The 45,729-nt window shown below is 69.4% G+C and carries 28 protein-coding genes; 13 read left to right on the top strand and 15 right to left on the bottom strand.

Translation table 11 applies throughout. The annotated features are described in order from the left end of the window. The 3 genes from C666_RS09195 to C666_RS09185 form a co-directional block, all read left to right on the top strand. On the top strand, nt 1–655 hold a 655-nt coding region (locus C666_RS09195; protein WP_004337330.1), incomplete at its 5' end, for a biotin/lipoyl-containing protein. Nucleotides 656–720: 65 nt separating this feature from the next. Further along, nucleotides 721–1,302, top strand: coding sequence for a winged helix-turn-helix domain-containing protein (locus tag C666_RS19325; RefSeq protein WP_004337328.1), 582 nt, complete (start codon nt 721–723; stop codon nt 1,300–1,302). Nucleotides 1,303–1,405: 103 nt separating this feature from the next. Further along, entirely contained in the window at nt 1,406–2,500 is a 1,095-nt protein-coding gene (locus C666_RS09185; RefSeq protein WP_004337326.1) for an NAD(P)-dependent alcohol dehydrogenase, read from the top strand. An 85-nt stretch (nt 2,501–2,585) separates the two neighbouring features. Here C666_RS09185 and C666_RS09180 read toward each other — a convergent pair whose 3' ends face one another. The 11 genes from C666_RS09180 to C666_RS09130 form a co-directional block, all read right to left on the bottom strand. Next, on the bottom strand, nt 2,586–3,188 hold the full coding sequence (locus tag C666_RS09180) for an anaerobic ribonucleoside-triphosphate reductase activating protein (protein WP_004337324.1): 603 nt from the start codon (nt 3,186–3,188) through the stop codon (nt 2,586–2,588). 10 nt (nt 3,189–3,198) lie between these two features. Continuing rightward, nucleotides 3,199–3,396: an anaerobic ribonucleoside-triphosphate reductase gene (gene nrdD, locus C666_RS09175; protein WP_004337323.1), complete on the bottom strand. Its 198-nt coding sequence runs from the start codon at nt 3,394–3,396 to the stop codon at nt 3,199–3,201. A gap of 65 nt (nt 3,397–3,461) precedes the next feature. Next, complete coding sequence (locus C666_RS09170) at nt 3,462–5,486, bottom strand: ribonucleoside triphosphate reductase (RefSeq protein ID WP_004337322.1); 2,025 nt, start codon at nt 5,484–5,486, stop codon at nt 3,462–3,464. A gap of 138 nt (nt 5,487–5,624) precedes the next feature. Next, nucleotides 5,625–6,968, bottom strand: a complete 1,344-nt coding sequence (locus tag C666_RS09165) for an MFS transporter (protein WP_157280487.1) — start codon at nt 6,966–6,968, stop codon at nt 5,625–5,627. Beyond that, a complete protein-coding gene (locus C666_RS09160) occupies nt 6,961–8,055 on the bottom strand; it encodes a siderophore-interacting protein (protein WP_004337320.1) in 1,095 nt (364 codons plus the stop codon). Before C666_RS09160 ends, C666_RS09165 begins: the two co-directional genes overlap by 8 nt. A 32-nt stretch (nt 8,056–8,087) precedes the next feature. Beyond that, complete coding sequence (locus C666_RS09155; protein ID WP_004337319.1) at nt 8,088–8,885, bottom strand: ABC transporter ATP-binding protein; 798 nt, start codon at nt 8,883–8,885, stop codon at nt 8,088–8,090. Between the two features lie 21 nt (nt 8,886–8,906). Next, a complete protein-coding gene (locus C666_RS09150) occupies nt 8,907–9,992 on the bottom strand; it encodes a FecCD family ABC transporter permease (RefSeq protein WP_004337318.1) in 1,086 nt (361 codons plus the stop codon). Continuing rightward, on the bottom strand, nt 9,989–11,140 hold the full coding sequence (locus C666_RS09145; protein WP_004337317.1) for an ABC transporter substrate-binding protein: 1,152 nt from the start codon (nt 11,138–11,140) through the stop codon (nt 9,989–9,991). Before C666_RS09145 ends, C666_RS09150 begins: the two co-directional genes overlap by 4 nt. Then, nucleotides 11,140–13,248 (bottom strand): TonB-dependent receptor domain-containing protein, encoded by a 2,109-nt coding sequence (locus tag C666_RS09140; RefSeq protein ID WP_004337316.1) that lies wholly within the window; start codon nt 13,246–13,248, stop codon nt 11,140–11,142. The genes C666_RS09145 and C666_RS09140 overlap by 1 nt, the downstream gene beginning before the upstream one ends. Before the next feature lie 166 nt (nt 13,249–13,414). Further along, a complete protein-coding gene (locus tag C666_RS09135; protein WP_028791921.1) occupies nt 13,415–14,416 on the bottom strand; it encodes a helix-turn-helix transcriptional regulator in 1,002 nt (333 codons plus the stop codon). A 185-nt stretch (nt 14,417–14,601) separates the two neighbouring features. Further along, entirely contained in the window at nt 14,602–16,044 is a 1,443-nt protein-coding gene (locus C666_RS09130) for a short-chain fatty acyl-CoA regulator family protein (protein ID WP_004337311.1), read from the bottom strand. 178 nt (nt 16,045–16,222) lie between these two features. Here C666_RS09130 and C666_RS09125 point away from each other — a divergent pair, with 178 nt between their 5' ends. From C666_RS09125 to mmsB, 5 genes are all read left to right on the top strand, one after another. After that, the gene (locus C666_RS09125; protein ID WP_004337310.1) at nt 16,223–17,737 is read left to right on the top strand and encodes a CoA-acylating methylmalonate-semialdehyde dehydrogenase; all 1,515 of its coding nucleotides are present in this window, start codon (nt 16,223–16,225) and stop codon (nt 17,735–17,737) included. 19 nt (nt 17,738–17,756) lie between these two features. Further along, on the top strand, nt 17,757–18,917 hold the full coding sequence (locus tag C666_RS09120) for an acyl-CoA dehydrogenase family protein (protein ID WP_004337308.1): 1,161 nt from the start codon (nt 17,757–17,759) through the stop codon (nt 18,915–18,917). Further along, the gene (locus C666_RS09115; RefSeq protein ID WP_004337306.1) at nt 18,914–19,702 is read left to right on the top strand and encodes an enoyl-CoA hydratase; all 789 of its coding nucleotides are present in this window, start codon (nt 18,914–18,916) and stop codon (nt 19,700–19,702) included. Before C666_RS09120 ends, C666_RS09115 begins: the two co-directional genes overlap by 4 nt. Before the next feature lie 14 nt (nt 19,703–19,716). Further along, the gene (locus tag C666_RS09110) at nt 19,717–20,844 is read left to right on the top strand and encodes an enoyl-CoA hydratase/isomerase family protein (RefSeq protein ID WP_004337304.1); all 1,128 of its coding nucleotides are present in this window, start codon (nt 19,717–19,719) and stop codon (nt 20,842–20,844) included. An 88-nt stretch (nt 20,845–20,932) separates the two neighbouring features. After that, a complete protein-coding gene (gene mmsB, locus C666_RS09105; RefSeq protein ID WP_004337302.1) occupies nt 20,933–21,841 on the top strand; it encodes a 3-hydroxyisobutyrate dehydrogenase in 909 nt (302 codons plus the stop codon). 680 nt (nt 21,842–22,521) lie between these two features. Here the strand turns inward: mmsB and C666_RS20220 are convergent. Further along, nucleotides 22,522–22,683: a transposase gene (locus tag C666_RS20220; RefSeq protein ID WP_004337299.1), complete on the bottom strand. Its 162-nt coding sequence runs from the start codon at nt 22,681–22,683 to the stop codon at nt 22,522–22,524. A gap of 157 nt (nt 22,684–22,840) precedes the next feature. Here C666_RS20220 and C666_RS09095 point away from each other — a divergent pair, with 157 nt between their 5' ends. The 3 genes from C666_RS09095 (at nt 22,841) to C666_RS09085 (ending at nt 36,894) form a co-directional block, all read left to right on the top strand. Further along, entirely contained in the window at nt 22,841–30,136 is a 7,296-nt protein-coding gene (locus tag C666_RS09095) for a DUF6603 domain-containing protein (protein ID WP_028791920.1), read from the top strand. 1 nt (nt 30,137) lies between these two features. Then, on the top strand, nt 30,138–33,764 hold the full coding sequence (locus C666_RS09090) for a hypothetical protein (protein ID WP_004337295.1): 3,627 nt from the start codon (nt 30,138–30,140) through the stop codon (nt 33,762–33,764). Nucleotides 33,765–33,867: 103 nt separating this feature from the next. Continuing rightward, the gene (locus tag C666_RS09085; RefSeq protein ID WP_211206734.1) at nt 33,868–36,894 is read left to right on the top strand and encodes a phospholipase D-like domain-containing protein; all 3,027 of its coding nucleotides are present in this window, start codon (nt 33,868–33,870) and stop codon (nt 36,892–36,894) included. Nucleotides 36,895–37,049: 155 nt separating this feature from the next. On the opposite strand, the gene C666_RS09080 is transcribed toward C666_RS09085, so the two are convergent. Further along, nucleotides 37,050–37,961, bottom strand: coding sequence for a helix-turn-helix transcriptional regulator (locus C666_RS09080; RefSeq protein WP_004337290.1), 912 nt, complete (start codon nt 37,959–37,961; stop codon nt 37,050–37,052). Between the two features lie 269 nt (nt 37,962–38,230). On the opposite strand from C666_RS09080, the gene C666_RS09075 reads away from it, so the two are divergent. Next, nucleotides 38,231–40,828 carry a sensor domain-containing protein gene (locus C666_RS09075; RefSeq protein WP_004337287.1) on the top strand — a complete coding sequence of 866 codons (2,598 nt, stop codon included), beginning with the start codon at nt 38,231–38,233 and terminating at the stop codon, nt 40,826–40,828. Nucleotides 40,829–40,867: 39 nt separating this feature from the next. Here the strand turns inward: C666_RS09075 and C666_RS09070 are convergent, their stop codons facing one another. Both C666_RS09070 and C666_RS09065 read right to left on the bottom strand, forming a co-directional pair. Continuing rightward, nucleotides 40,868–42,697: an ABC transporter ATP-binding protein gene (locus C666_RS09070; RefSeq protein WP_211206733.1), complete on the bottom strand. Its 1,830-nt coding sequence runs from the start codon at nt 42,695–42,697 to the stop codon at nt 40,868–40,870. After that, the gene (locus C666_RS09065; protein ID WP_004337282.1) at nt 42,690–44,492 is read right to left on the bottom strand and encodes an ABC transporter ATP-binding protein; all 1,803 of its coding nucleotides are present in this window, start codon (nt 44,490–44,492) and stop codon (nt 42,690–42,692) included. The genes C666_RS09070 and C666_RS09065 overlap by 8 nt, the downstream gene beginning before the upstream one ends. Nucleotides 44,493–44,660: 168 nt before the next feature. Here C666_RS09065 and C666_RS09060 point away from each other — a divergent pair, with 168 nt between their 5' ends. Continuing rightward, entirely contained in the window at nt 44,661–45,617 is a 957-nt protein-coding gene (locus C666_RS09060) for an ABC transporter substrate-binding protein (RefSeq protein WP_004337281.1), read from the top strand. The last annotated feature ends 112 nt before the right edge of the window (nt 45,618–45,729 follow it).

Genomic DNA, 45,729 nt, shown 5'->3' with positions numbered 1-45,729 from the left:
GGCCCTGACCGAGCGCCCCGGCGCGGTGCTGCCGCCGGCCGACCTCGACGCCGCGCGCGCCGCCGCCAGCGCAGCCGCCGGGCGCGACATCGACGACAACGACCTGGCCTCTTGGCTGATGTACCCGAAGGTATTCGCCGATTTCGCCCGCCACCAGCGTCAGTACGGCGACGTTTCGGCGCTGCCGACCCCGGTGTTCTTCAACGGCCTGGCCGAGCGCGAAGAAATCGCGGTCGCCATCGACGCCGGCAAGACCCTCGCCGTGCGCCTGACCGGCCGCACCGAGGCCGACGACGCAGGCATGGTCAAGCTGTTCTTCGAGCTGAACGGGCAGCCGCGCCCGCTCAAGGTCGCCAAGGCCGGCCTCGCCGCGCCGCAGCGCACGCGCCCCAAGGCCGAGGACGGCAACCCCGCCCACCTGCCCGCGCCGATGCCGGGCGCGGTGGTGATGGTCGCCGTCGAAGCCGGCCAGGCGGTGAAGAAAGGCACACCGCTGCTGTCGATCGAGGCGATGAAGATGGAAACCGTGCTGAGCGCCGAACGCGACGCCACCATCGCCCGCATCTGCGTCAAACCCGGCGACCAGGTGGAAGCCAAGGACCTGCTGATCGCGTTCGCCGACGCCGGAAGCGGCACGGCCACGGAAGCGGCATGAACGCCCTTCACCACCACGCAGCCGCGCCGGCCCGGCGCCAGGCCGGCCCATGGAGAACCACAGGCATGAACGACGACGACCTGCTGCGCCCCCGGGCGCTCTACGAAGCCATCGCGGACTCGGTGCGCGAACGCATCTTCACGCACGAACTCGCGCCGGGCGCGGCGCTTGACGAGGCCGCGCTGGCACAAGGCTACGGCGTCAGCCGCACGCCGGTGCGCGAGGCGCTGAAGGTGCTCGCCCACGAAGGCCTGGTGCAGCTCGAACCCCGCCGGGGCTGCTGCGTGGCCCGGCTGGACGCGCACGATGTCGACGACCTGCTCACGGTGCTCGACCTGCTCGAAATCCACCTGCTCGAGGAACGCGCAGGCGCGGCCGGCCACGTCCCGGCCAGCACGCCGCCCACCGGGCACGGCGCCAACCGCTATGCCGCGGACGTCATCGTCCGCCTGCGCGAAAAGCTGCGCCTGGCGCTGGGCCCCGCGTTCAGCGACAGCGAAGCGATGCTGTTCGAGCGCATCCGCGCCGAACTCGACGCAGCGCTCGCCGCCCACGACAAGGCGGGCTCCGCAAGGCTGTACCGCCGCTTCGCCACCGCGCGGCGCAAGCTGGCCTGCGGCACGCACGCCTGCGTCGCGGCAGCGTGACACACCCGTCCTGCACGGCTGTTGTCCCTGATCAAATCGAGCGCATCCAGGGGTCTATATACTGCTCGGGCAAGTCTTTTCACCCACCCTGGGAGGACGCACCATGAGCATGATGAAAGCAACGGTTTTCGTGGCCCCTGGCCGTATCGAACTGGTGGACAAGCCGATTCCCGAGGTCGGCCCCAACGATGCGCTGATCCGCATCACCACCACCACGATCTGCGGCACCGACGTGCACATCCTCAAGGGCGAGTACCCGGTGGTGCCCGGCCTCACCATCGGCCACGAGCCGGTCGGCGTGATCGAAAAGCTGGGCAGCGCGGTGCAGGGCTACACCGAAGGCCAGCGCGTGATCGCCGGGGCGATCTGCCCGAACTTCAACAGCTATGCGGCACAGGACGGCGCGCCCTCGCAGGACGGCAGCTACCTGATCCCCAGCGGGCAGTGCGGCGCCCACGGCCACAAGGCCACCGCTGGCTGGCGCTTCGGCAACATGATCGACGGCGCCCAGGCCGAGTACGTGCTGGTGCCCGACGCACAGGCCAACCTCGCCCCGATTCCCGACGGCCTCACCGACGAGCAGGTGCTGATGTGCCCGGACATCATGTCCACCGGCTTCAAGGGCGCGGAGAACGCCAACATCAGGCTCGGCGACACCGTGGTGGTGTTCGCGCAGGGGCCGATCGGCCTGTGCGCCACCGCCGGCGCGCGCCTGCTGGGCGCGACCACCATCATCGCGGTGGACGGCAACGACCACCGCCTGGGCATCTCGAAGGTGATGGGCGCCGACGTGACGCTGAATTTCCACAACTGCGACGTGGTCGACGAGATCATGAAGCTCACCGGCGGGCGCGGCGTCGATTCGTCGATCGAGGCCCTCGGCACACAGGCCACCTTCGAAGCCGCGCTGCGCGTGCTCAAGCCCGGCGGCACGCTGTCGAGCCTGGGCGTGTACTCCAGCGATCTGAGCATTCCGGTGTCGGCCTTCGCCGCCGGGCTGGGCGACCACAAGATCAACACCGCGCTGTGCCCCGGCGGCAAGGAACGCATGCGCCGGCTGATGAACGTGCTGGCCGCCGAACGCCTCGACCTGGGCGTGCTCGTCACCCACGAATACCCGCTCGACGACATCGTCTCCGCCTACGACCTGTTCGCCAACCAGCGCGACGGCGTGCTGAAGATCGCCATCAAGCCCTGATCGTCCCCCTGCAGCCGCAGTGACGAGCGCCTGGCCCTTGCGGACCGGGCGCTCTTTTTTTGCCACAGGGCGCCCCCGACTCCGCTCAGGCCCGCGCCACCGGCATGCGGCACGCCTGTACCCGCCAGCGCCGCACGCCGCGCCGCGCCAGGCTGGCGCCCAGGCGGCCGAGCTCATCGCGGCCGAACAGGCCGTCATGCCAGGTGGTGCGGCACTCGTGGTCCACGCCGCTGGCAAGCAGCAGCTCCAGCGAGCGCGCCACCCGTTCGCCGCTGCCCGGCGTGGCGGTGACGGCGTCGTAGTGCGTGGCCGGTGCCTTGATGTCGAATCCCACCCAGTCGAGCAGCGGCAGCACCGCGGCGAGGCGTTCGGGGTACATGCCGGCGGTGTGCAGCGCGGTTTCGAAGCCCATCGCCCGTACCGCGCTCAAGGCCCCCGGCAGCGCCGCCTGCAGGGTCGGCTCGCCGCCCGAAAACACCACGCCGTCGAGCAGCCCGCGGCGGCGTTCGAGAAAATCCAGCACCGACTGCCACGAACGTTCCGCCGGTGCGTCGGGCGGAATCAGGTGGGGGTTGTGGCAATAGCCGCAGCGCCACGGGCAACCTTGGCAGAACACCACGGCGGCGAGCCGGCCGGGGAAGTCGATGGTGGTCAACGGCGTGAAGCCGCCGACGCGCAGGCCCTGCATCGCTGCGGGCTCAGCGGTCCAGCCCGCAGCGCCCCTCGGCAAAGAAGCGGCGTTCGGCGTGCTCGCCCTTCTTGCCGGTGTTGAAGCTGGCGACCGGACGGTGGTAGCCCATCACGCGCGTCCACACTTCGCAGGGCTGGCGTTCGTCGTCGCTGAGGGTGATGACGTCGGCGAGGTGCCGGGTCTCGGTGGCGGAATGCATGTTCATGGCGGGTTCCTTACGATTGGTTGGGTGGGTGGTGGTTCGTTGTGCCCCTGTGGGGCGGCCCCCTCTCAGGCCGCGAGCCGCGCCCGCTTGGCGGCGAGGCGCTCTTCGTCGCACTTCGGGCAGAAGGCGTGCTCGCCGGCCAGGTAGCCGTGCGTCGGGCAGATCGAGAAGGTCGGCGTCACGGTGATGTAGGGCAGGCGGAAGTTCTCCAGCGCGCGGCGCACCAGGCGCTTGCACGCCTCGCCGCTGGACAGGCGCTCGCCCATGTAGAGGTGCAGCACCGTGCCGCCGGTGTATTTGCGTTGCAGCGCCTCCTGGCGCGCGAGGGCCTCGAACGGGTCGTCGGTGAAGCCGGCGGGCAGTTGCGAGGAATTGGTGTAATAGGGCTGCTCGGCGCTGCCGGCCTGCAGGATATCCGGCCAGCGCTTCTTGTCCTCGCGGGCGAAGCGGTAAGTGGTGCCTTCGGCCGGGGTGGCCTCCAGGTTGTACATGTGCCCGGTTTCTTCCTGGAAGGCCGTCATGCGCACGCGCACGTGGTCGAGCAGGCGCACGGCGAAGGCGTGGCCCCATTCGGTGGTGACGTCCTCGGTGTCGGCGCTGAAGTTGCGGATCATCTCGTTGATGCCGTTCACCCCCAGCGTGGAGAAGTGGTTGCGCAGCGTGCCGAGGTAGCGCTTGGTGTAGGGGAACAGACCCTGGTCGATGAGGCGCTGGATCAGCTTGCGCTTGATCTCCAGGCTGTCGCGGCCGATTTCCAGCAGGCGGTCGAGGCGGGCGAACAGGCCGGCCTCGTCGCCGCGGTGCAGATGGCCCAGGCGTGCGCAATTCACCGTGACCACGCCCAGGCTGCCGGTCTGCTCGGCGCTGCCGAACAGACCGTTGCCGCGCTTGAGCAGTTCGCGCAGGTCGAGCTGCAGGCGGCAGCACATCGAGCGCACCATGTTGGGCTGCAGTTCCGAGTTCACGAAGTTCTGGAAGTAGGGCAGGCCGTACTTGGCGGTCATGTCGAACAGCAGCGCGGCGTTGTCCGACTCCCAGGGGAAATCCGGGGTGATGTTGTAGGTCGGGATGGGAAAGGTGAACACCCGGCCCTTGGCGTCGCCGGCGGACATGACCTCGATGTAGGCGCGGTTGATCAGGTCCATCTCGGCCTGCAGGTCGCCGTAGCTGAAGGGCATTTCCTCGCCGGCGATGATCGGGATCTGCTCCTTCAGGTCGTCGGGGCAGGTCCAGTCGAAGGTGAGGTTGGTGAAGGGCGTCTGCGTGCCCCAGCGCGAGGGCACGTTGAGGTTGTAGATGAGTTCCTGGATGTGCTGGCGCACCTCCTCGTAGCGCATGTTGTCCTTGCGCACGAAGGGCGCCATGTAGGTATCGAAGGACGAGAAGGCCTGCGCCCCCGCCCATTCGTTCTGCATGGTGCCGAGGAAGTTCACGATCTGCCCCACCGCGCTGGACATGTGCCTGGGCGGGCCGGCCTCCACCTTGCCCGGCACGCCGTTCAGGCCCTCGTGCAGCAGGGTGCGCAGCGACCAGCCGGCGCAATAGCCGGACAGCATGTCCAGGTCGTGGATGTGGATGTCGCCCTCGCGGTGCGCGGCGCCGACCTCGGGCGGGTAGACATGCGACAGCCAGTAGTTGGCGGTGACCTTGCCGGCCACGTTGAGGATCAACCCGCCCAGCGAATAGCCCTGGTTGGCGTTGGCATTGACCCGCCAGTCGGCGCGGGTGAGGTATTCGTTGACCGAGGCTTCCACGTCCACCTGCACCTTGCGCTCGCCGCGCAGCATGGCGTGCTGCTCGCGGTAGACGATGTAGGCACGCGCGGTGGCGGTGAGGCCGTCGGCGATCAGGGTTTCCTCCACCACATCCTGGATCTGCTCGATATGCACCGCATGGCGGCCGAAGCGGTGGCCGAGCACGCGCAGCACGCGATCGGTGAGGCGGGCCGCCTCGGCGGCCCCGTACTCGGCCGTGGCCCTGCCTGCGCGCTGCAGCGCGGCGCGAATCTTGCCGGCGTCGAAGGGCATGCGGCGGCCATCACGCTTGACGACCTCGCGGGAGAGCAGGTCCGAACCAGTGAAATCACGCATCTCTTTCGCCTCTTCATACTAAATATGGGCGAAATTCTATTTTCACTACTACATATTGATTTGATTTACATCAATCAAACGTGCATGAGCCCTGATCGAATTCATGCCAATCAACTATCCGGCGTGCGCAAGATTCCATCAGGCCTGGGCTGGCGGCTCGGGATCGCGCCGGAGGGCGGGCAGCGCGGCCCAGGCGGCGGCGCTGCCGACGGTGCAGGCGACGCCGCCGGCCAGCAAGGCAGTGGACACGGCGAAGCGGCGGGCGACATAGCCCATCTGCAGGCCGCCGAGCGCCGGCCCCAGCGTCGATTGCACCAGCCAGAACGCCGAGACGCGTCCGCGCAGCGCATCCGGCGTGTGCTGCTGGAGCAGCGCGCCGCGCACGATGTCGCCGACCGTATCGGCCATGCCGGCCAGTGCCAGACAGGCCAGCATCGCCCACAAGCTGCCGGCGAGCCCAGCGGCGGCCACCGCCATGCCCCACAGCACCGCCATCGCCGCCAGCACGCGGCCGGGACGCTGCAGGCTGCGCGTCCAGCCGGAAGAAAGCGCGGCCGCCAGCGCGCCGAGTGCCGGCGCCGCGTGCAGCACGCCGGCCAGGGCGGCATCGCCGCCGAGCGTTTCGGTGGCGATCTGCGGCAGCAGCACGAAAGGCATCGCCAGCAGACAGGCGGTCAGGTCGAGCAGCAACATGCCGCAGATCATCGGACTGCGCCGGATGAAGCGCAGGCCGTCGCGCCATTCGGCCGCCGCGCCGGGCGCACGATCGGCCGCCTGCGCGGGGCTCAGCTGAGGCAGCCGCGCGAGCAGCAGCGGCGTGAGCGCCGATGCGACCATCACCGCCGCATAGCATCCCGCGAGCCCGCTGCCGGCAATCAGCGCGCCGGCCAGGATCGGGGCGAGCAGCGCCGCGAGCTGTGCGGAAATGGCGCTCAGCGCGCCGGCCGCGGCAAGCTGCTCGCGCGCCACCATGGACGGCAGCGCGGCCATCAGCGCCGGCGCGCCGACGCCGCTGCTGAGGCCGCCGGCCAGCGCCGCGACGTAGATGAGGCCAACGTGGGCCTGCGGCAGCAGCGCGTTGCCCAGCAGCAGGCCGACCACGCCGACATAGGCGATCCGGCTGCCGACCATCAGCGTGCGGCGGTCGTGCCGGTCGGCCAGACGGCCGCCGAACACCAGCCCGGCAAGCTGCCCGCCGGCCAGGCAGAAGCCGACCAATGCCACGTGCAGGGACGAGCGCGTCAGGCCATAGGTCTGCCACGCCACCGCGACGGCGTTGATGCCGTACACCATCAGCGCCACGCTGCGCGCCAGGTAGAGCAGGCGGAAAGCCGGGCTGGCACGCAGCGGGGAGGTATCCACGGCGAAACGGGCGAGGCGGGACGAACGCCCCAGCCCTTGCGGGGCCGCCCCTCCCGGCCCGGGACAGGACGCCTCTGCCGCTGCGGGGCGGGCGGCGTCACCCGGCGCCGGCTCAGTCACTTTCGGGCGCGTGCTTGAACTCGGTCTCGCTGCGTCCGCGCCGCCAGTAGGCCACCACCAGATGCTCGGCGGCGCTCAGGCCGCGCTCCTTGCGCAGGTAGCCGCGCACCGCGCGGAAGGCATCGAACTCCAGCCCCGCCCACACGAACAGCCGCGTGCCGGCCTCCGGCCACGCCACCGCGCGCACCCCGTCCGCCAGCAAGGTGGTGGTGCCCGGCGCATGGGCGCCGCGCAGCAGCCAGCGCAGCTCGATGCCGGCAGGCGCGCGCAGTTCCAGCCGGCCGCTGTCGTCCTGGACTTCGATCAGCGCCACCCCGCGCGCCGATGCCGGCAGGTTTTCCAGGATGCGGGCGATGGCGGGCAGCGCGGTTTCGTCGCCGGCGAGCAGAGTCCAGTCGGCCTCGCGCGCACCCAGCCCGCCCGGCCCGCGCATGCCGACCAGGTCGCCGGGGCGGGCGCGCTGCGCCCAGCTGCCGCCTGGGCCGGCGGGTTCGTGCACCACCATGTCGATGTCCAGCGTGCCGGCTTCCAGATCGATGTGGCGGATGGTGTAGGTGCGCGCATCCAGCCGCTTGTCGCCCTCGGGCATGCGCGGCAGGCCGTTGTCCGCCAATGTCGGCCACTCGGGCGCGGTGTCGCCGGGCTGCGGCAGCAGCAGCTTGCAGTGCAGGTTGGTCAGGCCGGCATAGCGTTCGAGGCGCTCGCCGGCCAGCGTGATGCGGCGCATGCGCGGCGTCAGATCGCGCGCGGCAATGACCCGCAGCACGCGGAACGCCGGCGATTCGCGCAACTGGCTGCCGTCGCCCTGCCAGCGGATTTCGCTCGCTTGTGGGGAGAATTCCAGCACATGGCTGGCCACGATCACCTTGAGGTCGTGCAATGCATCCAGCGTAGCGGCTTCGATGCGGATGTCGAGCCGCTCGCCGTCAACACGGATGCGCGCGCATCCGTCGTGGATGGAAAGGGCCCAGTCCGCACCGTCGCGCTGGAACTGGAAGCCATGTTCGCGCACGTGTTCGCCCAAGCGCGTCAGGGTGTCTTCGGGGGCGGGCAGGCGGACGTGCGCCTGCGCGGCAAGCTGGGTCATGATGGAACGCTCCGCGGTCGAGAGGAAAAGAATCAGGTTCGTGGGGAGCCGGCCGGGCCGTCGACGAGCACCACCGTGCGGCCGTGCTCGCAGCGCTGCACGCGCGCCTCCACGCCGTACACGGCACGCAGCATGTCCGGGGTGAGGGCCGTCTGCGGCGTGCCGCAGGCGTGCAGGCAGCCGCGATCCAGCACCAGGATGCGGTCGGCCCACTGCGCGGCCAGCGCCAGGTCGTGCAGCACCGCGATGACCAAGTGGCCGTCGTCGGCCAGCCTGCGCACGGTGTTCATCACCCGCCACTGGTGGCGCAGGTCGAGCGCGCTGGTGGGCTCGTCGAGCAGCAGGATGGGGGAATCGCGCGCGATGGCCTGGGCCAGCGCAGCGACCTGGCGCTGGCCGCCGGAGAGCTGGTCCAGGCGCCGCAGGGCGAGGTCGTCGATGCCCAGGCGTTCGAGCACCGCGATGGCGGCAAGCTGTGCCTTGCCGGCAGGAAGATCCTGCGCCTGCATGGCGGTGAGGGTGACTTCCAATACGTTCAGCGCGGCGGTTTCCGGCAGGCTCTGCGGCATGTAGCCGATGGTGCGCGCCAGCGCGGTGGTGGACAGGGCGAGCAGGTCCTGGCCATCCCAGCGTACCTGGCCGCTGGCCGGCACCAGTTGCGCGAGCGCGCGCAGCAAGGTCGATTTGCCGGTGGCGTTGGGGCCGACCAGGGCCACCAGCTCGCCCGGCAGCAGCGGCGGCAGGCTCAGGTCGCCGAGCACGGGGTGGTTGCGGTAAGACACGGTGAGATGCTGGATTTCCAGCATCGGGCCGGCGTGCGGAAGGGTCATGACTCGGAAGGGCTCATGGATTCATCTGCGTCGATGGCGCCGGGTGATCAGCGCCAGGAACACCGGCAGGCCGACCAGCGAGGTGGCGATGCCCACCGGCATCAGCACGCCGGGCACCAGGGTCTTGCTGATCACCGAGGCCAGCGACATCAGCAGCGCGCCGCACAGCACGCTGGCCGGCAGCAGGAAGCGGTGGTCCTCGCCGACCAGCAGGCGCGCCATGTGCGGGCCGACCAGGCCGACGAAGCCGATGGTGCCGACCAGTGCCACCGCCGTCGCCGCCAGCAGGCTGGCGCGCACCAGCGCCCACAGGCGCAGGCGGTCGACGTTGACGCCGAAGCTGCGCGCACGGTCGTCGCCCAGGCGCAGCGCGGTGAGGCGGCGCGCGGCGCGCCAGGAAAAGGGCATGGTCGCGGCCAGTACAGCCGCGAGCAGGCCGACGCTGGGCCAGTCGGCGCGCGCCAGGCTGCCCATGGTCCAGAACACCAGTTGCTGCAGGGCGTCCTCGCTGGCGACGAACTGCAGCAGCGAAAGCAGCGCGCCGGCGGCGAAGCCGATGGTGATGCCGAACAGCACCAGGGTTTCCGGCCCGGCATGGTGGGTGCGCGCGAGCACCTGCAGGAGCAGCAGCGCGCCGAGTGCGAACACGAAGGCATTGGCCGGCACCAGCCAGGACAGGTCGAAGCCCGGAATGCCCACCCCGAGCACGATGGCGAGCGCGGCGCCGAGCGCCGCCGAGGACGACACCCCCAGGGTGAAGGGCTCGGCCAGCGGGTTGCCGAGGATGGTCTGCATCTCCACGCCGGCCAGCGCCAGCGCCATGCCGACCAGGATCGCCAGCACCGCGATCGGCAGGCGCACCTCCCACAGGATCACGCGCTGCCCGCGCGCCAGGCTTTCAGGATCGAACAATCCGCGCAGCGCGTCCGCCAGGCCGAGCGAGGACGGGCCGCTGACGAAGTCGGTAAGCGCGCTGGCCAGCGCGACGATCAGCAACAGGGCCACCGACGCCCGGCGCCGCCGCATCAGCCGGCGGTAGCCATCCAGAGTTCGCAGCCCAGCCGCCGACACCGCGGCGGCCGGCTTGGCTCCATCCGCATGCATCATCGGGTGCTCCGGCTGGGGGCGGGAAAGCCGCCGGGCCGGGCCGGCGCGTTCGTCCAGAAGGTGCCGCGCAGCGGGGTGGCGAGGAAGCGGGCGTTGATCTCGTCCAGCGTGGCCTGCGGGTCGATGTCGGCGTACAGCTCCGGCAGTACCCACTTGGCGACCGCTTCGAGGGCGACGATGCTCAGGCCGCCGGTGAGCGGGAACCAGATGCCGTGGGCGCGGCCGTCTTCCACCGCGCGGATGCCGGACATGCCCTTGCGCGCCAGCACGCGGCCCAGCGAAGCCTGCGCGGCGGCCGGCGTAGTGCTGACGCCGAGCACCAGCCCGCCGCGTTCGGCGAGATGGGCGCCGCCGACGCCGATGTACACCTCCGGCGCCTGTTCGAGCACGTACTCCAGGCTCAACTGGCCGAACATGCCGGGCAGCACGCCCTCGCCGATGTGCCGGCCGCCGGCGGCGCTCACCAGGTCGCCGATGTTCTCGCCGCTCCCCACCGACGAACAGCAGGCGGCGCTGCCGGCGTGCGGTTCGAGCAGCACCGACGGACGCCGCTGCACCGTCGCGGCGCGGCTGCGGATGCGCTCGAGCCGCGCCTGGAAGAAGGCGGCGTAGGCTTCGGCCTGTTCGCCGCGGCCGATGAGCACGCCCAGGCGGCGCAGTCCGTCGAGCGAATCGGCGGCACGCAGGCTGGGGGTCAGGCGCAGTACCGCAACGGCGACGCCGGCCGCCTCCAGTTGCCGGATCAGTCGTTCGGCGGCGTTGAAGCGCGGGTGCAGCACCACCAGATCGGGCTGCAGCGCAATCACCCGTTCGAGCGGGAAGTTGTTCGGATCGTCGACGCTGAGCTGCAGGATGTCGTCGAACGCGGGGTCGGCGGCGCGCAGCGCGGCCAGCGTGTCCGCGTCCAGGCGCCAGCGGTTCCACGCCACCAGGCGCTGCGCCGGGCGGTCGTCGATCAGGGCGAGCGCGATGAAATCCGAGGTATCGGTCAGCACGACGCGCTGGGCGGGCTGCGCCAGCGCCACGCGGCGGCCGGCCTGGTCGGTCACCGCCACCTCTGCTGCCGCCACTGCCGCCCCCAGCGACAGCGCGGACAGCAGGCCGACCAGGCCGGCACGCAGCACCACGGAAAAGCGGCGCATGCCCATCAGAAGCTCGCGTTCAGCGCAACCCACAGGCGGCGGCCTTCATCCTGCAGCCAGTTGCCGTCCAGCCCGGTGGCGCGCGTGCGGTCATCCACCGCCACCATGCGGTCGGTGACGTTGAGCAGCGCGAACTTGAGTTTCAGCGCGGAGGTGAAGACGTACTGCCCGCCGACGTCCAGCGTGGCCGAGGCCGGGCGCTCGCGCACGTTCATCGCGCCGTTGCGGAAACCGGCCCAGTACGACTTGCCGTAGTAGTTGGCGCGCAGGTAGGCGGAGAAGGCGTCGCCGGGGGTCCAGTCGAGCTGTGCCTTGACCATGTGCTCGGGCGTCTTGTCCAGCGGTTCGCCGTCGAGCGAGCTGTTGTCGAAGGAGAATTCGCCGCCACCCTCGCGCTTGGACTTCACGTAGGTGTAGTTGCCGTCGAAGCTCAGCGTGCGGGTCAGCGGGAAGTTCAGCGCCATTTCCAGGCCGCGGATGGTGACGTTGTCGATGTTGTCGTAGACATAGATGGTGCGGGACGGCATGCGCGGATCGATCACGCCGGTGTCGTAGCTGGCGACCTTGTTCTTGAACTCGTTGTTGAACACCGTGGCGCTGAGGCTGGCGCGCGGCGCCCATTGCCAGGCCACGCCGAATTCCTGCGTCAGGCTGGTTTCCGGATCGAGGTTGGGGTTGCCGCACAGGTTGCCGCGACTGGGCGTGTTGCCGCCGGTGGTCATGCAGTAGCCCGCCACGCTCTGGCGCAGCGTGGGCGCCTTGAAGCCGCTGGCGACACCGCCGCGCAGGTTCCATGCGTCGTCGAGCTGGTACACGCCGTACAGGCGCGGCGACCAGTGCGAGCCGTAGAGGTCGTGGTGGTCGAGGCGGGCGCCGGCGGTCAGCGTGAAGCGCTCGGTGAGGAAGAAGTCGTCTTCCACCGACAGCGCCCACGAATCGATGTCCACCTCGTCCACATTGGGCGCCGGGAAGCCGGGGATGGCGTCCTGCTGGCTGATGCCGCTGACGCTGCCGCGCTGGTACTGGGCGCCGAGGCGCAGCAGGTGGCGGGTGAAGGGCAGCGACAACTGGCCGTCGAGCACGGTGTTGGTCACCTCCGGGCGGGCCACGTTGCGCGTGCCGTCGGTGTAATCGACCTGCTTGCCGATCTCCTGGCTGAGCGCCACGCGGGAGTTGCCGAAGGACCAGCGCCCTTCATGCGTCAGGGCGACGTGGTCGCGGCTGTGGCGGGTTTCGGTGGCCGCCGCGGTGGCCGCGATGGAGTGGCCCGGCTCGCGCAGGTAGCTGAAGGTCTCGGTGCCCAGGTCCAGGGTCAGGTCCTGGCGGTCGCTCAGCTTCGCGCTCAGCTTGGCGCCGACCGAACGGTCGCGCTTGCCGTGGGCGCCGCTGACGAAGGGACGGGCATAGAAGAGGTCGTCCTCGTAGCGGCGCAGATACTGGCCGTAGAGCTGCAGGCCGAGCGCGTCGGCCTTGATCGGCCCGCCCACCCAGAAGTCGGCCTGGCGGCTGTCGCCCAGGTCCGAGTGCTCCTGCCGGGTCGCGGACAGCGTGAGCGATCCATGCCACTCGGCCGGCACCTTGCGGGTGATGATGTTGACCACGCCGCCCATCGCATCGGCGCCGTACAACGTGCCCATGGGGCCGCGCACCACTTCGATGCGCTCGATGGCGTCGAGCGGCGGCAGGAAGTTGGCCTGCACGCCGCTGGTACCGCGGTTCATGGTCTCGCGGGTGTTCTGCCGCTTGCCGTCGATCAGGATCAGCGTGTATTCGCCGGGCATGCCGCGGATGGAGATGTCGCCTGAATTGGGGCTCTCGCCCTTCACGGAGATCCCTTCCAGGCGGTCCACGGCCTCGGCCACGCTGCCCGCCGGCAGCTTGTCGAGTTCCTCGCGGGTGATGACGGAGATCGACGCCGGCGCGTCCTTGACCATCTGCTGCTTGCCGCTGGCGGAAACGACGACCGCGCTCAGCATGCTGTCTTCCTGGGCGTTGACCAGGGCCGCGCTGGCCATCACGCCGATGGCGGCCAGGATGCGGACGGAAAGCAGGCCGGGCGCGCGGCGGCGCGGCATGGCGGGAATGCGTGCGGAAGTGTCGGCGATGGTTTTCATGAGCGTGGGGACCTTCGGATGCAATGGCGTCGCACGGGGGAGACGGCGTGGAGGAAACGGGCGGCACGCGGCGGGTGGCCGTATGCTTCGGCTGGCATTTCAGCACCGGCCGCTTTCCCCGTGGTTTGCCGGAGACGCGCGGATGTTTGCGCGGCGCGCGGTATCGTCAGATGCGCGCACGCACCAGCTTGGGCGACAGGCCGAAGCGGCGCTTGAAGGCGGTGGCGAAGTTGGCGGCGCTGTTGTAGCCCGCCGCGTGCGCGGCCTGGGCCACGCTCAGGCCGCGCTGCTCCAGGTCGATGCGCGCCTTGTGCAGGCGGGCGTCGCGGCGGAACTCGGCGATCGAGGTGCCGTAGGCGGCGCGGAAATGGCGCTGCAGCGCGCTCGCGCTGAGCCCGGCCCAGCGGGCGATGTCGTCCAGGCTGAGATCCAGCGCCTCGTCGCTGGAGAGGAATGCGCGCAGGCGCGCCAGGCGCTGGTGCTCGCGCGGCGGCAGGCTGGTGTGGCCGCCCTGCCCCGCCAGATTGCTCAGGGCTTCGTGCGCCAGCTCGATCGCGCGGCTGCTGATCAGCAGCCGGCCCATCGGAGCCGGGGCGGCGGTCAGCTGCAGCAGTTGCTCGGCCAGGGCCACCGCGCGCGGCGACGGCTGCCACGGCTGCACCGCCAGATTGCGGCTGAGGAATTCGCGCACGCCGGGATCGGTCTGCGCATCGTCCAGCCCCTGGCGCTGCAGCCAGTCCGAGGACAGGAACAGGCTCACCTTGCGTTCGTGCTTGCCGCGCTGCCAGCGCCGCTCGTAGGTTTCCAGGTGCGTGGTGCCGACCATCATGCCGCGCGGACAGCGCTGCCGGCCCGCAGAAAGGTCGACGTGGCTGGAGCCGAAGGAGACGTCCACGCTGCCGGCCAGCAGCACGGTGACGCGCAGGCCGGGCGCGGCCGAAACCCTGGAGCGCAGATCGCGCAGATCGCAGTTCTGCGCGCAATGCACCTCCAGGCCGTCCTGCGCGTCCAGGCGGGATACCCGTCCGGCGAGCACCGGCTCGTCCGGCGCCATGCGCGCGCCGACGAAATGGTAGTCCCCCCCGCAGAAATCGCCGGCACGCATCATTCCGGGCAACAAGAGAAAATCGCGGGCACTTGCGCTGCCCTTCGCTGGATTCATGGTCATCGATGCGTCCGGTCGGCTGGACCGCCAGCCCGGCGGATCGATCCGGACGGCTGGCGGGTGCGGCGGCGCTTCAGTCCGGGCAGCCCCTGGCACGTCCGGCGATCGCGCTAATAACGATAACCATTATTATTTACTTTCGTGGAGGCCTCTGCAATCCCGCGCGCACGACCCGCCATCCGGTTCTTCTAGCGCACGACCTCCGCATCCCGCTCGAAGCGGTACGACACCAGGGATTCGACATCCACGCCGGTTTCCAGCGCCTTTCCCGCCGGCGGGAAGGCGCGCTGCACGCAGTCGGCGCGCGGACAGACGCGGCAGCCGGGGCCGATCGGCACCACTTCGTGCGGCGCGGCCAGGTCCAGCCCGTCGGCGTAGACCAGCTCCCGCGCATGGGACAGTTCGCAGCCCAGACCGATGGCGAAGGACTTGCGCGGCACCCGCCAGCCGCCGCCGCCGCGCCCGATGCTGCGGGCGATGCCGAAGAAGCGCGTGCCGTCGGGCATCTCGGCCACCTGGGTGAGGACGCGACCGGGCTGGGTGAAGGCGTCGTGCACATGCCACAGCGGGCAGGCGCCGCCATGACGGGCGAAATGGAAGGCCGTCGCGCTCTGGCGCTTGGAGATGTTGCCGGCCTGGTCCACACGCACGAGATAGAAGGGCACGCCGCGCGCGCCGCTCCGCTGCAGTGTGGACAGGCGGTGGCAGACGGTCTCGAAGCCGACGTGGAAGCGCCGCTGCAGCGCCTCGATGTCGTAGCGCGCGGCGCGCGCGGCGGCGAGGAAGTCGCCATAGGGCAGCAGCAGCGCCCCGGCGAAGTAGTGCGCCAGCCCCTGGCGCGCCAGTGCGCGGGTCTGCTCGTCAGCGAAGCCCGCCGCGGCGATCTCGGTCTCGATCAGGTCACGGTGGGCGATCAGCGCCAACTGGGTGGCGATCTGGAACGCCTGCTGGGCGTCGGACAGATGCGCCGCCACGGCCAGGCGCCGCCGCCGCGCATCGAAGCGGCGCAGCGCGCCGTCGTCGGCCATGTCGCCGAGCCCTTCGACGTCGACGCCATGCTCGTCGTACAGCACCTTGCGCAGCGCGGCGGCGCGCTCGCCCGGCAGCAGCCGCCCCCTGCCCGCCCGTTCCTCGGCCAGCGCATCCAGCGCCCCGATGTGGTTGTCGCGCCGGTTGAAGAAGTCGCGCACTTCCTCGTGCGGCAGCGGCGCGAGCAGCGTGGGCAGTTGGTCGCCGTAGAAGCGATCGACCACCTGCGCGTACTCGTCCTGCAAGCGCTGGTGGCGCTGGGCCAGGCCGACGAGGGCGGTGGCCAGTTCGGGCACCTGCTCGACCATGCGCACCAGTTGCGCCTGGCTCACGCCCTCGCCCGCCAGCATGCGGTCGCGGAACACGTCCCGCAGCTCGCCGAGCAGGCGGCGGTCCTGTTCCTCCGAGAAATCGCCCACTTCGCAGTCGAAGACTTCGACCAGCTTGAGCAGCACGGTGGCGCTCACCGGGCGCTGGTTGTTCTCCAACTGGCACACGTAGCTCAGTGAAATGCCCAGCCGGGCGGCCATCGCCGCCTGGTTCAGGCCTGCCTGCTCGCGCAGGCGGCGCAGGCGGGCGCCGATGAACAGCTTGTGGTTCAAGTCTTTGTCTCCTTGTTCACAGCATTTGCAGATTCATGCTTTCCACTGCGAATTTATTTACATCATTTCTCTTTTACATCAATAGCTTATTGATGATCAGGAGGTCTGTAAATACGATGCGGAAGAACGCGGCGCCCTGGTCCGCGGATCCGCAACGAACACCGGAAGGAGACATCCGATGAGTAAGGCCCAAAACACCACCATCCCCACCGTCAAGCTGCTGATCGGCGGCGAATTCGTCGAATCGCGCACCACCGAATGGCGCGACGTGGTCAACCCCGCCACCCAGCAGGTGCTGGCGCGCGTGCCGATGGCAACCGCGGATGAGCTGGACGCCGCCGTGGCCGCGGCCAAGAAGGCCTTCGCAAGCTGGAAGAAGACGCCCATCGGCGCGCGCGCGCGCATCTTCCTGAAGTACCAGCAACTGATCCGCGAAAACATGAAGGACGTGGCGGCGATCCTCACCGCCGAGCAGGGCAAGACCCTGCCGGACGCCGAGGGCGACGTGTTCCGCGGCCTGGAGGTGGTGGAGCACGCCGCCAACGTCGGCACGCTGCAACTGGGCGGGCTGGCCAACAACGTCGCCACCGGCGTCGACACCTACACCCTGCTGCAGCCGATCGGCGTGTGCGCGGGCATCACCCCGTTCAACTTCCCGGCGATGATCCCGCTGTGGATGTTCCCGATGGCCATCGCCTGCGGCAACACCTTCGTGCTCAAGCCTTCCGAGCAGGACCCGCTGTCCACGATGCGGCTGGTGGAGCTGGCGGTGGAAGCCGGCATTCCGCCGGGCGTGCTCAACGTGGTGCATGGCGCGGTCGACGTGGTCAACGGCATTTGCGACCACCCGGACATCAAGGCGGTGTCCTTCGTCGGCTCGACCCGCGTCGGCACCCACGTCTACAACCGCGCCAGCCTCTCCGGCAAGCGCGCGCAGTGCATGATGGGGGCCAAGAACCATGTCGTCGTGCTGCCCGACGCGCACAAGGAACAGACCCTCAACGCCCTCGCGGGCGCCGGCTTCGGCGCCGCCGGCCAGCGCTGCATGGCCTCGTCGGTGGTGGTGCTGGTCGGCGCGGCCGCGCAATGGTTGCCGGAACTGGTCGAGCGCGCCCGCGCGCTGAAGGTCAATGCCGGCCACGAGGCGGGCACGGACGTCGGCCCGGTGATCTCGCGCGCGGCCAAGGCCCGCATCCTGGAGCTGATCGAGGCCGGCGTGCAGGAAGGCGCGACGCTGGAACTGGACGGCCGCGAACCGCAGGTGCCCGGCTACGCCGACGGCAACTTCGTCGCGCCCACGCTGTTCTCCGGCGTCAAGCCCGGCATGCGCATCTACGACGAGGAAATCTTCGGCCCGGTGCTGTGCACGATGGCGGTGGACTCGCTCGACGACGCCATCGCGCTGATCAATGCCAACCCCAACGGCAACGGCACCGGCGTGTTCACCCAGTCGGGCGCGGCGGCGCGCAAGTTCCAGGAGGAGATCGACGTCGGCCAGGTAGGCATCAACGTGCCCATCCCGGTGCCGGTGCCGCTGTTCTCCTTCACCGGCTCGCGCGCCTCCAAGCTGGGCGACCTCGGCCCCTACGGCCAGCAGGTGATCCTGTTCTACACGCAGACCAAGACCGTCACCGCGCGCTGGTTCGACGACGGCGTGGCCGCTCCGGTCAACACCACGATCAGCCTCAAGTAAGCCGACCCGGAGCACCGCCATGGACTTCGAACTCTCCGAAGACCAGTGCGCCTTCCGCGACACCGCGCGCGAGTTCGCCCAGCGCGAATTCGCGCCCCACGCGGCGCGCTGGGACGCTGAAGGCATCTTCCCGCTGGAAGCGCTGCACCACGCCGGCGAACTAGGCTTTTGCGGCCTGTACGCGCTGGAGGCGCACGGCGGCCTCGGCCTGCCGAGGCTGGACGCCAGCATCGTGTTCGAGGAACTGGCCGCCGCCTGCCCATCGACCACTGCCTACCTGACCATCCACAACATGGCGACCTGGATGGTGACGCGCTTCGCCCGCCCCGAAGTCGCGGCCGAGTGGGGGCCGCGCCTGGCCTCCGGCGAACTGCTGGCCTCGTACTGCCTCACCGAGCCGGGCGCCGGCTCGGACGCGGCCTCGCTCGCCACCCGCGCGCGGCGGGAAGGCGAGCACTACGTGCTCGACGGCGCCAAGGCCTTCATCTCCGGCGCCGGCGCCACCGACGTGCTGGTGGTCATGGCGCGCACCGGCGAGGCCGGGCCGAAGGGCATCTCGGCCTTCCTCGTCGCCGCCGACAGCCCCGGCATCGAGTACGGCAAGAAGGAGCACAAGATGGGCTGGAACAGCCAGCCCACGCGCAGCATCACCTTCGACTGCGTGCGCGTGCCGGCCGCCCAGCTGCTCGGCGAGGAAGGCGAAGGCTTCGCCATCGCCATGAAAGGGCTGGACGGCGGGCGCATCAACATCGCCACCTGCTCGGTGGGCGCGGCACAGGGCGCATTGAACGCGGCGCTCGCCTATGTCCACGAGCGCCACCAGTTCGGCCGCCCGCTGGCTGACTTCCAGGCGCTGCAGTTCAAGCTCGCCGACATGGCCACCGAACTGGTCGCCGCGCGCCAGATGGTGCGCCTGGCGGCCAGCCGGCTCGACGCCGGCGCGGCGGACGCCACGCTGTACTGCGCCATGGCCAAGCGCCTGGCCACCGACCTGGGCTTCTCGATCTGCAACGAGGCGCTGCAGATCCACGGCGGCTACGGCTACATCCGCGAATACCCGCTGGAACGCTACCTGCGCGACGCGCGGGTGCACCAGATCCTCGAAGGCACGAACGAGATCATGCGCGTCATCATCGCCCGCCGCATGCTCGCAGAACACACCATGGAGACCCCACGATGAGCACGCACACCTACCCTGGCCTGGTTCTCGAAAAACAGGGCCACACCGCCGTCCTGACGCTGGACAACCCGCCGGCCAACACCTGGACGCAGGAAAGCCTCGCGGCCCTGGTCGAGGTGGTCGGCCTGCTGAACGACGACCGCGAGATCTACAGCCTGGTGGTCACCGGCCAGGGCGGCAAGTTCTTTTCCGCCGGTGCGGACCTCAAGCTCTTCGCCAGCGGCGACAAGGCCGTGGCGGCGGGCATGGCGCACTACTTCGGCCTCGCCTTCGAGACCCTGTCGGCCTTCCGCGGCGTGTCGATCGCCGCGATCAACGGCTACGCCATGGGCGGCGGGCTGGAATGCGCACTGGCCTGCGACCTGCGCATCGCCGAGGAACAGGCGGTGCTGGCGCTGCCCGAAGCGGCCGTCGGCCTGCTGCCGTGCGCGGGCGGCACCCAGTGGCTGTCCTGGCTGGCCGGCGAAGGCTGGGCCAAGCGCCTGATCCTGTGCGGCGAACGCCTGGACGCGGCGACCGCGCTGCGCATCCGCCTGGTGGAAGAGGTCACCGGCCGTGGCGAAGCGCTGACGCGCGCGCTGGAACTGGCGCACGCGGTCGAAAAGCAGAGCCCCACCAGCGTCGCCGCCTGCAAGCGCCTGATCCAGGCCGCGCGCGCCACCCCGCCGAGCCAGGCGCTGCCCGGCGAACGAGCGGAGTTCGTCAAACTGTTCGACACTGCCGACCAGCGCGAAGGCATCGCCGCCTTCCTCGAAAAACGCGCCCCGCAGTGGCGCAACGCTTGAAAAGGAACGAACGAATGAACGACTGCGTGATCCTGCGCGAATTCTCCACCGCCTGCGGCCGGCGCTTCGGCCATGCGACGCTGAATGCGCCCAAGAGCCTCAACGCCCTGTCGCTGGACATGATCGACCGCCTCGCGCCGCAGCTCGACGCCTGGGCGGCCGACCCCGCCATCGTCGGCGTGCTGCTCGACGGCGGCGACAAGGCCTTCTGCGCCGGCGGCGACGTGGCCGCGCTCTACCATGCGATCAAGGCCGCGCCCGAAGGCGAGGCGCCGGCCGAGGCCAAGGCCTTCTTCGAACGCGAATACCGCCTCGACCACCGCATCCACACCTACCCCAAGCCCGTCGTCTGCTGGGGCCAGGGCATCGTCATGGGCGGCGGCATCGGCCTGATGGCGGGCGCCTCGCACCGCGTCGCCACGCCCACCACCCGCATGGCGATGCCGGAGATCACCATCGGCCTGTACCCGGACGTCGGCGGAAGCTGGTTCCTGCGCCACATGCCGGGGCACACCGGCCTGTTCCTGGCGCTCACCGGCGCGCCGCTCAACGCCGCCGACGCGCGCTTCGCCGGGCTGGCCGACTTCATCGTCGACGACGCCGAACGCGCACGGCTGCCCGCGCTGATCGCCGACACCCGCTGGGACGCGCCGGACGCACCCGGGCGGAGCAACCACGCCCGTCTCGGCGCGCTGCTCGACCAGTTGGCCGCCTGCGCCAACGTGCCCGCTTCGCCGCTGCGCGCCCACTTCGACCGCATCGAAACCCTGATCGGCCACGACGGCCTGGCCGGCATCGCCGCCCGCCTGACCGCGCTCGCCGAGAATGCCGACCCCTGGCTCGCCGCCGCCGGCAAGACCTTCGCGCGCGGCGCGCCGAGCTCGGCGCGGCTGTCATGGGCGCTGTGGCAGCGCACGCGCCACCTGTCGCTGGCCGAGGTGTTCCGCACCGAATACCACGTCTCGGTCGCCGCCACCGCCCACCGCGATTTCGCCGAAGGCGTGCGCGCGCTGCTCATCGACAAGGATCGCAGCCCGCGCTGGCAGTACGCCACGCTGGACGCCGTCCCCGACGAAGCCGTCGAGGACCACTTCAAGCCGCGCTACAGCGGCCCGCATCCGCTGGCCGATCTCGGCCTCTGACCCCGCCACGCACACCCCCGCCGCCACCTCCCCGCGCCACGGCCACGGGGACGCGGCGGCGGACCATACACCAAGGAGACGCCTACCCATGAGTACTCAAACCATCGCCTTCATCGGTCTCGGCAACATGGGCGGACCGATGGCCATCAACCTCGCCAGGGCCGGCCTCACCGTGCAGGCCTTCGACCTCGACGCCGCCGCCTGCGCGCGCGTCGCCGAACACGGCGCCCGCATCGCCGACTCCGCCCGCGCCGCGGCGGAAGGCGCGGACGTGGTCATCAGCATGCTGCCCGCCAGCCGCCACGTCGAAGGGCTGTTCCTCGGCAATGGCCATGAACCCGGCCTGCTCGCCGCCCTGCCCGCCGGCACCCTGCTCATCGACTGCAGCACCATCGCCCCGGCCAGCGCGCAGAAGCTGGCCGCGGCCGGCCAGGCCGGCGGCATCGCCGTGCTCGACGCGCCGGTCTCCGGCGGCACCGCCGGCGCCGCCGGCGGCACGCTGACCTTCATGGTCGGCGGCACGGCGGACGACCTCGCCCGTGCCGAACCCATCCTGCGCCGCATGGGCCAAAACCTCTTCCACGCCGGCGGCGCCGGCGCCGGACAATCGGCCAAACTGTGCAACAACATGCTGCTCGGCATCCTGATGGTGGGCACCAGCGAGGCACTGTCGCTGGGCCAGTCACTCGGCCTGGACCCGGCGGTGCTGGCCGGCATCATGAAGGTCAGCTCCGGCGGCAACTGGGTGCTGGAAAAGTACAACCCGGTGCCCGGCGTCATGGAAACCGCGCCCGCCGCGCGCGGCTACAGCGGCGGCTTCGGCACCGACCTGATGCTGAAGGACCTCGGCCTCGCGCTGGAAGCAGCCATCGCCAGCCGCAGCCCGGTGCCGCTGGGCGGGCTGGCCGAGTCCCTGTACGCCGCGCACAGCCGCGCCGGCAACGGCGGGCTGGATTTTTCCAGCATCATCGGGCTGCTGCAGGCGCGAGGGGGCTGAATCCGGACAGGCGGAATCACGGCCCATGGCCGGGGTTCCGCCCGCCATACGGCATCAACCGCTCCATCTGCCAAGCCTTCCGCATCGGAAAAATCGGGCTGGCCCGCCATGAAGGCATCGCAAGCGGACGATGGTGGCACCACCACCCATGCATAGGCATTGGGCTGCTGGGTATGACGCCAGCGACGCAGCGGCGCCATGTAGGGCGCGTCGGATACCCCCGTGCCGCGCATATCGTCGCGGCTGGCCAGGTCCGCTTCCAGTGCCGGCGGGCCGATGCCGGGTGCCGGTCCGTCAGCGCCACCCATCCTACATAGCGGGTCCTCCTCCATGCGCCCCGGCGCATCCGGCAGGCGTTCGTAATAGCTCATTGCCTTGGCGCCCAGGCTGAAGAACCAGGGCGCCCCGCCCAAGCGCGCGAAGCTCGCTGCCGGTTTCGCCTCCCACGGTAATGCAAGAGGCGGGGCGGCATGCGTGGTACGCAGCACGTGCACCGCAAGCAGTTGCCCGTCGGCATCGAACACCCGCTTGCGCAAATGGCCTTGCTGCGACAGGTCACGCAATATTCGTCCACCGGGGCAGGCGATGGACGCAGGCAGCACATCCACGGCCGCCTCATTTCGTTCCGCCGCCTCGACCCAGGCGGCCGACGTGCCGGAATGCGCTTGCGCTGGATATCCTTACAGCTTTTCGTTGTGCCCAACTTTGACCCAGTTGTGCAGCGTCTGCTGCACGATACCCAGGATTTTGGCTGTCGTGCTCTCGCCCTGCCCGCTCTTGACCAGTCGTACCACTTCAAGCTTGGACTCCAGCGTGTAACGCGCTCTCGTTGACTTCGTCATTTCCATTCTCCTTGGCATTATTGAATCATTCTGCATGGGGTTGCGGTTTTCGGGGGCAGACTCAACCATATTGACAAACAAACTTCATACTCTAACCTGAACTGATCGGCATGACTTTCTATTGAGTTGTAGTTATCGCCTGACGAGGGGGTTCTCGATGCAGTTCGATCTGGCATTGGCTGATCTGGTGCGCCCCTATCTGCTGAAAGGCGAGGCAACCACATGGCATGCGGCGCTATCGGTTATCTATGTCGAAAGCTACGAGACCGCCAGCAGCGCGGACGGCACTTCGATCCGGGGCGTGGCACGGTTCTCGGGCAATGTCGATACGCCCACCTTCGATCCGACGACAGGCACGCTGCAGGCGGGCGCGTCGAATGCCGAAGGGCATCCGCGCAATCAGCCCGACCGGCGCGAACCCTGGCTGGACATCACCGATACCAGGATCGAGTTCGCGCTGACGATTCCACGCGCGGCGGGGCAGATCGTTGCGGCGGGGGTTGCCGCGGTGCCCGGCTCGGCCACGGATTTCCAGCCGGTACGCAATGTGCTGACCGCGCTCGACGCGATCCCCACCGACGCGCCGCCTTCGGATTATCCCGGCACAGGCTTTACGCTGGACATGATTCTGACGGGCATCGAGGTGCGGCCGCCTTTCCTCAAGCCCGCCAAAATGGAGGCGAACGGCCTGCTGGTGCCGGATGAGTCGCGTCCGGACGTCGTCTTCCATCTGCCCAGGATCAAGCTGCGCCTGTCGCAGGGGTCGGACACCGCGGCGACGCTGAATGTCGATCTGCTGTCGCTGGGCGCGACGGGGCTGGACGATCCGGGCGACATCGGCGCCGCCGAGATGATACGGATGGAGCCCGCCTATGCCTTCATCGGCGACGACAGGGTGGTGGGTTTTGCCTTTCGCACGGCATTCCTGGATTTGTCGGACGGCTATACCCCGCCCGAGGTGCTGGATCAGTTCGGCTTCGACGAAAGCTGGACCGGGCTCTATCTGCCGGAAATCAGGATTTTCTTCGCTCCGAACGGGGCCGAGGATCTGGCCGTCAACGTGGGGGTCGAGAATCTGCTGATCGGCCTGGGCCAGTCCTCGGGCATCACCGGCGATTTCGATGTCGCGGTCATCAACCAGGGGTCGGGCGAGCTGAAGCTGGCTGCGCGGTTTTTCGATGGCGAGGGCCAGGCGTTCGGTATCAACCGCCTGTCCGATACGGAGGCCGAGGCCCGTGTGCCGGCGTCGTCGCGCATGGTCATCGACGTGGCCGGCGGCCGGGCGCCCTATCAGATCAATGCCCGTTTCGATGGCGCGGATCACGCGGGCAATCTGCATGCCATCACCGCGGCGGCTACGCCCAAGCCGGTCACGATCACCGTCCAGGACGGGTCGGCGCCGCCGAAGCAGAGCAGCCTGTCGATCCAGGTCAGGCTGCGCGAGTCGGAGATGACGGAGCCGGCGCCGGGAGCGCAGCCCTTGCTGTCGGCCAGCCTGCGGACGACTTCCATCACGCTGGACGGGCGCAGCCAGACGGTGCCGCCGTTGCGGCTGGTCGCCGATGGCGGCAACTCGGTCATCATCACCGTCGATGGGCTGCCTGAGCCCGCGACGCAATGGCTGGTCGACGGCAGTGCGTTCGCCAATGGCCCCACATTGTCGCTGCCGCTCGATGGCGGGCAGACGAGAACCGTGCGGGCGATCATTCCCGGCCAGACCGTCAGCCAGATCGACGGCTATTTCCGCTTCGATCATCCTCCCATCGCCAATGTCGAGGCTTTCTCGGTCGATCCGGTCAACACCTCCGCGGATCAGGCCATCAACCCTTCGGCCAGCGCGTTCTGGAAGCCGCCCGCGCGGCAGTTCCTGCCGACGTGGCGGCAGGTGCTGTCGCGGGTGTCGCCCAAAACGATCACCATCAAGGGCAGCGCCAGCTACGACGGCGATGATCAGAAGGCGAAATACAACTACCTGCTGTCACAGCGCCGGGCGCGCGGCCTGAAAGCGCTGATCGACAGCGATCCGTTCCTGGCGGGCTTCACCGTCACCCAGTTGCCTGTCGACATCATCCCGGTCACCGCCCAGCCCGCCAATAGCTGGAAAACGGAGTGGATGAGCCACGGCGAACCGCGCGAGCAATGGTGGCGGGCGCGGATCGAGGGCTTCTCGGTTGCGCTGCCCGGCCCGGTGATCGATGGCGAGGTGAGGCGCCCGACGGCCCCCGAGCCGCCGGATCCCTTCATCGAGACGCCGCCCGACCCGTCCACGCCGCCATCCTGGTTCCGGCAGGCGCGCCTGAAAGTGCGGATCGTGCAGGATCAGTTCGTCGCGCTGGAGCTGTCGGGCCAGGTGGATTTCCAGACGGCGCTCGAAGATCAGATCGACAGCTCGGGCGCCGATGCGATTTCCGACATCAGCGGCATGGGCAACAACCCCGCCGACGGCATCACCGATTTTCTGTTTCTCTACCAGACCGATCCGGCCAGCCAGACCCATATGGCCAAGCTGTATATCGGCGCCGACCCCAACGACCGCGATGGCCTGCTGATGACCGGCCAGTTGCCCGGCCAGGCGCTGCAAGCGCCCAATACCGCGCGCAACATCCTGGGCATGACCACGGTGTTTACGCCGCTGCTGGCCGAAATCGCACCCGCCAATCCCGCCGACGGCGGCATCGTGCCCATCCTCCTGTCGGGCGCCGTCATCGCCGTGCCCAGCGCGCTGGCGGAACTGCGCATCGATGGGGAACCTTTGCTCAACGTCGAGCGGGTCGTGCTGTTCGGCGGCGAGGGCAGCTACCGCCGTGTCGGCGACCGCTGGGAGTTCGTGCTGCTGTTCGACGTGGAAACGGCGATTTCCATGAAGTTGAAGCTGGGCGACTTCACCCTGCTCGAAATTCCGCGCGATACGCCGCTGGCGGTCCGCTACAAGGCCATCGGCATCAAGTTCGGCGAGCCTCCCGGATCGACTGCGGCCTGGGAACTGCGGCCGGTCTTCGACCAGTCCAAGGGCTATTCCATCGACGTGTCTGGGCCGGGCCAGGTCAAGCTGCTGGAGCCGCTGAACAATATCGTCCAGGTGGTGGGCGCCCGCATCGCCCGCACCAATCCGCTGAATTTCGAGATCGACCTGGGCTTCACCGCGGATCTGGGCGTCATCACCGTTGACCGGGCGCGCGTGCGCCTGCCGCTGAATCCCCTGGGCCCACCCGAGCTGACCGCGTTCGGAGCCGGGTTGAAAGTCCCCGGCGTGCTGGAAGGCCACGGCTACATGGAGATGAACAACAGCGACGGCATGATGGAAATCAAGGGCGGCCTGGACGTGTCGCTGATTCCCATCAAGCTGCGCATCGCCGCCCAGATCGCCGTGGCGCAGATCCCGGCCAGCAAGGGCGGGCCGGCCACCGGCGTTGCCATCGCGCTCGAAGTCGAGCTGCCGGTCGCGATTCCGCTGGCGCAGTCGGGCTTCGGCATCTACGGTTTTCTTGGCCTGTTCGCCATGCATTACGGCCGGGACGAGACCGGGATCAATTCGCTGACGCCCGCGCTGACGTGGTTGAAGGATCGCGCGAAGGGCGATCCGACCAACCTGCAGGCCTGGAAGCCCGAGATCGACCGCTGGGCCTTCGGGGCGGGCATCACGCTGGGCACGATGGGGTCGCCCGTCATTTTCAACGTGAAGGGCATGTTCCTGCTGGAACTGCCAGGCCCGCGCATCCTGCTGATGGTCAAGGCCAACCTGCTGGCGGTGCTGCCCGAACTGCGCGACGCCAAGGCCGAAGGCACTTTCATGTGCGTCATCGACCTGGATTTCGGCCGCGGCATGCTGAGCATCGGGCTGTCCGTCGACTTCACGATCAAGCCGCTGCTGGAAATCAAGATTCCGATCGAGGCGTTCTTCAACCTCAAGAGCGGCAGCGACTGGCACATTTATCTGGGCACGTTCCCCGGCAACGATCTCCAGGACCCGCCGAGGCCGATGCCCGGGCCGATCCGCATCAAGATCCTGGAAGTGTTTGACGGTTCGGGCTATACGATGGTGTCGGGCCACGGCATTCCGTCCTACAGGCCCGCATGGAGCGGCAGTCTGCCCGCCCTGCCCGCAGTGCAGGGAACGGCGCTGGCGGCGGGCCTGGAAGTCTCGATCGTCTGGGGCAATACCTCGATCAATCTCTACCTGCGGGTCACGGCGGGATTCAACGCCGTGCTGGGATTCGAGCCGTTCTACGTGGGCGGCCTGCTTTACCTGCGGGGCGAGCTGAAGCTGTTCATCGTTTCCTTGTCGGCCTCGGCGGAGCTGGCGGTGCAGGTCGGCCAGAAAGTCACCACGATCAATGGTGTCGAGGTCAAATCGGAAATCGCCCGTATCGACGGCGAAGTCTGCGGCGAGCTGGATCTGTTCTTCTTCACGCTGAAAGGCTGCGTCGATTTTCATCTGGGCGAAGAAAACAGAATCCTGCCGCCCGCGCCGAAACTGATCACCGCCGCCTCGCTGGTCGGACGCTCGCCCGCGCTGGCCGTCGGCACAGGCACCGACCGCAAGATCGATGCCAAGATCGGCGACGCGGTGCAGCAGTCGGGCCAGCCCGGCGCCGGCCAGATGCCGGTCGTGCCGATCGATGCGATCCCCGTCATCGTCATGTCGGCCACGCCCCGCGACGATGAGCTGAGCATCTTCGGCGAGGCCGTGAACGGGTCGTCCGGCGCGCCCGCCGACGGCTTCATCAAGCGCGGCGATTTTTCGTATCGCTATGACCTGAAAGAGGTGCGCCTGGAAACCGCCGACGGCAGCCCGGCCATCGGCGAGGGCAGCGCCCCGGCGGTCTGGTGGACGGCGAATGCGCCGGCCGACACCAATATCTCGGCGCATCTGGCCCTGCTGGACTGGGTGCCGAACCCGACGCCGAAGGCGTTGGAGCGCACCGAATTCCAGGAACAGAACGTGCTGGAACGCTGGGGCACGATCTGTAATGATTCGGCGCCCGCCGCTCCGGTTCTCTGGACTTTCAAGGAAGAACCCCTGGGGCCGTCCGAGACCGGCTGGCGGCTGAACGGCACGCCCTGGCCCGATCCGGACAATACCGAACGCTCCGAGGATCCCGATACGCGCCTGGACGTGCGCGAGACGTGGCGCACCGGCAACCGCGAACTGGATCGCCAGCGCGGCATCATCCCCGCCATCGTGCAGGGCGGCAAAGTGCGCTGCATGGTCAGGCAGGATCCACAGAAAGACCCGCAGAAGAATCCGCAGAAGGAGCCGCTGCGCAATCTCGACATACGGCGCCTGCCCGACAATCGGATCGCGGCCGGCCCGCTGGCCGATCTGATCAAGGTTGCCCAGGAAAAGCTGCTGGTGGCGGCGCCCAAGGCGGTAGTGGCGGAGCCCAAGGCCAATCGCGCCGTTACGCTGGGCACCGGCGTCGAGCCGCGCCGCTTCCGGCAGCGGCTGGCCGAGGAGTCCGCCCTTCTTGCCGAAGCGACCGCGGGCAGCACCATGCTGCGCCGGGTCGAGCGGCTGGACGTTGCGGCGATCGAGGCGGGGGAAATCATTGCCCGCCTCAGCCGGGGCGAAGCGATACACCGGGCGTCGCTGGCCTCGGTGACGAGCGAGGCGATCGCCGTCGAGTCCAGGAATCCCGGTGTCCGGGAGTGCGATGGCCGCGTGCTGGCCGCGCCGCTTTGGGACATCGGCCAGCCTGTGGCTTTCGGTGACCGCAGCCAGTCCGATCGCATCGCCAAAGAGCTGGATCGCCTGGGCCACAAGCACGGCCCATTGTCGGACGTGATCGAACTGAAGACCGGCGACATACTCGAAGGACACGTCCTGCTGTTCGTGAACCGCTCGCTGGTCGCCTACGATGGCCGCTCGGACGGCTACCTGCGGCTGCATTATGTCGATGGCGGCGGCAATCTGCTGGCCGAACAGCCGGTTCACGCATCGGACTTGCTGCCGGACGCGACACTGCCCGCGCGCTGGCTGGACGCTTCCGGCCCCTGGCTGGAAGACATCTATCATGCCGTTCTGTATGGCAACACGCTTTCCGACCGTCACCCCGCGATCGTGCCGCTGAAGCCGCCGGCGGGTACGCAGGCGGTGCGGATCGGCCTGGCCCATGCCGATTCCAAGATGGAGCAGATGGGCCGCGGCTATTACATTGCCGCGATCGAGGCGACGCGGCGCTCCGAAGCGGTCCGCCACGATTGGGACGAGACGCAGATCACCCGCAACCGGAGCGTGGTCGAAAGCTTCCTCGGCCCCGAATCGGGCGATGTGGCGCTGATGATGCCGGGCAAGACCTACAAGATCACCACGGTCACAGATGTGAAGGTCAAGGACGACACAGACGTGGTCACCAACGCCCCGCAGCAGGTCGAAACCTTCTGGTTCCGCACCGACGCCAACGCGCCGGCGCGGCTCGACCCCTGGATGCTGTGCACGCTGCCCGAAGAAAAGGAACAGCACGTCTTCGGCCACGAGAACGTCAAGCTGGTCTTCAACACGAACGATGTGGACAAGCTGTATGCGGCCTATGGCAAGGAACTGCGGGCGCGCTTGAAGGCCGCTTCGTTCCGTCAGGTGAATCAGCCGGGAGTCCAGCATCCCTTCCCGATCGTCGCGGCGACCTTGCAAACGCTCGGCGCCATCCACCTGTCTCCGTTCGAGGCCGTGCTGACCGAGCTGATGGCGCAGGCCGGCCCCTGCATTCCCGTCGATGAAAACCGCGCGCGCCATTCGATGGTCGAAATACCGATTCCGCTGGATCCTTATACCGATTATCTGCTGGACATCGAGGCGGTCGATATCGGCGCCCCCGCCAGCGCCAGGGGCGAGCTGGTGCTGCGCAAGGCATTCTCGACCGGCGGCTTCTCGTCGACCGAGAACTTTGCGACCGAGTTCGCCGCGGTCCGTACCGAGCACCGTGCCGTCGCGGCCGGCGCGCTGCAGGCGGTCGCCGCGCAATTCGCCGGCCGCGAGCCCCAGGGCCCCGAACTCGATAGCGCGCTGATCGCGGCGGGCCTGGAACCGATGCCGGTGCCCGATCAGCCGCGTATCGTCATCTTCTGGGCGCAGGCGAATGCGGCGGCCCAGCCCGCGCCGGTCGCGGTCATGATCGACGCGCCCGAGCCGCTGCGCCGCCTGCGGTCGCTGCCGGTCGAAACCTGGTCCAGCGATGCCACGCCGGTCAGGCGGCTCGAAATGCGGGCGCAGGAATGGCTGAGCGTGGCGGAAGGGGAGTCGGGAGACGGGATCATCGACAGGCTGGTCTGGGCGCCCGGCGGACAGCGCCTGCTCATTGCGCTGAAACCGGGCGCGCGCGGCAAGATCCTGCATGTCGATCTGGTGCGCAAGGCATTCCCGCTGGAGTATCTGGACGGGAATGGCGCCAGTGACGCGAGCTTCCGCATCCTGTCGGAAACGTTGCGGCGCGCGCCGTGGGAAGAAGAGGACTGACATGGCACCTCCACGCATCTTCGATCCGCAGGCGTTCAAGGGGCAAGGCGCCCTGATCACCTCGCGCTCGCTGTTCAACGGGATGCGCAAGCCGCCGACCGACCTGAGCGACAGGCCGCTCATGGTATTTCTGCGCTGGCAGTCGAGCCCCCGCATCGGCATGCCGGTGGAGCCGTTCAAGGTCTGGCGCCGCCCCGCGATGCCGGTGGAAGAAAGCGCGCTGGAATTCGACACGAACTCGGTTCCGCTTCCCGACGGCAGCGTCTGCACCGCCGTCACGCTGTCCAGGCCGGTCATGTCCCTGACGCTGGAAATCCGCGCGGACTCGTCGGGCGCGGCCGGCCATATCGTTCCGCTGGCGAACGGGATCGGCTCAAGCCACTGGCTGGCGGTCCTGCCTTATCAGCTTGCGCCGCAAGGCTCCAATACGATCCGTTTTCAGGCGGCCTACATCACTGGCTTTCTCGTTCTTGGCCGGGCGAACGTGACTGCCTGCCTCGGTCTGCCCCTGGGCTCGGCCGACAAGATCGGCGACTGGAAGCTGGTCGAGACGGTCGGCCTGCCGGTCGACCAGGGGCAGTGGTCCGATCTCGCCCATCAATCCCACGGCATCAAGCAGGGGCGGGTCGGCGCAGAAATGCCCGCGGTCGATGCCGCGGCCGACCGGATGTCGCGCGGCGTCAATCCCTTCGGCTGGCATCAGGCCTTTTCTTCCGGCGACCCGGCCCCGGCCTGGTCCGCGCCTTCGGCGCCGGCGCTGATTCACGACGCCGAAATGCAGCTGCTGCCCATGCTGCACAAGATGATGCATCTGCGGGCCATGGATCAGGCGGCCTATACGCAGGACGTCCAGATCAACCCGCCGGAAAACCTCGGCGGCCAGCATATGAGCGGCGAGCCGGGCAAGGCGGTGATCGCGCCGCTGACGCTGCTGCAAATGGCGGTGGCGAGCGATCCGCTGCAGGCGGTGATGCTGGGCTTCGGTACGGGCTACGTTTATGAGGATCTGCCGCCCATCGTGCTGGGCAAAATGGAACTGTTCAACGAGCCGGGCGTCAGCGACTGGGATTACATGGTGACGGGCCTGTGGCGTCCCAAAGGCGCGGGCAATGGCGACGAAGTGGAGTATGCCGCGCTGATTCCGCGCCCCCGGCTGGCCGTGCCGCCGCCGCCGCCCGCCGACCTGACGGCGGATTTTCTTGGCCATCACCAGCCCGTCGCGCCCGATGCGCCCTGGAGCGCCGCCGTGCGGCTGTCATGGGAGCGGCTGGCGCTGGACAACCTGTCCCGCACCGCCAGCTTTGCCGTCGGCCGCGCCGATCTGGCCCAGCCTGGCCAACATGCCGATGCCGTGATGGAAAAGCGCATTTCGGCGCCCGGCTTTCTGCCGATCGCCGATGCCATGAACCCCAACGACCTGGAACGGACGCGGCAAAGCGCCAGCGACGGCTATTTCCCCATTCCCAACGATCCGGGCAGCGTCAACGCCCGCTATGGCGTCGCCACGCAGACTATTTTCGGTGTCTGGTCGCCCTGGATCACGGTGCCTTTCGCCAAGGATCAGCCGGCGCCCGAAACCGTGCAGTTCGTCGATGCGACGCTGGTTCCAACGGACCCCGGGCCGCCCGCTACCGTTTGCCCCGCCGAGTTGCGGCTCGAGTTCGTGCTGGACTGGCGCGCGCGCCGCGTGGCGTCCGCCGAGTTCCGGGGGCGTTTGTTCGCGGCGGCCACGCGGCATGATGAACCGTCATCGGGCCTGGGCCTGATGCCGGTCGCCATGCAGACCTCGCTGACGGGGGCGAGCAAAGCGGTGAAGGTCACCTTTGCGGGAGACGTGCCTTCGGTGGCCGGGGGCAGCATCATTGCATTGAACGAGCAAGGCAATGCCGAGGTCGCGCCCGGCCCGGCGCAGGGAGACAGCCGCCGCTACCGCCTGACGGTTCCGGGGTTTGCGCTGGATTTCGCGGCGACCCCGCATATCGGGCTGGTCTTGTGGGGCAGGGTGCAGGAGCGGCTTGCGCCAATGCGGCTCGGCGCGTGGTCGCGGGAGAAGCTCGCCTACGGCTCGGATCCGCGCGCGCGGGTGACGCAGGTGGTGCCCATCGTGCCGCTGACCAGCCTGCCCGACGCCGCCGGCGAAGGCCATGCCCATCTGTCATGGGCGGCCCAGCCGGCCGCCGCCGGCTATGTACTCTATACCTCCAACGAATTCACCATCCTGGATCGTACCGGCCAACCGCGCGCGGCGCCGCAGGCCACGCTGTCGGAGCGGCTGGTGGCGATGAAGGCCGCCTTCGACGCCGTGCCCGACCGCAACGCCTTCACGCGGGTCAATGACGCGCTTCTGGAAGTGACCAGCATGGATGCCACCATCCCGCGCGGGTCGCAGGCCATTCACGCATGGATCGTCCTGCCGGTCAGTCACGGCGGGATCGAGGGGCCATGGCCCTCGGGCGCCCGGCCATCGGACGCGCTGATCGTCTACGCGGCCCCGAAGATCGCCGAACCCGCGCCGCCCCGGATCGAAGCGCGGCGTGTCGGGCAGGGCGACGGCTTCGCCGCGCGCATCCGTGTCGAGACTCGTCCGGATGCCGGCGCCCATCCGCGCAGGATCAGGCTGTACCGCACCCGCGTCGCCGATGCGGCGCGCACGCTGGACAGCATGGGCCCGCCGTTGGCGGAGATTTCCGCTTCCTCGGGGCCTTGGCTCACCACGCCGTCCGATCCGGCCGCCGATGGCTCGATCGAGGTGGTGACGGGCACGGATACGCCCCCCGGGTCGTGGAAATACGTCTGGTATCGCGCAGTCGCGCTGGCCGATTCCTTGCCGGAGCGCGGCGTGCTGGGCGGACGCTCGCAGGCTTCGCCCGCCGTGCCGGTGCTGGTGCCCCCGGCCGGCCCGCCGCCGCTGTCGAGCCTGAGCCTGAGCTGGCTGGGAGGCGGGCCGGGCGATGTCCTTGCCGCCTTTTCCAGCAGCGTGCCGACCGGAGAGACGCCCCTGGGTCCGCACAGCTTCGAGATCGAGGCAATGGAGCAGGATCGCGCCGAGCCGGTCTATCGCAAGCGGCTGGCGCTGAACCAGGTGGAAACCGTGGCGCCTGCCGCCCCCGACTCGGGCGTGTGGCGCACGGGAGACGGGCAGTACGCCTTCCTGCTGCGGCGCGCCGACGTCAATCATTCGGCCAGCCTGACCGTGCGGCTGATCGATCCCCTGGGCCGCGCGACCGAGCAGATCGCCATGATCGAGGCGGGGGCGATGCTGGCGCCGCCCATCATGTCGGCGATCGAAAAATTCTCGATCACCGGGCGCGGGCATTTTTATACCTTCACGCTGGAAAACGTCCGGGACGATAGCGTGGACGGACAGCCCTGGCGCCTGCGGATCGTGCTGACGCCGCCTCTCGCCAGGCCTGCCCGCCCCCCCAGGCGTGCCAGCAGCGCCTGGGTCTTTGAGGCGGCTGTGGCCGATATTCCGCTCAATCCGCCCGCCGCCACCCATACGGTCAAGCGCCAGCGGATCGGCGAACGGCTGAGCATATCGATCTTCACGCGGGAAACGCTGGCCCAGGTCGAAGCGACGGTGACGGCGCCGGATGGCGCGACGGCCACCCGCAGGAAAAAGGGGTAGATGCCATGCAGTCCAATGCGGCAGGAGATCGGCGATGGTAAGTGTCTTCACCTTGACCCCGGCGGCTGCGGCGCAGTCCCTGCGGGACAACGGCTTGTCCGCGATGGGGCTGACCGCGCCCATTCTGTCGGCCACATGGGGAAGCGCCAATCCGGCCTTCGACCCGGCGGCGCTGCGGCTGACGCCTTCGGGGGCGGCGCAGGCGCCGTTCTTCGGCATTCTGGAATTTCTCGACAGCGGCGCGGCCTTTCGCGATGCCGCCGGCGCGCCCATCATCGGGCCGGTCGGCGTCTTCCGTCTGCATCCGCAGGCGGTGCAGCGCCTGGGCGCGCTGGCGCAGGGCCGCTATGCGCTGCCGGGCCAGCCGCATCATCGTATCCTGCCCGAGGCGCTGGTCTTTACCCTTGCCGGCCCCGCGCCCGATCAATCGCCGCAGACCTACGATCCGGGCGATTCGCTGGGCCGTACCGAACCGATGAGCTTCCACGATCATCGGGGCCTGATCGTGGATCCCATTGCGGTTGCGGCGCTGTTCGACGATTTGATGACGGCCTTTCCGGCGTTGGACGCTGCCAGCGGTGCGAACCGAAGCGGCGGCGGCGGAGTCGCCGCCATCGCCGGTCTGGCCAGCGGCATCCAGGTGCAGGTCACCGATCTGCATGGCAAGCCCTACGTGGCCGTCGAGGGCGGGCCGGGGGTGGAAAAACGCAACGGCGACACGGCGACGGGTTCGCCCGATGCGAACGGGCTGATGGTTCCCGCGGCCGGCGAGGTCCTGGCGGGCGCCGGGGAGACGGCGCCGGCGCGGCTGCGGCTGGGGTGGTACACGGGCGGGACGATGGCGGCCGGGCCGCTGGCGCTGCCGCAGCTGCCAGCGGCGATTACTTTGCCGCGCCAGTTCCTGCGTGCTTTCGCGACCGACCTGGACTGGCATATCCTGGGCAACCGCAGCACCGGCGTGCAGCGAGGCGTTCCGGCCGAGGACGGAAAAATGCCTGCCGACCTGCGCCCCAAGGTGCGTGACGGGGTGACGATCGACTATCTTGCCGATGGCCCCGACCTGCTGGCCGAGTCCGGGCGGATCATCGGGCGGCTCGCGGGCGCCGATGGGTCGCCGCTGGTTTTCGCCGTCGCGCCGCAGATCGCAGCCGGCGTGGGCGTTCCTCCCGCGACCAGCGCGGCGGGCCATTGGCCTGCCTTTCCGGGGCTGGATACCGCCACAGGGCTACCCGCGGGAAGCATCACGCCGCTGACGGGGGCGACGGCGGCATGGACCAGCGGCGTCGACGTGCTCGTGACCCTGCCCGCCGACAGCTTGCCGAACGGCACATCCGTGCGGATCTACGCCCAGCGGTTCCAGTTGATCGATTCGATCGGCGAAGCCCCGTCCTTCCTGCGCGGAGACGGAGGCAGCGCCATCGTCGCGGCGGGGCAGGCGACGCAGATACTGGTGGCGAATCCTCTGGGCATCGCCGCCACCGACCCCAAGCCCAGCCCCGCCGTGCTGGTGTTCGATCTGGCCGTCACGCCGCGCCGGGGCGCCCGGCGGCTGTTCGCGAACCGGCGGCTGGACATCGCGGCCGGGCCTGCCGCATTGCCTGCCGATCCTTTCGCGACGCCCGATCCGATGGCGATGGTTCCTCCGTCGATGCAATCGATCTGCCCCGCGCCGCTTTTCGGCATGACCCGCACGGTCAGCCCCGCTACGGGCCTGTCCAACCCTATCGACATCGTTCGCGCCCTGGGCAGTGAAAGCGAACCCCGCGAAGGCCCGCGCCATCCGACCATGGGCAGGCTGGAAAGCATCGTCGTCTCCGGCGTCGGCAGTCCGCAGCTCGACACCGGGCTGGATTGGGACGGCGTTCTTTCCGGCGCGCACTGGACGCGTGCAACGCGCTCGGCGCTCTTGCGCGACGGCAATCCAGGCAACCCGGCCGGCCCCGATACGCATCTCAGCGCGGTCAGGGCAACCGGCGCGCTGGGCTATGACCTGGCTCGCCACGCCATTCGCCGGGCGCAGTCGCTGCTCCCGCTGCCGGGCGGCACGGGCGCGACCTCGTTGGGCTGGGTCGCCATGTCGGGCGGCGACAATATGAATCCGCCCGCTCCCAACAGCGCCAACCCGCCTGCGGCGGGCAGTTCCGCGGGCGCTTTGCTGCAAAGCGTCGCGGCCATCGCCGAAACGCCGGAGCTGTCCTTGCTGCCGGCCGGCAATCCGCTCGACACCGGCACGGCGATCAGCTTCGGTCAGGTGATCGACGACATTGCCGCCGCGCTTGGCCTGCCGCCGGTTTCGGGCAGCATCGACGTGGCCAACCAGGACCGGCTGATCAACGAAATCCGGCGCGAATACTTCCTGTCGCGCGACGGATCGCGCGATGCCTTATGGTCGCTTGTCCGCGCCATCGCCGAGGCGGAAGAACTGGTCTATCTTGAAACCGCGGGCCTGTCGAGAACCGCAAGACCGGACGGCGTGCCCGCGACCGGCGAGATCGACCTGATCTCCCTGCTGGCGCAGCGCCTGACGGTGCGGCCGAACCTGAAAGTCATCATCGCCATGCCGCGCGAAGGCGATTTTGCGCCCGCGCCCTTTGCCCGGCGCGCCTTCGCCCAGCGCAAAGAGGCCTACGACCTCCTGGCCGGCGCGGCGCCGGGCAGGGTGGTGGCGTTTCATCCCAGAGGCTTCCCGGGACGCGCCGCGCAGCTGCGCGGCGCCACGGCCATCGTCGACGACGTCTGGTCGCTGACTGGCGCCACCCATATCCGCCGACGCGGCATGACCTTTGACGGCAGCGCCGCCATCGCCTCGTTCGACCGCGACATCGCGGCGGGCTACAGCCGCAAGGTGCAGGCCCAGCGGATCGCGCTGATGGCGGCGCGCCTGGGCGTGCAGCAGTTGAATGCCGATGGCGCGCCAACGCCGGAATTCCTGCGCCTGGCCCGCCCCGCCTCGGCTTTCGCGCTGATCCGCGACCTGCTGGCGCAGGGCGGCGCGGGGCTGATCCAGCCGCTATGGCATGGCCCGCAGGACACCACCGTGATTCTCCAGAGCAATGATGTCGCCGACCCCGACGGCAGCAACGGCGCCGTTGCCGGAGTAGGGCTGGCGGCATTTCTCAGCGAGGCTTGAGTCTTGGTTTCCGATTGCACCCGTGCGCTGTAGTATCAGGCCCCATGTCGCGTCCAGAAGTCTGCGGGAGTGACGATGGGATACCGGTCGGCCAGCGCCAGAAAATCCTTATCGCCGGTGATCAGGTATTGGGCTTTTGTTGCTAGGGCGTGCCGTCACGGGAGGTGCGCGGCGCGGCTCGGCGGGCAGGCGAACTGCTTGTGGAAGGCCGCGCTGAAATGGCTCATGTTGGAATAGCCGAGCAGCATCGCCGTCTCGGTCACGTTGTGGGTTCGCAGCAGCTCACGCGCCCGCTCCATGCGTGTCTTCTGGAACAGCGCGTAGATGCTGCTGCCGAAGCACTGCCTGAAGCCGGTCTTCAGCTTGCATTGGTTGAGTCCCACTGCGCGGGCCAGTTCGGCGATCGTCGGCGGCGTGCCGAGATCGCGCAGCAGCAGCGCCCGGGCGGCCTCGATCCGCTCGCGCTCCCGCACGGACAGAGCCGGTACGGATGTGCGGGGCTGGAAAGAGGCGAAATGCCGGTGCAGGTAGTCCAGCACCGCCGCATGCAGCAGCAGGCGCTGCTGCGGAAAGGCGGCCATCAGGCCCGCCACCCGTCCGGCCATGCGCAGCGCGTCGCGCCGCAGCCCGGCATGGCGGGCGAAGAAATCGGGCGACAGGCCGCCGCCCAGCCGCTCGCAGATCTCGTCCCCCGCCAGTTCGCGCAGGGCGGCCGGCGTCAGCATGACCGCCAGGTTCTGGAACTGCGCGCAGTGGCGCAGGCGAAAGCGCTCGCCCGCGGAAAAGCCGATCGAGCCCTGGCCCGGCACGTAGTCCAGGCGATGCCGCCCGAGCGTGCCTTCGAGGCGGCCCGCCAGTTGGCAATTGACGTGGATATAGTCGCGGTCCCCCGGAAAGGATCTTTCCTCCGCCACCGCCCCCAGCGCCATGGCCGTGGTGTGGCACACGATCAGGCCCGGCTGCAGCCGGACCGCCCCGTCCAGCAGGGGCTCCAGGGAAGAAGAAGACGGTGCGGCACGATCGGCCGCTTGCAGGGCCTGCATGATGTCGATGAGAACGATTATCAATAATCGTCGTATCTTAGCCGTTCACCAGCGGCGAACCAAGCGCCGCGCATCCTTGCCCCTCGATGGCGCTGGTGCGCCAGCGCGGCATGTTCGGGCGGCGCAGCGAAGCCGCTGCCATCGGGCACAGGGGGTTTCGCGGGGCCTCCGCAAATAAAGTCTTCCTTTCCCCCTTGCCGGACTTCTGCGGCGAAGAAGTGCCGGGTATATTTTGTAACAAGTCCGACGGGCAGAGTATCGAACCGTTCGATCCCTTTTCCTGGAAACAGAGCATGCCCATGCCCGAAGAGACCACGTTACCCGCCGGCGCGCACGCGATGGCGCCATCCACGCAACTCGCCGCCCTGGGACGCGTCATGGCGATGGCCGAATTCGCTCCGGACGGCACCCTGACCCATGCCAACGACAACTATCTCGGCCTGCTCGGACTCACGCGCGAGCAGGCGGTGGGGAGCCATCACAGCCGTTTCTGCCGCAAGAGCTTCGTCGACGACGAGGCCTACCAGGCCTTCTGGTCGCGCTTGCTCCACGGCGACGCCTGCTCGGGGCTGGCCGAGCGCGTGCGGCAGGACGACAGCAGTTGCTGGCTCGAGGCGACCTACGTCCCCGTCATCGACGCGCAGGGCCGGGTGCGCCAGATACTGAAGGTAGCCACCGACGTCACCGAGCGCCTGCGCCAGGAGCAGGACCAGCAGGAACACCTGCTGCGCCTGTCGCTGGTGGCCGACGCCAGCCATGCGGCGGTGATCATCAGCGATGCGGCTTCCGCCATCGTTTACGTGAATGCCGGATTCAGCCGCCTGCTCGGCTGGCGGCAGGACGAAGCCATCGGCGCCTCACCCATCCTGCTGCTGGCCCCACACCAGGAGGCGGCATTCATCGAGGCCTATCGCGCGGAACTCCGCGCCGGACGCTCGATCGAGCGCGAGGAGATCGTCATCGGCAAGGACGGCCAGCGCTACTGGGCCAAGGTCATCAGCAACCCGGTGATGGATGCCGGCGGGCGCTGGCAATACACCGTCACCATGCTGACCGACATCACCAGCTCCAAGCTGCACCAGGTGCTGCAGCACCGCGCGCTCGACGCCATGGCGCGCGAACAGCCGCTGAGCGAGGTGCTGGACATCATCTGCCAGGAAGTCGAACGGATCGCACCCGAACTGACCGCCTCCATCCTGGAGGTGGATGAACAGGGCCGCCTGCACCCGCTGGCCTCGCCCAGCCTGCCGGCGCATTACACCGAGGCGCTCGATGGCGTCGAGATCGGCCCCCGCGCCGGCTCCTGCGGCACGGCCGCCTGGCGCAACGAGGCGGTGTGGGTCCAGGACATCGCCCACGACCCGCTGTGGGACGGATACCGCGACCTCGTGCTGTCACTGGGCTTCACGGGCTGCTGGTCCACCCCCATCCGCAACAGCCGGGGCGAGGTGATCGGCACTTTCGCCTTCTACCTGCGCCAGGCCGCGTCGCCCTCTTCGGCGCATTTCCACCAGCGCCTGGTGGATGCCTGCACCCACTTGTGCACCCTGGCGCTCGAACGCGAGCATTCCCGCCAGCGCATACGTGAGCTCGCGTTCTACGACGGCCTGACCGGCATGCCCAACCGCAGCCTGCTGTACGCCAGGGCCGACCAGGAAATCGCCACCTGCAGCCGCCTGCACAAGTCCATGGCGGTGCTGTTCATCGACCTGGACCGTTTCAAGCAGGTCAATGACTCGCTCGGCCATCCCGCCGGCGACGAACTGCTGCGCCACGTGGCCGCCCACCTGCAGCAGCAACTGCGCGGCACCGACTTCGCCGGCCGCCTGTCGGGCGACGAATTCGTCATCCTGCTGCCGGGGTGCAGTGCCGACGAGGCCGCCGGGGCGGTCGAGCGCATCCAGCACGTGCTGGCCGGGCCGGTGTCGATCGCCGGCACCACGGTGTCGGTGTCGGCCAGCATCGGCATCGCCATGTTCCCGTCGGACGGGCGCGACATCGAAACCCTGCTGCACCGCGCCGACATGGCCATGTACCAGGCCAAGAGCTGCGGCCGCAACGAATCCCGCTTCTTCAGCAGCGAGATGAACCAGCTGGCGCAGGAGCGCCTGCGCCTCGAGAACGCGCTGCGCGAGGCCCTGCAGGACAACCAGCTGCACTTGCACTACCAGCCGCAGATCGACCTTGCCAGCGGCCGCCTGTACGGCGTCGAGGCGCTGGCGCGGTGGACGCACCCGGAATTCGGCGTCATACCGCCAGTGCGCTTCATCCCGCTGGCCGAGGAATGCGGCCTGATCGGCGACCTCGGGCGCTGGGTGCTGCGCGAAGCCTGCCGCCAGCTCGCGGCCTGGCGGGCGGCGGGGCTGTCGGTGCCGGCGGTGTCGGTCAACCTGTCGCCGACCAGCTTCCACAACCTGGACCTGCCCGGCATGATCTCCGACACGCTGGCGCGCAACGCGCTGGATTCGGCGGACCTGACGGTCGAGCTGACCGAGAGCGTGCTGCTGGACACCCACCCCAGCACGATGAAGACCCTCACCGAAGTGCATGCCCGGGGCGTGCGCCTGTCGATGGACGACTTCGGCACCGGTTATTCCAGCCTCAGCTACCTCCGCCGCCTGCCGGTGTCCGAGCTCAAGCTCGACCGCAGCTTCGTCGCCGACCTCGAACACGACGAAGCCGCCCGCGCGCTGAGCGGCGCGATCCTGGGCATCGGCAAGAGCCTGCACCTGACGGTCGTGGCCGAAGGCGTCGAGACCCCCACGCAGAACGAGATGCTGCGCGAGCAAGGCTATCCGGTGGCACAGGGCTATCTGTTCTCCCAGCCGCTGCCGCCCGACGAATTCGCGCGCTGGCTGGGCACGGCGGTCGAGGACGGCGCGCCGGGCTGAGGCCCCTGCACACCCGCTGCCTCCGGGCCGCGGGGAGCATCACGCCCCCTGCTCTGGGCCGGACTGCGCCGCCCACAGCTCGGCATACAGCCCGCCGCGGCGCAGCAGCTGCGCATGGGTGCCGGTCTCGGCGATGCGGCCCTGGCGCAGCACCACGATCTGGTCGGCGTGGCGAATGGTGTGGAGGCGGTGCGCCACCATGATCACGGTACGCTCGGCGGCCAGGCGGTTCAGCGCCCGCTGGATGGCGGATTGCGAGGCCGGGTCCACCGCAGCCGTCACCTCGTCGAGCAGCAGCAGCGGCGCATCCTTGAGCAGGGCGCGGGCGATCGACAGGCGCTGGCGCTCGCCGCCGGACAGGCTCAGCCCGCCCTCGCCGACGCGCGTGCGCATGCCCTCGGGCAGGGCGCGGATGAACGCCTCGCAATCGGCCGCGCGGCAGGCCGCCCATACGGCCGCGTCGCTGGCCTGCGCGCGGCCCAGGCGCAGGTTGTCCTCGATGCTGCCGTCGAACAGCTGCACCTGCTGGAACACCATGCTCAGCGCGCCGTACCACTGCGCGCTGCCGAGTGCCCGCGCGTCCACGCCGCCCAGGCAGATGCGCCCTTCGTCGGGGTCGTGGAAGCGCGCCAGCAGATGCAGCAGCGTACTCTTGCCCGAGCCGGACGGGCCGACGATGGCGGTCAGGCTGCGTTCGGGCACGGTGAAGCTGATGTCGTGCAGCACCCGCTCGCCCGCATAAGCGAAGGACACCCGTTCGAAGCGCACGCCATGCCCGTTCGGGCGCCGCGGCAGCCAGGGCTCGGGCAGCGGCCTCACCCGCCACAGCGCCTCCAGCTTGATTTCGCTCTGGCAGGCGTAGCGCAGCATCACCAGGTATTCCGCCACTTCCAGCAGCGGGCCGACCACCTTGTAGGCCAGCAGCAGGGCCAGCAGCACCGCTGCCGGCGCCAGCGTCGACGCGGGCGGCAGCCCCAGCCACGCGATTGCGGCAAGCAGGCAGGCCACTCCGCCCTCCACCAGCAGGCGGTAGCCCATCACCGGCCCGCCCCCCCATTTCTCGATCCCCAGGCTGAGCCGGCGCAGCTCGCCGAAACATGCGTCCAGCCGCCGCAGCCAGTCGCCCGTGCGGTCGTACAGGCGCAAGGTCGGCAGCCCGCCGATGAACTCCACCAGCAGCGCGGCCGCCTCGCGGTAGCGCCCGTGCTTGCGCAGGCCGGCACGCTCGAAGGCCGCCGCGCCGGCCTGCAGCACCGCCGCCGCCAGCGGCAAAGGCAGGGCCAGCGCCAACGCCAGGCGCCAGTCGGCCCACGCCAGCAGCGCCAGCGCCGCCAGTGCCGCGCACAGCGCGGCGACGCAATCGGCCGCGACATGGGTGAAGATGCCTTCCAGGCGCCGGACGTCGTCGGTCAGGCTGTCGGCCAGTTGCCCCACCCGCTGCCGCTGCAGGTTGCCCAGCGGCATGCCCCGCACGTGGTCGATCAGCCGTTCGCGATAGCCGCCGATGATGCGGTAGCTGCCGAGGAAGCACAGCCGCTGGCCGTGGAAGGCCAGCGCCCATTGCAGGCCGAGCACGCCCAGCAGCGCCAGTGCCAGCGCCGCCGGCAGCGGCAACCAGGGCGGCAGCGGGAACGAAGCGGGCGCCGGCAGCGACGCCAGCCACAGGTAGGCCAGCAGGTAGGGCAGCATTTCGCACACCCGCTCCAGCCCGCGCAGGCCGACGCCGAGCAGGAAGGCCCGGCCGTCGGCACCGCTGCGCGCCAGGATGCGGCGCAGGCTGCGCAGGATCGCCACGCGCCCGGAGAGCGCTTCAGGGGGCCGTCCGGACCCGGCCGGCATCGTTTCCACGCGCCGTGGTTCTTCAGTCATGTGCCGCCCCGCCGTGTTCCGCGCCGCGCCGCAGCGCCCAGGCGTCGTTCTCCGCTTCGCAGCGCCACATGCCCCGGTACCAGGCATGCTCGCGCAGCAGGCGGGCATGGTCGCCGCAGCCGCTCAGCCTGCCTCCTTCCAGCACCAGGACCTGGTCGGATCGCTCGATGCCGTACAGGCGATGCGCCACCACCAGGCAGGTCTTGCGCGGATAGGTTTCGCGCAGGGCGCGGAAGAAATCCCGCTGCGTGAGGCTGTCGGCGAAGGCGGTGGCCTCGTCGAGCACCAGCAGCGGCGTATCGGCGAGCAGGGCGCGCGCCACCGCCAGGCGCTGGCGCTCGCCGCCGGACAGACGCGTGCCCAGTTCCCGCAGTTCGGTATCGAGGCCCTCCGGCAGCGCGGCCACCAGTTCTGCGGCCTGGGCCACGCGCAGCGCCGTGTGCAGCGCCGCATCGTCCGGCGGAGCCGGCGGCCGCGCCAGGCACAGGTTGTCGCGGATCGTGCCGGCGAACAGGAACACCTCCTGCGTCACGAACGCCACCCGCCGCGCGCGCTCCGCGTCATCCAGCGCCGCCAGCGGCCGGCCGCCGATGCAGGCCTCGCCGGCCAGGGGCGGCAACACGCCCGCCACCACCTGCGCCAGCGTGGTCTTGCCCGCACCCGAAGGGCCGACCAGCACATTGAAGCTGCCGGGGCGCAGCGTCAGGCTGACGTCGGCGAGGATCGCCCGCGCGCCGTAGCCGAAGCCCACGCCGCTCAGCCTCAGCGTCTCCGGCGCGGACGATGGCGGCGAATGCGGCGCCGGTAGCCTGGGCGGACGCCGACAGGCAAGGATGGGCGCCATCCGCCGCAGCCCGGCGAAGATCTCCGGCATTTCCATGAAGAAGCGGCTCACCTTCAGCAGCGGCCGGAACACCCCTGCCCCCAGCAGCAGGGCCGCCGCCACGTCGGCGGCGCCGGCCTCGCCGCGGCCGTGCAGCCATGCCCCGAGCGGCAGCACCAGCAGCACATGCGCGCCCAGCATGCTGGTGAACAAGGCCCAGCCCGGCACCGTGCGCCGGGTGATGCGTCCGGTCAGCCGGTAGTAGTCATGCAGGCGCCGTCGCAAGAGCTGGAAGCCCTCGCCGGCACGGCAGAACACCTTCATCACCGGCATGTTGCGCACGTATTCGACGGTGGCGTTGTCGAGCCGCGCGCTGGCGCGGTTGAAGCGGTCGTGGTCGCGGCCCATGCCGCGCAGCGTCCAGTGCGCGCCCAGCCATGCCAGCGGCCCGGTCGCCAGCACGGCCAGCGCCAGCCGCCAATCGACCCACCATAACAGCGCGGCGGCGCACAGCGGCGCCAGCACGGCGGCGCCGACTTCGACCGTGTGATGGGCGAGGAAGGCCTCCATGCGCTCCACATCCTGGATCACCGACTGCTTGAGCGCCCCGGCGCCCTGCGCGTACAGCCAGTGCAGGGGCGCTTCCGCCAGGTGGCCCGCCAGGCGCCGCCGGGTGGCGGCCATGACGGCGTAGGCGCCATGGTGGCTCAGCAGGTAGGCGCCGCCGTAGGCGAGGTACTTCAGCACCAGGGCCAGCGCCAGCCAGCCAGCCAGGCCGGGCAATGCCGCGCCCAGCGCCTGCGGCGCCTCGACGAGCAGGGCGATGGCGCGATAGATCAGCCAGAACGGCGCCAGTTCGGCCAGCGCCGCCACCATCGTCAGCCACAGGGCCGCCAGCCAGGCCATGCGCCGGCCGGCGGTCAAGGTGGCCAGCAGGCGCCAGGCGTCGGCGGCTCCGGAATCATGTGTCATCGATCTCGCGCTCGGACAGGACAGGGCGGCCAGCGTAAGGACGGCCCCCTGCGCGCGCCACCCGGATCGGTTGCCGCAGCGGCGGCGAATTCCTCCCGATTCGGGTGGCGGCGCGTTTGCGGCCGACACGATACTGGCCACCACCCCGCATTCACCGAGCCGCCGACGATGAAACCGATCCGCTCCACCCTCGCCGCCGTCCTGGCGCTGGCCGCCCTCGGCCCGGCCCGGGCGCAGGACTATCCGCTGAGCATCGTCGACGACCGCGGCAAGCAGGTGACCGTGGCCGCCCGCCCGGCGTCGGTGGCCTCGGTCTCCACCTTCGGCGCCGACCTGCTGGCGGCGCTGGGGCGCAAGGTGGATGGCCTGTCGACGCTCAACAACAAGCAGTCGGCCTTTCTCGGCGAACGCACCGCCGGCGCCGTCAACCTGGGCGAAGTGCATGAGACCAACCTCGAAGTGCTGACCCGGCTCGACCCCGATCTGATCATCGGCCTGCGCACCTACACCGAGCCCTTCGAGAAGAAGTTCGAGGAGATCGGCACCTTCCTCGCCTTCGACCTGATCACGCTGGACGACTCGCTGCACGCGATCGCCCGCGCCGCCGCCGCGCTCGGCCAGGCGGCCGAGGGCGAGGCGCTCAACGCCGCCTTCCTGGCGCGGCTGGACGAATACGCCGCACGTGCGCCGGGCGGCGTGAGCGTGGTGTTCCTGTGGCACTGGGCCGACGTGCCCTTCGCCTACTACGACCACCACCTCACGCCCCACCTGCTCCGCCGCCTCGGCGCCGCCAACCTGCAGGGCGCCAGCCCCACGCCGCCGCCGGGCGCGCCCGACTCCGCGGCGATCACGCTGGAAACCCTGATCAGCCTCGACCCCGACGTGATCATCTCGTTCAAGGGCGACGACGGCCCCTTCGTCGACCATCCCGCATGGCCGCGCCTGAAAGCGGTGCGCAGCGGCCGCGCCTGGCACGTGGGTGACCAGTACGTGATGCCGCACGGCCCGATCGCGCGCGACATGGTGCTGCGCGAGGCGGCCCACCTGCTGTACCCGGCGCACTTCCCCGCCCCGGACGACATTCCCCCCGCCGCGCGCGCCCGCGCGATGCGCTTCGCCCGCTGACCCGTCCGATGCCGCACGTCCAGCCCCCCGCCGGCCCGGCCGCGGCCGCACTCCCCGACGCCAGCGCAGACGCGCGCGGCCTCGCCGCGCTGCTGGCCGGCTGCGCGCTGCT

The organism is Thauera linaloolentis 47Lol = DSM 12138, assembly GCF_000310205.1.
Classification (GTDB): Bacteria; Pseudomonadota; Gammaproteobacteria; order Burkholderiales; family Rhodocyclaceae; genus Thauera; species Thauera linaloolentis.
This window is presented reverse-complemented; position numbering and strand designations above follow the sequence as displayed.

Bases quoted from the DNA above. Each gene is read 5' to 3' on its own strand.
- C666_RS19325 (WP_004337328.1), top strand. From the start codon at position 721: ATGAACGACGACGACCTGCTGCGCCCCCGGGCGCTCTACGAAGCCATC.
- C666_RS09185 (WP_004337326.1), top strand. From the start codon at position 1,406: ATGAGCATGATGAAAGCAACGGTTTTCGTGGCCCCTGGCCGTATCGAA.
- C666_RS09180 (WP_004337324.1), bottom strand. From the start codon at position 3,188: ATGCAGGGCCTGCGCGTCGGCGGCTTCACGCCGTTGACCACCATCGAC.
- nrdD (WP_004337323.1), bottom strand. From the start codon at position 3,396: ATGAACATGCATTCCGCCACCGAGACCCGGCACCTCGCCGACGTCATC.
- C666_RS09170 (WP_004337322.1), bottom strand. From the start codon at position 5,486: ATGCGTGATTTCACTGGTTCGGACCTGCTCTCCCGCGAGGTCGTCAAG.
- C666_RS09160 (WP_004337320.1), bottom strand. From the start codon at position 8,055: ATGACCCAGCTTGCCGCGCAGGCGCACGTCCGCCTGCCCGCCCCCGAA.
- C666_RS09155 (WP_004337319.1), bottom strand. From the start codon at position 8,885: ATGACCCTTCCGCACGCCGGCCCGATGCTGGAAATCCAGCATCTCACC.
- C666_RS09150 (WP_004337318.1), bottom strand. From the start codon at position 9,992: ATGATGCATGCGGATGGAGCCAAGCCGGCCGCCGCGGTGTCGGCGGCT.
- C666_RS09145 (WP_004337317.1), bottom strand. From the start codon at position 11,140: ATGGGCATGCGCCGCTTTTCCGTGGTGCTGCGTGCCGGCCTGGTCGGC.
- C666_RS09140 (WP_004337316.1), bottom strand. From the start codon at position 13,248: ATGAAAACCATCGCCGACACTTCCGCACGCATTCCCGCCATGCCGCGC.
- C666_RS09135 (WP_028791921.1), bottom strand. From the start codon at position 14,416: ATGACCATGAATCCAGCGAAGGGCAGCGCAAGTGCCCGCGATTTTCTC.
- C666_RS09125 (WP_004337310.1), top strand. From the start codon at position 16,223: ATGAGTAAGGCCCAAAACACCACCATCCCCACCGTCAAGCTGCTGATC.
- C666_RS09120 (WP_004337308.1), top strand. From the start codon at position 17,757: ATGGACTTCGAACTCTCCGAAGACCAGTGCGCCTTCCGCGACACCGCG.
- C666_RS09115 (WP_004337306.1), top strand. From the start codon at position 18,914: ATGAGCACGCACACCTACCCTGGCCTGGTTCTCGAAAAACAGGGCCAC.
- C666_RS09110 (WP_004337304.1), top strand. From the start codon at position 19,717: ATGAACGACTGCGTGATCCTGCGCGAATTCTCCACCGCCTGCGGCCGG.
- mmsB (WP_004337302.1), top strand. From the start codon at position 20,933: ATGAGTACTCAAACCATCGCCTTCATCGGTCTCGGCAACATGGGCGGA.
- C666_RS20220 (WP_004337299.1), bottom strand. From the start codon at position 22,683: ATGACGAAGTCAACGAGAGCGCGTTACACGCTGGAGTCCAAGCTTGAA.
- C666_RS09095 (WP_028791920.1), top strand. From the start codon at position 22,841: ATGCAGTTCGATCTGGCATTGGCTGATCTGGTGCGCCCCTATCTGCTG.
- C666_RS09090 (WP_004337295.1), top strand. From the start codon at position 30,138: ATGGCACCTCCACGCATCTTCGATCCGCAGGCGTTCAAGGGGCAAGGC.
- C666_RS09085 (WP_211206734.1), top strand. From the start codon at position 33,868: ATGGGGCTGACCGCGCCCATTCTGTCGGCCACATGGGGAAGCGCCAAT.
- C666_RS09075 (WP_004337287.1), top strand. From the start codon at position 38,231: ATGCCCATGCCCGAAGAGACCACGTTACCCGCCGGCGCGCACGCGATG.
- C666_RS09070 (WP_211206733.1), bottom strand. From the start codon at position 42,697: ATGACTGAAGAACCACGGCGCGTGGAAACGATGCCGGCCGGGTCCGGA.
- C666_RS09065 (WP_004337282.1), bottom strand. From the start codon at position 44,492: ATGACACATGATTCCGGAGCCGCCGACGCCTGGCGCCTGCTGGCCACC.
- C666_RS09060 (WP_004337281.1), top strand. From the start codon at position 44,661: ATGAAACCGATCCGCTCCACCCTCGCCGCCGTCCTGGCGCTGGCCGCC.